This window comes from Nocardiopsis sinuspersici (genome assembly GCF_001998325.1).
GTDB classification, from domain to species: Bacteria; Actinomycetota; Actinomycetes; order Streptosporangiales; family Streptosporangiaceae; genus Nocardiopsis; species Nocardiopsis sinuspersici.
This window is the reverse complement of sequence record NZ_MCOK01000001.1, coordinates 5,147,070-5,204,740: the sequence shown is the minus strand read 5'-3', so window position 1 is coordinate 5,204,740 and position 57,671 is coordinate 5,147,070. Positions and strand designations below refer to the sequence as shown.

Below are 57,671 nucleotides of genomic sequence, written 5' to 3'. Positions count from 1 at the left end.
CAAGACGATACGTCTCGTCATTTCTCAGCCACTACCGTGGCAGGTATGGCAGAGAGCACCGCACGGGAAGAGCCCCGGACCCGCAGCAGCCCCGACCCCCGCCGCCGCAGCGAGCGTTCGCGGCGCGCCATCCTGGACGCCGCCGCCGAGCTGATGGGCGAGGTCGGCTACGCGAGGCTGACCATGGAGGCGATCGCGGCCAGGGCCAGGGTCGGCAAGCAGACCATCTACCGGTGGTGGCCCTCCAAGGCCGCCGTGGCCTTCGACGTGTTCACGGCGCTGACCGGCGGGAACGCCGGTGATCCGCTGCCCGACACCGGCGACCTGGCCACGGACCTGAGGACGGTGCTGCGGGCCACGGTGGACGAGTTCCACGTCCCGGAGATGGACCGGACCACCCGGGCGTTCACCGCGGAGATCCAGAGCGACCTGGCCCTCGCCGAGGCCGTCAACGAGCGCCTGGTCCGCCCGAACACGGAGGCGCTCAAGGACAGGCTGCGCTCGGCCGTCGACGCGGGAGAGGTGGATCCGGACGCCGACCTGGAGCTGGCCGCGGAGCTGCTCAACGGGCCGGTCCACCACCGTTGGCTGCTGCGCACCGCGCCGCTCACCCACGAGTACGTGGACGAGCTGGTGGACACGGTGCTGCGCGCCCTGCGGCCGAAGGGGCACGGGGAAAGCGCCGGGGAGAACGCCGGGGAGCGCGAGGACGCGCCCGGCGGATCCTAGAGGGACGCGTTCGGGCCCTCGTGCTCGATCTCCTCGATGACCCGGCCGCCGAGCTCGGACTCGATGAGCGCGGCACCGGCGCCCGGTGGCACGGGGGCGCTCTGCGAGGCCTTCCCGCCGGAGGCCGGGTTCTGCGCCCGGGGCTGCGGCTGCTGCGGTGCGGGCGCCGGTGAGGAGGACGTCGGCGAGGAGGGCGCCGCGGAGTCGGTGTACTCCGGCGGAGGCGAGGCGGCCGCGTCCTCGTAGGGGTCGGGCGGCGGCTCCTGGAGTCCGGTGACGATCCGGTCCGGCGGCGGGCCGGCGGGGCCGGGCGCCGATCCGGGGCCGGCGGTGCCGGACGCGGGCTCCGCAGCCGGCGCGCCTGGACGCGCGGGTTCGGGAGCGGGCGCGTCCCACCCCGCCGGCTCGGCCGGACGCGCGGGCTCCGCCCTGCGCGCGGAGGCGGGAGGAGCCGTGGCGCCGCCCGCCGCGGCCACACGCACCTCCGCCCCGAGGACCTGCCGGATCGCGGCGGCGACCACCTGGTCGCTGCCGCTGTTGCCGAAGCCCCTGGCGTCGTTGGGCCGGGCGAAGCTGAGCAGGACGGTGTTGCCCTCCACCCCGACCGGGCGGACGTCGCTACCGCTCAGCACCATCCAGGTGAACCGGCGAAGGTTCTTGACCGCCTCCAGGATCTGGCCCCAGGCGCCCTGTACCCGTCCCAGGTCCAGTGCGCCGCCGGACGGCGGAGGTGCCTCTCCCCGCCCGGGGGCGCTCTGCCGGGCCGGTGCGTCCCAGCCCGAGGGCTCGGAGCGCCGTTCCGCGGGGGCCGGAGCCGGGGCGGGGTCCGGCCGTGCCGTGGAGGCCGGTTCCCCGGCGGCCCGCGCGGGCTCGGGCGCCGCCGCCGGAGAGGGCTGGGGAGGCTGAGGCGACTGCGGAGGCTGAGGCGGCTGGGAGTGGGACGGCTGGGACGGCTGGGGCCCGGGTGCGGGCTGGACCTGGGCGGCGGGAGCGACGGCGCCGGAGGCGACCCGGCGCTCCAACTGCTCCAGGCGTGCCAGCAGGGCCACGCCCTGGTCGCCGTCGGTGCCCGGCAGCAGGATCCGCGAGCACATGAGTTCCAGCAGCAGCCGGGGCGCGGTGGCCCCGCGCATCTCGGTCAGCCCCTGGTTGAGGATGTCGGTGGCGCGGGTGAGCTCGGCCGGGCCCAGGCGGGAGGCCTGGCCCTTCATCTGCTCGACCGCCTCCGGGTCGACGTTGATCAGGCCCTTGTCCAGGGCGTCGGGAACGGCGGCCAGCACGACCAGGTCGCGGAAGCGCTCCAGCAGGTCCGTGGTGAAGCGGCGCGGGTCGTGGCCGCCCTCCACCACGCGGTCGATCAGGCCGAACACGGCCGCGCCGTCGCGGGCGCCGAGGGCGTCGACCATCTCGCCGAGCAGGCTGGAGTCGGTGTAGCCCAGCAGGGAGACGGCGCCCTCTCGGGTGATGCCGCCCTCGTCCGAGCCGGCGATGAGCTGGTCCAGCACCGAGAGCGTGTCACGCGCCGAGCCCGCGCCCGCGCGCACGACCAGCGGCAGCGCGGACGGGTCGTAGGAGATGCCCTCCTGCTTGAGGAGGTCCTCCATGAGCTCCTTGAGGGTGCTCGGCGGAATGAGGCGGAAGGGGTAGTGGTGGGTCCGCGAGCGGATCGTGCCGATGACCTTCTCGGGCTCGGTGGTCGCGAACACGAACTTCAGGTGCGGCGGGGGTTCCTCCACCAGCTTGAGGAGCGCGTTGAAACCCTCGCGGGTCACCATGTGCGCCTCGTCGATGATGTAGATCTTGTAGCGCGAGTTGACCGGCGAGAAGAAGGCGCGCTCGCGCAGTTCGCGGGCGTCGTCCACACCGCCGTGCGAGGCGGCGTCGATCTCCATGACGTCGATGCTGCCGCCGCCGTCGGGGGCCAGCGCCACGCAGGAGTCGCAGGTGCCGCACGGGTCCGGGGTGGGACCCTCGACACAGTTGAGGGAGCGGGCCAGGATGCGGGCGCTGGTGGTCTTGCCGCAGCCGCGCGGTCCGCTGAACAGGTAGGCGTGGTTGATCCGTCCGCTGCGCAGTGCCTGGCGCAGCGGGTCCGTCACGTGTTCCTGTCCGCGCACCTCGCCGAACGTCGCGGGCCGGTACTTGCGGTACAGCGCGATGCTCACGGTGTGATCACTCCCCTGGTCCCTGCCACGTGTCCATTCAACCTGCAAGCGGTGACACTCGCGCCGGTTGGCGCAGACCGGGAGGGGTTTCGACCGGGCCGGAGAAAGAGAAAGGACCCCCCGCGCACCCGCCAGAGCCTACTTATCCTTGCTGCCTTCCGGCCCTGGGGAGGTTCATAGGGTGACGCCGCACGAGGGGTCTGCATCGAGTCTATCCGACACCCGGACTGCTCTTGCAACCCTTCCGCTCCCGATTCGGACGGCCCCTCCGGCCCCCCGGCCGGACACGCTCCGTCGCAGGCCGCGCGCCCCGCGCGAACCACGCGCCTTGTTTGGATAAGTCACGCGTTCGCGGACATCATGGATGGCATGCTCGACCCCCTGAAACCCACCGACAGCTCCCAGGCCCGCCGCGACCTCATCGTGGACACCCTGGAGAACGCCTTCTCGGACCTGATGGCCGCCGACCCGGCCGCCTTCCGCGTCAAGTTCCGCAAGATGGCGGCCAACCCGTTCGCCTTCTACCGGGGCAGCGCCGCGCTCTTCTACACCGACGTCTCGGCCATGGACGACCCCTGGGCCAACGACCACACCTCGCGGGTGTGGATCCAGGGCGACCTGCACGCGGAGAACTTCGGCACCTACATGGACTCCACCGGGCGCCTGGTGTTCGACGTCAACGACTTCGACGAGGCCTACATCGGCCACTTCACCTGGGACGTGCTCAGGTTCGTGGCCAGCATCGCCCTGCTGGGGTGGCAGAAGGCCCTGTCCGACGACGACATCGGCAGGCTCGTGCCCCACTACGTCGACGCCTACGTCTCCCAGGTGCGCGATTTCGCGACGAAGGGCGGCGACTCGGAGTTCTCCCTCAAGCTGGGCAACACCGACGGCACGGTGCACGACGTCCTCCAGCAGGCGCGGCTCAAGAGCCGCGCCGCGATGCTGACGTCCATGACCACCCGTGAGGGGTACACCCGCCGGTTCGGCGAGGGCCCGCGGGCGCGCCGCCTGGGGGACGAGGAGCGGGAGACGGTCCTGGCCGCCTACGACGCCTACCTGGGGACCATCCCCGAGGACCAGCGGTTCGCGTCGATGAGCTACGGGGTCAAGGACGTGGTGGGCAGCGGCGGCTTCGGGATCGGCTCGGCGGGGCTGCCCGCCTACACGCTGCTCATCGAGGGCCAGTCCGAGGCGTGGGACAACGACGTCGTGCTGTCCATGAAGCAGGGCAACGTGGCCGCACCGTCACGGGTGGTGACCGACCGCGGCATCATGGAGGCCTTCAGGCACCACGGGCACCGCACCGCCGTGTCCCAGCGTGCCCTTCAGGCGCACACCGACCCGCTGCTCGGCCACACCGAGATCGGCGGCGTGGGCTTCGTGGTGAGCGAGGTCTCCCCCTACACCAACGACCTGGACTGGGACGACCTCACCGAGCCCGCGGACATCGCCCCGGTGCTGGACTACCTGGGCCGGGCCACCGCCAAGGCGCACTGCGTGTCCGACTCGCACGCGGACACCACCGTGGGGGGCGTCGAGACCGAGGTGGCGATCATGGAGGCGATCGACGGCCACGAGGCGGAGTTCACACAGCGGTGCGTGGAGTTCGCGCACCGGTACGCGGCCCAGGCGCGGGCCGACCACTCGCTGTTCGTGGACGCCTTCCGCAACAACGCCATCAGGGGCGTGCGGTCCAGCCGTGTCCCGTAACCGGGCGCGGCCCCGAGGCCGTCGGGGCGGTCGACGGAGGCGGTCGCCGGGGCGGCCGGAAACCGTTCGGAGCACTCCGTGACGGCATGTAGAGTTATCAGCGGAGGATTCGCCTAGTGGCCTAGGGCGCACGCTTGGAAAGCGTGTTGGTGGCAACGCCTCAGGGGTTCGAATCCCCTATCCTCCGCCGATCGAGGGCGGCCCTGCGAGCAGGGTCGCCCTCGCTGCTTGTCGGGGGGCGCCCCCCGAACCCCCGAAGAGCCCCGCAGGGCACACGCAAGGCCCCGACCGGACACCGGTCGGGGCCTTCGCCGTTCCCGGGGTGTCTCAGCCGGCGGGTGCGTGGACGCGCCGGGCCCCGGTCACCCCCAGCATCAGGGAGTACAGGCTGGTCGTGGCGGTGATGAACAGGACGTTGTTCTTGGGGCCGCCGAAGGCGATGTTGGAGACGGTCTCGGGGACCCGGATCCGTCCGATGAGGGTGCCGTCGGGGGCGTAGCAGTGCACTCCGCCGTCCATGGCGGCGGCCCACAGGCGCCCCTCGTCGTCGAAGCGGATGTTGTCGAACCGGGAGCCGTCGCCCGCGGCCTCGGTGAAGACCTCGCCGTCCGTCAGCGTTCCGTCCTCGCGCACCCCGAACACGCGGATGTGGTTGGCGACGGTGTCGGAGACGTAGAGCCTGCGCCCGTCGGCGGACAGGACCAGTCCGTTGGGCCCCCTGAAGCCGTCGGCGGCGATACGGACCTCGGCGGTCACGGGGTCCACCCGGTAGACGTTGCGGGCGCCGATCTCGCTCTCGGCGCGGTGGCCCTCGTAGTCGCTGGTGATGCCGAAGTCCGGGTCGGAGAACCAGACCGAGCCGTCGGAGCCCACGACCGCGTCGTTGGGGCTGTTGAGGCGCCTGCCCCCGAACCGGTCGGCGATGACGGTGACCGTCCCGTCGTGCTCGGTGCGGGTGACGCGCCGGTTGCCCTGCTCGCAGGTGACGAGCCGCCCCTCGCGGTCGAGGGTGTTGCCGTTGCTGTGCCCGGCCGGGGAACGGAAGAGGCCGACGGCGCCGGTCTGCTCGTCCCAGCGCAGCATGCGGTCGTTGGGGATGTCGCTGAAGACGACCTGCCGCCAGGCGGGGAGGTAGAGCGGGCCCTCCGTCCACCGGCAGCCCTGGTGGAGCCGTTCCAGCCGGGTGTCGCCGTTGGCGCAGCGGCCCGTGCGGAAGCGGTCGTCCAGGATCTCGTAGATACCGTCGTCAGAGGACATCGTTCTCCCATAAGCTGGATAGGCAGGATTTCATCCTGTATATAGCAAACAATGCAGGATGCTATATGGTTCCAGCGAGAAGCACTATGGGAAGAGCGCACATGGACGAGACCGACCGCGTGCTCGTGTCACTGCTCCAGGAGGACGCGACCCGCTCGTACGCGGCGCTGGGCGAGGCCGTCGGCCTCTCGGCCGGCGCGGCGCACGAGCGCGTGCGCAAGCTGCGGTCGCGCGGCGTCATCCGCCGCACGACCGTGGAGGTGGACCCCGCCGCCCTGGGCAGGGGGGTGCTCGCCTTCGTCCTGGTGGAGTCGTCGGCCTGGATGGGGGACACGTCCGAGTCCCTGGCGGCCATCCCCGAGATCCAGGAGGCGCACGTCATCGCGGGCAGCGCGTCCCTGTTGGTGAAGGTGCGCACCCCGACCACCGAGCGGCTCCAGGACGTCCTGCGGCGCCTGTACGCCGTCGAGGGGGTCTCGGGCACGGAGGCGACGGTGGTCCTGGAGACCTTCTTCGAGCGCCCCGTCGCTCCGGAGGGGCCGGACGGGAAGCAGGACGCGACGGACACGCGTGAGCGCCCCTGACCGCTCCGGGCGCGCCGGCGGCGGCCGGAGCCCCGCCCCTACTCCCCAAGTTGAATAGTCACTTCGCGGAGTATCATTCTGGTGTTCACGAGGGTGAGGAGAGGGCATGCGGTTCGACGGGGACCTGCGTTACGTGGCGCTGGGCGACAGCCACACCGAGGGCGTCGGTGACGGCGACGACAGCACCGGGGTCCGCGGTTGGGCCGACCGCCTGGCCGTCCACCTCGCCGCCACTGGCGCGCGGGTGGAGTACGCCAACCTCGCCGTCCGGGGCCGGCTCGCCCGACAGGTGCGGGAGGAGCAGCTGGCCCCCGCGCTGGAGATGCGCCCCGACGTGGCCACCGTGTTCGCCGGGGTCAACGACGTCATCCGCTCCGGGTACGACGCCGACGAGGTGGTCGGCCACATGGAGGCGATGTTCGCCGAGCTGACGGCCTCCGGCGCCCGCGTGGCGACCCTGACCTTCCCCAACATCGCGAAGGTCGCGCCGCTGACCAAGCCCCTGCTCCCGCGGGTGCTGGACTTCAACGAGCGCGTGCGCGCGGCGGCCGCCAGGCACGGCGTGGTGGTGGCCGACGTCGCCGCCCACGAGATCTCCACCGACCGGCGCCTGTGGGCACAGGACCGGCTGCACTGCACCCCCCTGGGGCACGAGAGGATCGCGGGCGCGCTGGCTTCGGCGCTCACCCTGCCCGGCGCCGACGAGTCGTGGAGCGACCCCCTGCCCCTGCTTCCCCGGTCCGGCGCGTTGCGCACGGTGGCCGAGGAGGTCCGCTGGCTGGGGGCCTTCCTCGGCCCGTGGATACTGCGGCGCCTGCGCGGGCGGTCCTCGGGTGACGGCCGCGTGCCCAAGCGCCCCGCGCTCCTGCCGGTGGAGGCGAAGGAGAGCTCCAGCGACGCCTGAGGGCCTCCGCCCGCCAGGAGGCGTTCCGGCCCGCCGCCCGCGCTCCCAGCTCTCCCCGGTCCCAGCGCCCCGCGTTCGGGACTCCGCACCACCGGGCCCCACGTCCCGTGCCCCGCCTTCCGCGCTCCCCCGTTCCAGCGCCCCGCGCCCCGCGCACAGATGTGACCCCCGCCATCCCCGTTTTTTTGCAACTTGTTGCATAATGGATCGCGGGTCGGCCGGACACCGGCCCGAGGCACCGCGCGAGGAGACGACATGGGCGAGTACCCCCACCTGCTGGAACCCCTGGACCTGGGCTTCACCACCCTTCCCAACCGCGTGCTCATGGGTTCCATGCACGTCGGCCTGGAGGAGGTGCCGGGCGGCTTCGAGCGGATGGCCGCCTTCTACGCCGAGCGCGCCAGGGGCGGCGTCGGCCTCATCGTCACCGGCGGCATCGCCCCCAACCCCGAGGGCGCCACCTACACGGGCGCGGCGAAGATGACCACCGAGGCGGAGGCCGAGGAGCACCGCGTGGTCACCGACGCCGTGCACCACGAGGGCGGCCGCATCGCCATGCAGATCCTGCACACCGGCCGGTACGCCTTCAGTGAGGACTCGGTCGCCCCCAGCGCGCTCAAGGCCCCCATCAGCGCCTTCACCCCCCGCGCGCTCACCGAGGACGAGATCGAGCGGACCATCGAGGACTTCGCCCGCGCCGCCGAACTGGCCGGGCACGCCGGGTACGACGGTGTGGAGGTCATGGGCTCCGAGGGCTACCTGATCAACCAGTTCATCGCCTCCGCCACCAACAAGCGCGAGGACCGCTGGGGCGGCTCCTTCGAGAACCGCATGCGCTTCCCCGTGGAGATCGTGCGGCGCGTACGCGAGCGCGTCGGCGACGACTTCATCCTGGTCTACCGCCTGTCCATGCTCGACCTGGTGCCCGGCGGCTCCACGTTCGACGAGGTGGTCCGGCTGGCCGAGGCCGTCGAGGAGGCCGGGGCGACCATCATCAACACCGGTATCGGCTGGCACGAGGCACGCGTCCCCACCATCGCCACGTCCGTGCCGCGCGGCGCCTACAGCTGGGTGACCCGCAGGCTCAGGGGCAGGGTGTCCGTCCCGCTCGTGGCGGTCAACCGCATCAACACCCCCGAGGTCGCCGAGTCGGTCCTGGCCGGGGGCGACGCGGACATGGTCTCCATGGCCCGCCCCTTCCTGGCCGACCCGGACTTCGTCGCCAAGGCCGCCGCGGGGACCCCCGAGGAGATCAACACCTGCATCGGCTGTAACCAGGCCTGCCTGGACCACACGTTCAGCCTCAAGGTCACCTCCTGCCTGGTGAACCCGCGCGCCTGCCACGAGACCGAACTCGTGCTCTCCCCCACCCGTGTCCGCAAGAGCGTGGCCGTCGTCGGCGCCGGCCCCGCCGGCCTCGCCTTCTCCGTGTCCGCCGCCGAGCGCGGGCACGCGGTCACCCTGTTCGACGCCGCCGAGGAGATCGGCGGACAGTTGAACCTGGCGCGCCGTGTGCCGGGCAAGCAGGAGTTCGACGAGACGCTGCGCTACTACCGGGTCCAGCTCGGCAAGCACGGCGTGGACGTCCGGCTCGGGGCCTGGGTGGGCGCCGCCGACCTGGAGGGCTACGACGAGGTCGTCCTCGCCACGGGCGTCACCCCGCGCGTGCCCGCGATCCCCGGTGTGGACCACCCCAAGGTGGTCGGCTACGTCGACGTCCTTCGGGGGGACGCGGAGGTCGGCGAGCGGGTGGCCGTCGTCGGCGCGGGCGGTATCGGCTTCGACGTCGCCGCCTTCCTCACCGACGGCGGCGGGGAGGAGGGCACCGAGGAGTTCCTCCGCAAGTGGGGTGTGGACGCCGACCCCTCGTCCGCGGGCGGGCTCGGCAGGCCCGAGCGCCCGGCCCCGCCGCGCACGCTGCACCTGCTCCAGCGCAAGAGCACCAAGGTCGGCGCGGGGCTGGGCAAGACCACCGGGTGGATCCACCGCCTGGAGCTGCGCCACCGCGACGTGGAGATGGTCGCGGGCGCCGACTACGACCGGATCGACGACGAGGGCCTGCACCTGACCGTCGACGGGGAGAAGCGCGTGCTCGACGTGGACACGGTCGTGCTGTGCACCGGACAGGACCCGCGCCGCGACCTGGCCGACGAACTGGCCGCCGCGGGCCGCGGCGCCCACCTGATCGGTGGCGCCGACGAGGCCGCCGAGCTGGACGCCAAGCGGGCGATCGACCAGGGCACCCGGCTGGCCGCGGCCCTGTGACCGCCTCCCCGGGCGGCCCGGGCCGCCCGGGGAAGGGCAAGCCGGGTTCAAGGATTCCCGGAAGCCGGTGACACACGAGTGACACCCGACCGCACGGGGTAGCCGCTCAGCATGAGATTCGGTGAAGACATCCGCGCGATCGAACGGGACGAGCGCCTCGACCCGGCGGTCTCCCGCCTGAAGCGCCTGGCCGGATTCATTCCGGCCGGCAAGGTCCGCGACGCGCTGCACGGTGTGCAGCTCGGCCATCCCACGCATCCGATCCTGGTGCAGTTGCCCATCGGCACGTGGATGGCGGCGGTCCTGCTGGACATGCTGCCCGGGGACCACCGGCGCAGCGCCCACGCACTGGTCAACGCCGGTCTGCTCACCACCCTGCCCGCGGTGGTGAGCGGCCTGGCGGACTGGTCGCAACAGCATGAGCGCCAGCAGCGTGTGGGCGTGGTGCACGCGGCGGCCAACGGTGTGGGCACCCTGCTGTTCGGTGCCTCCTCGCTGGCACGTGCGCGAGGGCGCGAGGGCTGGGGGAGGTTCCTGGCCCTGACCGGGGTGGGCGTCGTCGGCCTCAGCGGCTCCCTGGGCGGGCACATGGCCTACTACCGCGCGGCGGGCGCCAACAGCGCCGACTACCTCGCGGACCTGGTGCCCGACGGCTGGCACGACCTCGGTCCGCTGGACGGTTTCACCGACGGGGGGATCGACGGCCGCGACGTGGACGGCGTCCCGGTCGTCGTGGCGCGCACGGGGGACTCCGTGTCCGCGGTGCTGGGAACGTGCCCCCACATGGGCGCTCCCCTCGCGGAAGGCGAGCGGGTGGACGGGTGCGTGCGCTGCCCCTGGCACGGCAGCGAGTTCCGCCTGGACGACGGAACGGTCGTGCACGGGCCCGCGACCGCCTCGGTGGAGACCATGGACACGTCGACCGTGGAGGGACGGGTGATGGTCCGCCTGCACGCTCCCGAGTAGTGGCCGGGGTTCCTAGAATGCGCTCATGTCCCTGCCCCACGCCATCCTGACCGCCCTGCTGGAGAAGCCGTCCTCCGGCCTGGAGCTGGCCCGGCGCTTCGACCGCTCGATCGGGTACTTCTGGTCGGCCACCCACCAGCAGATCTACCGGGAGCTGGGAAAGCTGGAGCGGGAGGGGCTGATCCGGGCGCTGCCGGCGGCGGCTCCGACGCGCGGCCGCAAGAAGGAGTACGAGGTGCTGCCCGCGGGCCGGGAGGAGCTTGAGCGCTGGGTGGACGTGCGCGAGGACCCCAGGGTCGGCCGGGACCCGCTGCCCGTGCGGTTGCGCGCCGCCGGGGTGGTGGGCGTGCGCGGCCTGGTGCCGGAGCTGCGCCGGCACCGCGACCTGCACCTGCTCCGGCTGGAGGAGTACCGCGCCTTCGAACGGCGCGACTACCCGGACGGGCCCGCCAACGACCAGGAGCGCGTCCAGCGGCTGGTGCTGCTCGGCGGCGTCGACGTGGAGGCCGGGTGGGTGTCGTGGCTGACCCGCGCCATCGAGGAGCTTGAGGGCTCGCGATGACCGGGCCGGACCGGCCTGGTGGCCGCGCCCCTCAACCCCGGGCGGCCCCGGACTCCGACAGGTTCTCGGGCAGCCGCAGGCCGGGGCGCATCGGCACCAGCTGGGACTGGAGGACCATGGTGGCCGCGCCGATGGCGGGAGCGGTCGCCGCCGAGGTGGACAGCCGCACCTCGACCGGGTGGGTGGCGCGTGCGAAGAACGCCCGGTCCAGCTCCCGCCGGATGGCGGGCAGGTAGACGGACCCCGCCACGGCCAGGCTCGGCCCGGTCAGCACCAGCAGGTCCAGGTCCATCAGGTTGGCCAGGGTGCGGACCGCCGCGGCCAGGTGGCGGGCGGAGCGGTCCAGCAGGGCGCGCGCGGTGGGCTCGCCCCGGCGGGCCGCGCGGACCACGGCGGTGAACTCCGCGGCCACCGAGGGCCAGGTCCGGCCGCCCTCGCGGGTCAGGTCGGCGCTGCGGGCCAGGGCCGCGTCGGCACGGGCGTCCGCCACGACGGCCGCGGGCCCGGCGACCGCCTCGGCGCACCCCCTCCCGCCGCACCAGCACAGCGGGCCGTCCACGTCCAGGCACACGTGCCCGATCTCCCCGGCGTTCCCGCTGGCCCCCTGGTAGGGGATGCCGTTGACCAGCACCCCGGCGCCGACACCGGTGCCCATGTACACGGCCGCGAAGATCGACGACCCGCCGACCACCCCGGACCAGTACTCGCCGAGGGCGGCGGCGGTCGCGTCGTTGCCCGGTACCACCGGCAGGCCGATCGCGCCCTCCAGCTCCTCGGCCACGGAGTAGTCGGCCCAGTGGCGCAGCGACGGCTGCTGGTGGAGTCCGCCGGTCGGGGTCACCAGGCCCACACCGAGCACCCGGCCGCGCTCCACGCCGGCGCCCTCCACGAGCGCGTTCACCTGCTGCGACATGCGGGCGGTGATCTCCGCGGGAGCCTCGTCGCGCACCCCGGCGCGGGTCATCCGGGACACGACGGCGCCGGTGAGGTCGGTGAGGGCGTAGGTGATGCCGATGGGGTCGATGTGGACGCCCACGGCGTAGCGGGACTCCTGGTCGAGCCGGAGCAGCACGCGGGGCTTGCCGCCGGTCGACTCGGCGCGCCCGGTCTCCAGGACCAGGCCGTCGTCGATCAGCCCGCGGACGATGGTGGAGATCGTGCCCCCGGTGAACCCGGTCGCCTCGACCAGCCCGACCCGGCTGATCGTGCCCGCCGCCCGGATGACGTCGAGGACCGCCGCCCTGCTCGTCGTGTGCGGAATGGACCGTGCCGACCCGCCCATACAACCTCCACCGCTTCCGTGGCGTGGCGCGGGGAAGCCCCGCGGTGCACGCCGGGTGCCGCGCCACAGTGCCCCCGGAGGGCGCGTACCAGCGTACTCGCGGTTCGCGGCGGGCCGGGAACGCCGCGTCCGGGGCGCGGGGGCTCCCCCGGCGGTGATCTTGCTCCTGGTGGCACTGTCGGCGTCCCACGGTGACACCAGGAGCAAGATCATCCGGACGGGCACGGCCCCGAGGTGCCAGGTGTCGCGTCCCGCGTCGACGGCCATCCGGTCCACCGCCCTCCGCGCCGCGCGCACGCGGCCCCCGGTCCGGGTACGGGCCTCGCTCAGCGCGCGTCCCCGGCCAGGTCGCGGGGCAGGGCGCCGAGCAGCTCGGAGCCGGTGTGCGCCCTCAGGTCGGTGTAGGCGTCGGCGCTCAGCTCCGCCCCGGTCAACTGCTCCCCCTCCCGGTGGGCCGGATCGTCACCACGCCGTCGCGCAGGACCGCCGAGCGCAGGGCGCCGGGCAGCTCGGCGGGCATGTGGGGGTCGAACACCGGGCGCACGCCGACAGAGGTTCCGAGCTGCATCGGGGACCGGCTTCCTTCCGTGGCCGTCGGCGTGCTCGAGGGGCGCACGCCTCTCTTCGGCGCGGTCCGTGCTCCCGCGGTCGCCCCCTCCAACCCAACCGGGAGCCCCATACTGTTGACTTACTTTGTTCAGAAAAGTAAGAATCCTCAAGGTGGCCGGTTCGCACACGAGGGGATCGGCGCCGACGACGGACCGCACCGACCCCCGTGCGGTCCCCCGACCCCCACGAGCCGGAGAGACACAGATGATCCGTCACACCCTTCACGACGGCTGGCGGCTGTCCGCGACCACCGGGCCCGTCCCGGAGGACATCGCGGGCCGCGCCGTTCCTGCCCAGGTTCCCGGGAGCACCCACCTCGACCTGCTGGCCGCCGGGCTGACCCCCGAGCCCTACCTGGACACCAACGAGACCGAGCTGGCCTGGATGCACCGCGTCGGCTGGCGGTACTCCCTCACGTTCGAGGCAGAGGCCCCCGGGGCCGGCGAACGCGTCGACCTGGCCTTCGACGGGCTGGACACCGTGGCGACCGTGGAGCTCAACGGCGTCGTGCTCGGCACCACCGCCAACATGCACCGCGGATACCGCTTCGACGTGCGCGAGGTGCTGCGCGCCGGAGCCAACGAGCTCGCGGTCTCCTTCCGCCCCGCCCTGGAGTACGCCGAGGAGGTCCGCGAGGAGCTCGGCGCGCGTCCGCACGTCAACGCCCATCCGTTCAACATGGTCCGCAAGATGGCCTGCTCCTTCGGCTGGGACTGGGGGCCGGACCTTCAGACCGCCGGGATCTGGAAGCCCGTGCGCCTGGAGCGGTGGCGGACCGCGCGCCTGTCCCAGACGCGCCCGCTGGTCACCGTCGACGAGCGGGGCACCGGCCGGGTGGAGGTGCACGCCGACGTCGAGCACTCTGGGAGCGCTCCCACATCCAGCCTCGTCCTGACCGCCGAGGTCGCCGGGCAGCGGGCCGCCGCGACCGTGGCCCCCGGGTCCGGGAAGGGCGTGGTCGTCGTCGAGGTGCCCGACGCCCGCCTGTGGTGGCCGGTCGGCCACGGCGACCAGCCCCTCTACGACCTGGACCTCGCCCTGACCGAGGAGGGCGGCTCCGAGCCGCTGGACTCCGCGGCCCGCCGCGTCGGGTTCCGGACCATCACCGTGGACACCGAGCCCGACGAGCACGGCACCCCCTTCACCGTCGTGGTCAACGGCAAGCCGATCTTCGTCAAGGGCGCCAACTGGATCCCCGACGACCACTTCCTCACCCGGATCACGCGCGAGCGCCTGGCCAGGCGCGTGGACCAGGCCGTCGGCGCGCACATGAACATGCTCCGCGTGTGGGGCGGCGGCGTCTACGAGAGCGAGGACTTCTACGACGTCTGCGACGAGCGCGGCGTCCTCGTCTGGCAGGACTTCCTCCTGGCCTGCGCCTCCTACCCGGAGGAGGAGCCGCTGTGGAGCGAGTTCGAGGCCGAGGCCAGGGAGAACGTCGCCCGCCTCACCTCGCACGCCTCCCTCGCCCTGTGGAACGGCGGCAACGAGAACCTCTGGGGCTTCATGGACTGGGGATGGCAGGAGGAGCTGAGGGGCCGCACCTGGGGCCACGGCTACTACACCGACCTCTTCCCCCGGATCGTCGCCGAGCTCGACCCCACCCGGTTCTACGCCGACGGCAGCCCCTACACCCCCGGGTTCGCCCCGGACGAGGTCCACCCCAACGACGAGCGCCACGGCACCCGCCACGAGTGGACCGTGTGGAACCAGACCGACTACCGGGCCTACCAGGACCAGGTGCCCCGGTTCTGCTCCGAGTTCGGCTTCCAGGGACCGCCGACGTGGGCCACGCTCACCGACTGGGTGCACGACGAGCCGCTCACCCCCACCGGGGAGGCGTTCCTGCTGCACCAGAAGGCCGAGGACGGCAACGGCAAGCTCGACCGGGGCCTGTCCGCCCACCTGCCCACGCCCCGCACCTTCGAGGACTGGCACTGGGCCACCCAGCTCAACCAGGCCCGCGCGATCGCCTTCGGCGTCGAGCACCTCCGGTCCTGGTGGCCGCGCACGGCGGGCTCCCTGGTCTGGCAGATCAACGACTGCTGGCCGGTCACCTCCTGGGCGGCCGTGGACGGCGACGAGCGGCCCAAGCCGCTCTGGTACGGGCTCCGCCGCGCCTACGCGCCGCGCCTGCTGACCGTCCAGCCCAGGGACGGCCGCCTGGTCCTGGTCGCCGTCAACGACACCGACGAGGCCTGGTCGGCGCCGGTGCGGGCCGAGCGCCAGACCTTCGGGGGCGAGGTGCTCCACACCGAGGGGATCGAGCTGGACGTGCCGCCCCGCTCCGTGGCGGAGTCCGACCTGGCGCGGGAGCTGTTCGCGGCCCGCGACGCGGGGAGGGAGGTGCTCGTGGCCACGGCCGGGGACGTCCGCCTCGTGCACCCCTTCCGCGAGGACGTCCACCTGGACTACGACCCCGACGCCCTGACCGCCGTCGCCGAGCCCGTGGAGGGCGGCTACCGGGTGGAGGTGCGCGCCGCGTCCTTCGCCAGGGACGTCTCGCTGATGGCCGACCGCCTGGCCCCCGACGCCGAGGTGGACGACATGCTCGTCGACCTGCTGGCCGGGGAGGCGCACCGCTTCACGGTGCGGACCAAGGCGGAGGTGGACCCGGACGCGCTGGTCGAGGCGCCCGTCCTGCGCTCGGCCAACTCGCTGCACGCACGGCGGGTGTGATGGACGGACGCGAGGCCGCGGGCGCGGTCGGGCTGGTCCTGGCCAGGCAGCGCCGCCTGCTGGGCGCCGAACCCTTCTTCATGGAGTTCATCGCCGGGATCGAGGAGCGGCTGGCCGAGGACGACATGTCGGTCCTGCTGCACCTGGTGACCGGCCGGGAGGCCGAGACGGCCGCCTACCGCAGGTGGGCGGAGCGGCGTCTGGTGGACGTGGTCGTGGTCGTCAACCCGGCCGAGGGCGACGGGCGCCCCGCGGCGCTGCGCGCGCTCGGCCTGCCCGCCGTGGTCGCGGGTACCCCCGAGCCTGAACCCGGCACGCCCACCGTGCGCGCCGACCAGGCGTCCCCGGTCCGGGAGGCGCTGGCCCGCCTGCTGGACCTGGGGCACCGGCGCGTCGCCAGGGTGACCGGGCCCGGGGAGCTGGTGCACACCCGGGCCCGCACGGAGGCCCTCGTCGACGGGTGCCGGGCGGCCGGGCTGGCCGATCCGGTACTCGTCGAGGGCGACTACTCCGCCGAGGCGGGGACCCGGCTCACCCGCGGGCTGCTCGGGCTGGCGGATCCGCCGACGGCGGTCCTGTACGACAACGACGTGATGGCGGTGGCCGGGCTGGAGGCCGCCCGCGCCCTCGGGGTCCCGGTCCCGGGCCGGTTGAGCCTGGTGGCCTGGGACGACTCGACCCTGTGCCGTCTGGCCACGCCGGCGCTGACCACCATGAGCGTGGACGTGTACCAGTACGGGGTCTCGGTGGCCGAGTCGGTGCTGGAGTGCGCCGCCGGCCGCCCCGTCGCGGAGCGGTGGGCGCCCACGGCGTACCTGGTCCAGCGGGGCAGCACGGGACCGGCGCCCGCCGGGAGGTAGCCGTGTCGGTTCCGCGCCCTGTCGGCATGTGCCCATGTCGACAGGGCGCGGAGTCGACGGGCCGACATGTCGGCACACACGAAAAAGCCGCCCCCGGGGAGTACCCGGGGGCGGCTGGTGGCGGTGGAGGAGGGATTCGAACCCTCGAAGGGTTGCCCCTTACCCGCTTTCGAGGCGGGCGCCATCGGCCACTAGGCGACTCCACCGAGAGGAACACTACCGGATACGGCGCCGTGCGAAAAATCGGGTGAGGAGATCGGCGCACCGGTCGGCGAGTTCCTCGGCGACGAGGTCGGGCGGAAGGACCTCCGGGCGGTGGTTGAGCCGGGGGTCGCGGACCGCGTCCCACACCGACCCGGCCGCGCCCGCCTTGGCGTCCCGGGCGCCGTAGACCAGGCGGTCCACGCGGGAGAGCACCGTCGCGCCCGCGCACATCGTGCAGGGTTCGAGGGTCACCACCAGGGTGCAGCCGCTCAACCGCCACTCGCCGCGCGCGCGGGCCGCGGCCCGCAGCGCCAGCACCTCGGCGTGCGCGGTGGGGTCGCCGGTCGCCTCGCGCTCGTTGCGTCCCGTTCCCAGGACGGCGCCGTCGGCGTCCAGCACCACCGCTCCCACCGGCACGTCACCCGTCTCCAGGGCGCGTTCGCCCTCGGCGATCGCCGTGCGCAGGGCGGCGTCGACGACCTCCCGGTCGGTCACAGCCTCATGCCGTCGAGGATCTCCCCGAACCCCGCGCGCTCGGCCACCACCGCGAGGACGTCGCCGGGCAGGACTCCCCCGCCGACCGACAGCGAGCGCAGTTCGTCCTCGGTCACACCGAGGTCGGTGAGCAGGTCGCCGTCTCCGTCGGGAACGGGGTTGGGCCGGGCGCCCGCGCTCTCGGAGGGCGGCGGCGCGCCCAGTCCCCCGGCCTCGGACAGCACGGAGGCGAGCGGGTGGTCGTGCACCACCCGCGCGTCGGAGAGGTACACGCGCGGTTCCCTGCCGTCGTCGCCGGCGCGCACGACGGCGAACCACTCGTCGTCGGCCTCCACGAGCAGGAGCGCGAGGTCGCTCCCCCGCTCAGCCGCGAAGTCGAGCATCAGGTCGGTGACGTCGTCGATGACGTCCACGTCCCCGAGCTCGACCTCGGTTCCCCGCCACGCCTTCCCATTGGGAGCGAAGACAGCTGCGAAGGTCGACACCGCGTGCTCTCCTGTTCGACGGGATCCTCTTTACTCCAGCAGGTCCTTACCCCATACCGTCGAGGACACGCTGGAAGGACTGGGCGAATCCCAGCCGTTCGGACACGCTGGCCAACACCTCGTCCGGATACAGGTCCAGGTCCCCCGCCAGGGCGCCCAGCTCCATCTCGTCGAGGCCGAGGTCGGCCACGATGGACAGGTCGCCCGCGGGCAGCACCTGGTCGAGGTCGTCGTCGTCCGGCAGGTCGATGTCCAGGTAGTCCAGGACGTCCCGGGCCACCTGCCAGTCCACTGAGGCGGTCACGTCCGAGAGGAAGAGGCTGACGTCCTCGCCGTAGACCCGCACGATGATGAAGAAGTCGTCGCCGACCGAGACCAGTCCGAGGGAGCCGCTGATGCTCGGCTGCTGACGCAGTGCGTGGATCAGGCCCTTGAGGTCGTGCGTCAGCTTCACGGGGAGCAGGTCGACGTCCCAGTACTCCTCTTCCCTGTACGCGACGGCCGCGAAGTCGCCCGAGTCGTCGTCACCATGATCGAGCACTGTCATCGTCACCCCAACCCGGCCGGTGTATCGGTGCGGACGAAGGTATCCCGGATCGCCCGTGCGAGTGCCATGGTAACGATCACTCCGGCACCACCGTGGCCCTTGGTCCGCGTCAGTCCGGACCACGTTCTCACGAGAACCGGTTCCCCGCTTCCCCTCCGGCGATCCGGTGGGCCGGCGAAGGGCACGGGCCGGTCCGCGACGCGGCACCGGGACGGGGCGGATGTGGCCTGTGGGCACCCGGGTTCGGGTGGGACGCGCGGTTAGACTCGGGCAGGCCACCTCCCCAGCCACCGTCCCGTTATCCCAGCTCACCCGGAGAACGCTTTGGAAACCCTGGTCGTCGACCATCCCCTGGTCGCGCACAAACTGACCACCCTGCGCGACGTGGGGACCGACTCCCCGACCTTCCGGCGCCTGACCGACGAGTTGGTGACCCTGCTCGCCTACGAGGCGACCAGGGACGTCCGAGTGACCGACGTCACCATTCGGACCCCGCTCACGGAGACCACCGGAACGCAACTGACCCGTCCGACCCCCCTCGTCGTGCCGATCCTGCGTGCGGGACTGGGCATGCTCGACGGGATGACCCGCCTCCTGCCCACCGCCGAGGTCGGCTTCCTTGGCATGGCCCGCGACGAGGCCACGCTCCAGCCCGCCACCTACGCCGACCGGCTGCCGCAGGACCTGTCCGGCCGCCAGTGCTACGTGCTCGACCCGATGCTGGCCACCGGCGGCACCCTGGCCGCCGCGCTCAAGCTCCTGGTGGAGCGGGGCGCCGACCACATCACCGCGATCTGCCTGCTCGCCGCGCCCGAGGGCCTGGCCGCCGTGGAGCAGAAGCTGGCCCAGACCCTGGCCCCGGACCACGGGGCCACCCTGCGCGTGGTGACGGCCGCGGAGGACGAGCGGCTGAACGAGCACGGCTTCATCCTTCCCGGCCTGGGCGACGCGGGCGACCGCCTGTACGGCTGCGCCTGACCCTCGCGGCACCCCCGGCACCCGCGGCGCCCGACCGGATCACCGGTCGGGCGCTTTTTCGGTTCTTTTCGGCACGAAGCGAGTGAACGACCGAAAATCGGGCATGCCTCCTGCCGGTCCCCGCGTCGGCCCAGGTAGCGTTGGAGACCGATGTGAGACAGGACACGGCTTTGCGCCAGCCGAATTCATTTTGAGACGAGAACGTAACAGGTAGAAGTGATGATGGTTCCTGACCACCCGTAACCGGGAAGACCCACAGGACCGAAACCGCCCCCACTGGGGTTCAGCCCGCTGACAACGCACGTCCCTCCCTTTACGGCGTGACGCTCCCACACCCTCCAGCGGCTACTGAAAGACCCCGAGCGAGTACCCCGAGCGACCGCTGTAGCCCTCAAGGAGTGAGATGCCCGAGACCCCCTCCCCCTCGACCACCCGCGACTCTCGCTTCGAACCGGTTCTGTACCGGCTGGCCGAGGAGTTCTCCGGCGTACACCACACCTCGACCGTCACCCGGTGCGTCGACGCCGCGCGGCACGGCGCGGAGGACGTCACCGGCCGGGCCACACCCGAGCTCGTGGAGCGCATCGCCCGTCAGCACCTCCAGGTGCTCGCGCTGGCCTTCGCCGAGCAGAGGTAGCAATACGCGCATGCACCGATCAAGGTTTTCGGCCGTCCGACTCCAGCGGCAGAGTTCTGGGCAGAGAAATTCTCCGCTATATCTGCCTATGTCCCAAATGTCCTGACCTGCGGTGCGCCTGAATCACATTCCGGCCCACCAATCACTGGGTTACCAACCCCACCGGAACCGGACACAGCCCGCAAGCGCGGAAGGACCGACATACCGCCACGCCGAGGGTGCGCCCCAGGCTTTACGGGCATGATGGTCAGTGCGACAATCGCTGCTGGGTTGGTGGGTCAGGTGGATTCCAAGGGGAGTCAGTCGTGGCGAAGTTGAAAAAATGGGGCGGATACGCGCTCATCGGTTTCGTAGCGTTCTATCTGCTCACGCAACCGGAAAGCGCCGCAGGGGTGATCCAGAGCGCACTGGGCGGTCTGATGGGCGGCGCGGAGTCGATGTCCCGCTTCGTCAACGCACTGCTGCCGTAGTGGGAATGGTCGGGTGCCATGCGGCTCGTAGCGTCGAGTAACAGCGCTCCAGCGTCGGTCAACCGCTACCTCCTGCCACACGAGCAGGACGTGGTGACCATCCGTCGGCACCCAGCGGTGCTGATCGGACCGGTCGGAGCGGTCCTCGGCGCGCTGATCATCGCCGGGATCCTGAGCAACACCTCGGTCGCGGACACCGCCGCCGCACTGGCGATCATCTGGTGGCTGTGGCTTCTGGTGTTGGTGTGGTTCGTCTGGCAGGTCGCGGAGTGGTCGGTGGACTACTTCGTCATCACGTCGGCGCGGTTGTTGCTGACCCAGGGCCTGATCACGCGGCAGGTGAACATGATGCCGCTGGGCAAGGTCACCGACATGAGGTTCGAGCGGAGCCTGCTGGGCCGCTTCCTCGGTTACGGGACCTTCGTGATGGAGTCCGCCGGTCAGGACCAGGCGTTGAGCAGGATCATGTTCATTCCTTATCCGGAGCAGCTCTACCTGGAGGTCGTGGGGCTCATCTTCAAGGAGTGAGACCGCGTACAGCACCCGGCACAGGACATTCGGGCACCCGCCGAGACGGCGGGTGCCCTCTTCGTTGCTCCCGGCCCCGACGCCGGTTCGCATCTCGTTCACCTCCCGTTCACCTTGCCTCGAAGTGACACCTCCCTGTCCCACTCCTGGTGGGCACACCCTCACGCAGGGCTCCGGATCCGGACAGCGTGGAGACCCCTGGCCTGGGATGACGCGCCCCGGATACGCGACACGGTCCGGACACCCGACGCGTGAGCCCCTCAGAGTACCGAGTTGACTCCAAGGTGAACGTAAGGTTAACTTGGTCCATCTGATACGGAAACGAGGAGGGTCCCATGGCGCGCAGAACGGATCGTGCACCCAAGCCCGCTCGTTCCATCACGGCCCGTCGGCACATCCGCCCCTCGACCGGGACCCGCCCCTCAGGCCTCGTGCCCGAGCCCGCGAACGTCCCCCAGCCGCGCGAGGACGCCGACGCCACCATTTCAGGGCACCCGATCATGCACTGGGTGATGGTCACCGATGAGAACGGTCGCAACCGCCCCCAGGTCCGCTGGTTCTAGCCGGACGGCTTCCCGAACGCCCTTCGCCACCCGTGGCGGAGGGCGTTCGGCCGTGCGCGGCCCCCTCCCGCGGCTCCGGCCACCCGGTGGACCGGACGTCCCGACACCTCTCCTCATCGCTTTGTCGACAAATCGGCTTGAACATAAATAGCGATCCGGCTGTCCTTTACAGGGCATCCCAGGCCCGACGGAGAGTGACGTCCGTCTCACGCGGAAGCCACTTGCGCCTTCGCGAAACGAGACGTATCGTTCCGTCCATGAGGCTGTACTTCTGAGTCCCGCGCGGGACACCGCGTCCGAGCCGCCGGCGGCGCCCTCGCGCCGCACGGCACCGCTCCGCGTGCCCCCGCCGCGGTCGACACGGCCTCGTCGTCTCCTTCACCGGACCGGTGCCACCGTTGCGCGCCCCGTCCGAAATCCGTGACGCACGCACCCGTCGTCGGTTCGCGGCCCCGTTCCCACCGCACCGCACCGCAGACCAGGAGGCGCGCATGCCGACCGCCCGGGTACGAGCACATTCCCAGCTCACACTCAACGAGATCACCAAACGCTACGGAGACCACACCGTCCTCGACCGCGTCACCCTCACCATCAGCCCCGGCGACCGCGTCGGAGTCATCGGCGACAACGGCTCGGGCAAGAGCACGCTGCTGCGCCTGCTGGCCGGGGAGGAGGCGCCCTCCAACGGCGAGCTCACCGTCCGGGCCCCGGGCGGCGTCGGCTACCTGCCCCAGACCCTCGAAGAGGCCGGGGTCGGGACCGGCACCGTGGGCGACGCGATCGACTCCGCCCTCGCGGTGCTGCGCGACATGGAGGCGCGCCTGCGCGAGGCGGAGTCCGCGCTCGCGTCGGCCACGCGGGAGGAGCTGGACGCCTACGGCGACCTGCTCGTCGAGTTCGAGGCGCGCGGCGGCTACGGCGCGGACGCACGCGTCGACGCCGGGCTGCACGGCCTCGGCCTGCCTGGCCTGGACCGCGGCCGCCCGCTGCGCACCCTCTCCGGAGGGGAGCGCTCGCGACTGGCCCTGGCCGCGGTACTGGCGGCCTCACCCGAACTGCTCCTGCTGGACGAGCCCACCAACGACCTGGACGACCGCGCGACCGCCTGGCTGGAGGACCGTCTCCGCCGGCACCGGGGCACGGTCGTCGCCGTCACCCACGACCGGGCGTTCCTGGCCAACGTGACCGGCACCGTCCTGGAGGTCGACCACGACCTGCGCCGGATCAACCGGTACGGCAACGGATACGACGGGTTCCTGAAGGCGAGGGCCGCGGCACGGGCCCGGTGGGCCCGCGAGTACGCGGAGTGGGGGGCCGACCTGGCCAGGCAGCGGCGGCTGGCCGAGAACAACGTCCAGCGCATGGACGCCATCCCGCGCAGGATGGAGAAGGCCGCGTTCGGCCACGGGGCGTTCAAGATGCGGGGGGCCGCACACGGTGCCATGAGCCGGATCCGCCAGGCCAAGGAGAGGGTGGAGCGGCTGACGGCGAACCCGGTGCCCCCGCCGCCGGTACCGCTGCGGATGAACGCCGGATTCACCGGCTCCGCCGGGGAGGGAGGCGCCCTGTTGGAGGGGGTCCGGGTCGGCCACCGGCTCGACGTTCCCTCCCTGGAGCTGGCCCCGGGCGAGCGCGTACTGGTCACCGGGCCCAACGGGGCGGGCAAGACCACCCTGCTCCGGGTGCTGTCGGGGGAGACGGTCCCCGACTCGGGACGGGTGTCCGTGTCCGGCCGGGTCGGCTGTCTGCGCCAGGAGGAGGGTTCCGTCGCCTCCGGCCGGACCGTGCTCCAGGCCTACGCTGCGGGACGCCCCGGCCTCGCGGAGGACCACCGCGGCGAACTGGCCTCGCTCGGCCTGTTCCGCCTCCGGGAACTGGACCAGCCCGTGGAGTCCCTTTCGGTCGGCCAGCGCCGCAGGATCGAGGTCGCGCGGCTGACCTCGGGCGTGTACGACCTGTTGCTGCTCGACGAGCCGACCAACCACCTCTCCCCCGGCCTGGTGGAGGAGCTGGAGGAGGCGTTGGCCCGCTACGAGGGGGCCCTGGTGGTCGTCAGCCACGACCGCAGGACGCGCGAGCGCTTCACCGGACGCCGCCTGGAACTACGGAAGGGGATCGTCGTCAGCGACTCGGCGTGACGTGGCCACAGCGATTTGTCGACAAATCGGCTTGTCCATAAACAGCTAGGACGCCTGACCGATATTGGGACCCGTCGCGCTCGCCCCGGCGGGACCCGCCGCGCGGACCGCCTATCCGGGCGCCATGTCGACGAAGCGGCTGTAGTGGCCCTGGAAGGCCACGGTCACGTCGGCCGTGGGGCCGTTGCGGTGCTTGGCCACGATGATGTCGGCCTCACCGGCGCGCGGCGACTCCTTGTCGTGCACGTCCTCGCGGTAGAGCAGGATGACCATGTCGGCGTCCTGTTCGATGCTGCCCGATTCGCGAAGATCAGATACTTGTGGGCGTTTGTCGGTGCGCTGCTCGGGACCGCGGTTGAGCTGGGAGAGCGCCACCACGGGGACCTCCAGCTCCTTGGCCAGGAGCTTGAGGGAACGGGACATCTCCGAGACCTCCTGCTGGCGGCTCTCCACCCTGCCGGGCGAGCTCATCAACTGGAGGTAGTCGACGATGACCAGCTTGAGGTCGTGCTGTTGCTTGAGCCGTCGGCACTTGGCCCGGATCTCCATCATCGACATGTTCGGGGAGTCGTCGATGAACAGGGGCGCGTTGGCCACCTCGCCCATGCGCCTGGCCAGGCGGGTCCAGTCCTCGTCGGTCATGAGGCCCGAGCGCATGGTGTGCAGGGGCACCCGTGCCTCCGCCGAGAGCAGGCGCATGACGATCTCGTTGCGCCCCATCTCCAGGCTGAAGAAGACCGAGGTCATGTCGTTCTTGATGGACGCCGCACGCGCGAAGTCCAGGGCCAGCGTCGAGTTGTGCGTGGGGATCATGGACCGGGTGGCCAGGAAGAGGTGGTCCGGGTGGTCCACCTGCACACAGCGGACCGGGACGCTCTCCACCGGCCGAACGTCGGTGACGAACCGGGAGCCGATCCGTGCGTAGCCGCGGCTCCCGCCCCGTTCCCGGTGCGCCCGCTGCTTGCGTTCGATCCGAAAGACCTCGCGGGCGGAACCGAAGGTGACCGTGTAGCAGGTGGAGGAGGCCTCCGTCCGACCGCTGACCCGCCTGGTCGACATCCCAGTGCGGTATCCCAGGCTGTGCGCCAGTTCCCGGAAGTCGTTCGCCAGACGCTCGTCGGTGACCGCGAACTGGACGGACCCGCCGGCGTCCACGGTTCCGTCCGTGTCCACGAGCCCCGCCAGGAGGGAGCGGCGCTGCGCGATCGACGCACGCAGGTACTCCTGGGGAATGTGCTTGTTCCCCAGAACGCCCGCGGTGCGCAGCAGCGCCTGAACACTGCCGTGGCGGCCGACGCAGTCGCGAGCGGTCGGCGCGGTGTCCTCCTCGGCCAGGAAGACGCCGTAGGTCATCTCCGTCGAGCCGACCGGCTTGGTGACCAGGCCCTCGGCCTCGATATTGAGCAGGACCTCGGGATCCTTGCTGGTGATCCGGGCCGCGGCGGAGGCTCCGTCACCGAGCCACGCGCCGAGGAAGTAGGGCGGCAGGGGAAGGTCGCGCTCGGGAAGCTCGATCGCCGCGGCGTTACCCACCGAGTGGTTCGGTCTCCGGTCGGCGGTCTCCAGGCGCAGGGTCCGGGCGATCTCCCGGGTGGTCCTCACCTCGGGCAACACCTTGGGAGCGACACCGCGTGCCTCGGCTTCCCGGGCCGCACGTCGCGAGGCGCGCGTGTGGGTGAACCACTGGTGCTCGGCGTCGGCGACCACGGTGGTGCCGTCGTCGAACTCGATCTCGAAGCACGGACGGTCCGTCATCACGTCCGTTGCCGCGACCACCCTGGTGGGGGTGCCGTCTGCGGCGATCAGCTCCGTGCCGACCTCCACCTCCCCCATGGTGGTCCATCCGCCGGTGGTCGGAAGCGGGGTGTCCAGGGCCAGTGCCTTACCCACGGCGGGGCGGGCGGCGATGATCACCATCTGGCCGGGGTGGAGGCCGTTGGTGAGGGCGTCGAAGTCGGCGAAGCCGGTGGGCACGCCGGTCAGGCTGCCGTCGTGGGCGCCGATCGCCTCGATCTCGTCCAGGGCCCCCGGCATGATGTCGGCCAGGGCGAGGTAGTCCTCGCCGGTGCGGTTCTCCGCGACCTTGTAGATCTCGGCCTGGGCGTGGTCGACCAGGTCGTCCACCTCGCCGTCTCCGGCGTAGCCGATCTGCGCGATGCGGGTGCCCACCTCGACCAGGCGGCGCAGGACCGCGCGGTCGGAGACGATCTTGGCGTAGTAGCCCGCGTTGGCGGCGGTCGGGATGGCCTCGGTGAGGGTGTGCAGGTAGAGGGCGCCGCCCGCCCGGGCCGCCTCGCCGCGCTTGGTCAGTTCGGCGTTGACCGAGATGGCGTCCACGGGCTCGCCGCGGGAGAAGAGGTTGATGATGCTGTCGTAGATGATCTGGTGCGCGGGACGGTAGAAGTCCACCGAGCGGATGATCTCCACGACCTGGGTGATGGCGTCCTTGGACAGGAGCATGCCGCCGAGCACGCTCTGCTCGGCCTGGATGTCGTGGGGTGGGGTGCGATCGTATCCGCCGTATCCGCCTTCTTCAGGTGGCTGCTCAGCGACACTCACGAACGCTCTCCCCAGGACGGTGCTCGGACGGCTCCAGGACGGACCGCCCCCTCCAGGATGCCCCATCCCGGGTGCCGGAGGCGCCCTCCTCCGAGGTTGTGGACACGTCTCTTACCACCACGTCCGGTGCCTCACAGGGCATTGCGCACATAGGTTGTGCACATCACCTGTGGATAACTTTGCCACGACCCTCACATAAGCCCATTGACCTGCGAAAACACGGTAGGTAGGCGAGGTGTGCAAGATGCCTCACAGGACGTGTTTCCACAAGTTATCCACAGGCTTCGGCGGGGGTGTGGAAAACTCCACATCCGCGTAGAACGCCTGTCCGATACTGTGGCCGTGCCATGCCACAGATCCTTTCCGCCGTCCCCTTCCGGCACCGCCACGACCGCGAGATCTTCGCCCTGGCGATCCCCACGTTCTTCGCACTCATCAGCGAACCGCTCTTCCTGCTCACCGACTCCGCGATCGTCGGCACCCTGGGCACCCAGGCGCTGGGCGGCCTCGGCGTGGCCGGGCAGGTCCTCCTCACGCTGGTGGCCGTCTGCATCTTCCTCGCCTACGGCACCACCGCGGCGGTCGCCCGCAGGTTCGGGGCGGGCGACGTCCCCGGCGGGGTCCGCGACGGTGTGGACGGCATGTGGCTCGCGGTCCTGCTGGGCGCCGTCGCCGTCGCGGTCGGCTGGCCGCTGGGCCCCGTACTGGTGGACGCGCTGGGCGCCTCGGCGGACGTGGCCCCGTACGCCCTGACCTATCTGCGGATCAGCCTGCTCAGCACGCCGTTCCTCCTCGTCGTCATGGCGGGTACCGGAGTGCTGCGCGGACTCCAGGACGCGCGTACGCCGCTGCTGGTGGCCGTCGCCTCCTACGTCGGCAACGCGGCACTGTGCGCGGTGTTCGTACTGGTCCTGGACTGGGGCATCGCGGGTTCGGCCTGGTCTACGGTGATCGCCCAGGGTTCGGCCGCCTTCTGGTACGCGGCGATGGTCGTCCGCGCCGCCCGCCGCGAGGGCGTGTCCCTCGCGCCCACGGCGGCGGGGCTGCGCTCCTCGGCCTCGGCGGGGTTCGCGCTGTTCCTGCGCAGCGTGTCGATGCGCGTGGTGGCGCTGGTGACCACGGCGGTGGCGGCCCGCCTGGGCGACGCGTCGATCGCCGCGCACCAGGTGAGCTACAACATCTGGGCCCTGCTGGTGTTCGCCATGGACGCGATCGCCATCGCCGGGCAGTCGATCGTGGGCCGCTACCTGGGTGCGGGGGACGTCAGGGGCACCCGTGACGCCACGCGCCGCATGGTGGAGTGGGGCGTGATGCTGGGACTGGTGTTCACGGCATTGGTGTTCCTGGTGATGCCGTGGGCGTGGATCCCGTTCACCTCGGACCCCGAGGTGCGCACCCTCATCACGGCCTCGCTGGTGGTGGTCGCCCTCATGCAGCCGCTGAGCGGGGTGACCATGGTGCTGGACGGCGTCCTGATGGGAGCCGGGGACCAGCGCTACCTGGCGTGGGCGTCCCTGTGGACGATGCTGGCCTTCCTGCCCTTCGCCCTGGTCCTGCCGTGGTCGGCGAACGGTTCCGTGTGGGGCCTGGTGGGCCTGTGGACCGCCTTCGCGGTGTGGATCCTCGCCCGCACGCTCACCCTGGGCGCCCGGGCCCGGGGCACGGCGTGGCTGGTCACCGGCGCGAGCCGGCCCTGAGGCCGGGGCCCGCCACGGCACGGCCGTGACGGGCCCGCCGGCCGCGTACGTCCGCGGCCGGCCGCGGTTCCGGTCACGGGGACGTGTCCCGGTCTCCGACCGTGGGGCCGTGGTAGAAGAGCGCCGCCTCCTCGTCCCGTGGAACCTCGGGGCGGGTGGGCATCTGCTCCGGGTCCAGCGGGGTGTCCGCCGCCGCGCTCATGTGTCCGAGCCGCCTCCGCATCCTGCTCCTCACACTCTTGCGCAGTCGCGGGAGCATCGCGTAGAGCCTGTCGCCGGGGCAGCCCGTCGTGTTGAAGTCGCGGTGGCCGACGATCGCCTCGTCCGGGTCCAGCCGGTACGCCAGGCACAGCCAGGCACAGGTGTCCACCAGCGAGTCCACGAGGTTCCCCGGCGGGCTCGCCGAACTGTAGGTGCCCTCGTTCTCGATCCCGATCGTGTGCCCGTTGTGGTTGGCGGTGTGCGCGCCGACCACGTGGTGTCCGGCGCCGATGGCCCACAGGCTCCGGTGGCGGCCCTCCATGATGTGCCCGCCCCGGCTGATGGTGAGCTGCTGTCCGATGTCGCTCCACCCGTTGGTGTTCATGTGGTGGCGCTGGATGGCGCGTGAGAGCGCCGCCGCGTGCGAGGTCGAGACGTCGGACACGTTCGCCGTGGCGGTGTGGTGCACGACGATGTGCGTGGGCCCCCGGCCCAGGACCTCGATCTTGTTCTTCGGGTTGCGGGCGCCCCAGTCGGAGCGCGTGTACACCTTGGGCCCGGCCGCGGCGAGGGCCCCGTCCGGCGTGGAGATTCCCATCATCCCGCCGAGGACCACTCCTCCGGCGGTGAGGGCGGTCGCGCGCAGGACGGTCCTGCGGTCCACCTGTGCGTGTCGGCCCGACTCGTCTCTTCTTTCCTCGGTCATCGGTCTGCCGTCCTCTCCGTGCGGGGTGGCGCAACATACGACACCAACACAGAGAACACGATAGATTACAAAGAGTGACCAAAGGGTTGCCTGGGAGGCCAGGCGTGTCAGGAGGTATCCCCCCATTACGGAAGGAGGTCCGGAACGGCACGGCTCGAAGGCGACGGGGGCCGGGGACGGGAGCCGGTGGACGGCGGCCCCGGAAACAGCGAGGTCCCGCCTCCTCCGGAGAGGAGACGGGACCCGACGTGCCGGATGCCCTGGTCAGGCGCCGACGACGTCCAGCTTGATCGTCGCGGAGACCTCGGGGTGCAGGCGGACCTGGACCTTGTGGCTTCCGACCGACTTGATCGGGTTCTTGATCTCGATCCGACGCTTGTCCAGCTCGGGACCGCCGGTGGCCTTGACGGCCTCGGCGACGTCCGCGGGCGTGACCGAGCCGAACAGGCGGCCACCCTCGCCGGCGCGCTGCTTGAGGCGCACGGTGAGCGCGTTGACCCTGCCCGCGACCTGCTGGGCCTCGTCCAGGGTGCGGATGTCACGCGCGGAACGCGCGCGCTGGATCAGGTCGATCTGCTTCTGACCGCCGCGCGTCCACCGGATGGCGAACCCGCGGGGAAGCAGGTAGTTGCGGCCGTAGCCGTTCTTCACCTCGACGACATCGCCGGGGGCTCCGAGACCGTTGACCTCGTGGGTCAAAATCAGCTTCACGACAAAAACCTCCCTCGATATCGCCGTTAGCGAGCGCTGCTGGTGTAGGGCAGCAGGGCCACCTCGCGCGCGTTCTTGATCGCGGTCGCGACGTCGCGCTGGTGCTGGGTGCAGTTACCCGTGACGCGTCGGGCACGGATCTTGCCGCGCTCGGAGATGAACTTGCGGAGAAGCGTGGTGTCCTTGTAGTCGATGTAGGACTGCTTCTCCTGGCAGAAAAGGCAAACCTTCTTCTTGGGCTTGCGCGCCGGAGGCTTCGCCATCGTGGTGCTCCTTCGCAAGAGCCCCGGGGTTCTCCCGGGGATGGGCTGGGACATGTGGACAACGGCCTGGCGTATCGGGGCGCCGGGCCGGTACTGCTACTGGCCGACTAGAACGGAGGCTCGTCGGAGAAGCCTCCGCCGCCGCCACCGCCGAAACCGCCCCCACCGCTACCGTTGGTCGCCCACGGGTCGTCGGCCGGAGGACCGCTGCGGCTTCCGCCGCCCTGCGGACCGCCGAAGCCGCCGCCCTGGTTCCCGTAGCCGCCGCCCTGGGGCTGGCCGCCACCGAAACCGCCACCGCCGCCGCCCTGGCGCGGCGTCTTGGTCACCTTGGCGGTGGCGCTGCGCAGGGCCGGGCCGACCTCTTCGACGTCGATCTCGTAGACGGTCCGCTTCTCACCCTCGCGAGTCTCGTACGAGCGCTGCTTCAGGCGTCCCTGCACGATGACGCGCATACCGCGCTGGAGGCTCTCGGCCACGTTCTCCGCGTACTGCCGCCACACCGTGCAGGTGAGGAACATGGACTCGCCGTCCTTCCACTCCCCCGACGCGCGGTCGAAGGTGCGGGGCGTCGAGGCCACACGGAAGTTGGCGACCGCGGCTCCACTGGGCGTGAAGCGCAGTTCAGGGTCGTCGACCAGGTTGCCGACGAGCGTGATCTGGGTTTCGCCTGCCATGGCTGGACTCCGGTTCGAGGTAGTCGGATCAGACGGTTTCGCCTGCTCCCCCGATCATCCGTGCCACCAGTGACATAACGAACGGTCGGGGTCGGGGGGTGCGCGACGGTGCCGCCTAGTGGACCTCGGGGCGGAGCACCTTGGTGCGGAGCACGGCCTCGGCGATGCCGAACTGACGGTCCAGCTCCTTGACCGTGGCGGGCTCGGCGCTCAGGTCGACCACCGCGTAGATGCCCTCGGAGTTCTTGTCGATGTCGTAGGCCAGGCGGCGCTTGCCCCAGATGTCGACCTTCTCGACCGAGCCGCCGTCGTTGCGGACGACGGACAGGAAGTTCTCCAGCGACGGGGCGACGGTGCGCTCGTCGAGGTTGGGGTCGAGGATGACCATGATTTCGTAACGACGCATAGGCGTACGTTCCTCCTCTGGACTGTCGCGGCCATGGAATCTCCATGGCAGGAGGGCAGGAGCCCGCGGTGGATGCCGCGCCTTGGGCGGGCGCCGACGGGCTCAGAGCCATACGAGAGTCAAGATTACCAGCAGGCGCGTACCACCCGGTGCCGCCTGTGGACGGCCCCGACACGGGCGGGGGCCGGTGCGCTCCTCCGCGCACCGGCCCCCGCCGCCTCCGTCGTGGACCGCGTCAGTCCTCGCGGGTCAGAACGGCCCTCCTGCCGGTCTCACCACCACTGGCGCCGGTCCGGCCGAAGAGACCGCCCTGGTCTCCTCCGTTCTCCTCGCCCTCCACCGTGGGCTGGTCGGACGGCTGGGTGGTCTCACACTCGTCGGGCGGGTTCCGGCCGTCGCACCCCTGCGGGGGCTCGGGCTCCCCCTCGCCCTGGCACTCGAAGTCCAACGGGGGGCACTCCTCGTTGGTCGGCTCGTCCGACGGGCACGGCTGCCCCTGGCCCGGGTGGTCCGGGTCGCACTCGGTCTCGCTCTCCTGGTCGGAGGGCTCGTCCGAGGGCTCGTCCGAGGGCTCGTCCGAGGGCTCCTCGGGGCTCGGGCTCGGCGTGGGCAGGTAGTTCTCCTCCGCACCGACGTACTGCGGCGGCGGGAACTGCTTCGGCTCGACGCCCTCCATGGCGACCATCATGAACTCGCGCCACACCTTGGCCGAGGTGGTGCCACCGTAGATCTGGTCCGCGGTCTGGCCGTCGAACTGCAGTGTGTCGGTGGCCTTCTCCCGGCTCAGGCCGACCGCCGCGACCAACTGCGGCGTGTAGCCCACGAACCACGCGGAGACCGCGTCGCTGGAGGTACCGGTCTTGCCCGCGACAGGACGCCCGTCGGGCAGTGCGGCGTTGCTGCCACCGCCGCCGTCGACCACCTGGGTCATGGCGTAGGTGACGTCGGCTGCGACGCCCTCGTCGACCACCCTGGTGCCGCTCTCCAGCTTCTCGGCGTCGTCGGGCTGGATGACCGTGCCTTCGGACGTACGCAGCTCGGTGACCATGTGCGCCGGGCGGTGCGTTCCCCCGGCCGCGAAGGTCGAGTAGCCGGTGGCCTGGTCCAGCGTGCTCACCTGGTGGGTGCCCAGCGCGACCAGGGGCCCCTGGGTGGAGGTCGTGGTCTGCTCCTCGGCCACCCCGGCCTTGACCGCGAGGGCGTCCACGGTCTGCGCGCCCAGCACCGACGCCAGCTTCACGAACGGGGTGTTGATCGAGTCGGCGGTGGCCTTGACCAGGTTCACCGGCCCGTAGCTGGTGTTGCCCGCGTTGATGACCTCGCTCTGGAGGCCGGGGAACTCCTGGGGCGAGTCGCCGTCGAACTTGCTCTTGAGGCTGATGCCGTTGCTGAGCGCGGTGGCGAGCACGTAGGGCTTGTACGACGATCCCGCCTGTGTCCGGTGGATCAGCGAGTTGTTGACGTCCTCGACCGAGTTGTCGCCTCCGTGGAAGGCGACGATCTCACCCGTGGCGGGGTCGACCGCGGTCAGGCCCATCATCGTGTCCTCGGGGGTGGCCGGCAGGATGTCGAAGGCACCGCGCGCGGCGTCCATGAGCTCGGGGTCCAGCGAGGTCTGCACGACGAGGCCCTCGGTGGCGATGTCCTCGGCGGTGATGCCCGCCTGGGAGTAGCGCTCGATGATCTCGTCGGTGACAGCCTGGCGCACGTAGCCGAACTTGGGGTCGGTCTCCGCCTCCTCGCCCTCCTCGACTCCGTACGGGATCCGTTCGGGGATCTCCAGGGCCTCTGCCTTCTCCCTGGGCAGGCCGAGGCTCGGGTCCTCCTCGTGCATGAGCGCCAGCTGGTTCTGGACGTAGGGCCAGCGCTCCTCGTTCAGGTACTTCTCGGTCCAGGGGCCCAGTTCGTTGTCGTCGAAGTTGCTGGGCATCTGGATGATGATGCCGAGGAAGGCGCCCTCCGCGTCGGTCAGCTCGCTCAGGTCCTTGCCGAAGTAGGCCTGGGACGCCATCGCGATGCCCGAGGCGTTGCGGCCGAGGTAGATGGTGTTGAGGTAGGTCGTGAGGATCTCCTCCTTCTCCATCTGCTGGTTGAGCTTGATGGAGATGAAGATCTCCTTGACCTTGCGGACGTACCTGTTGCTCGAGTCCAGGTTGCTGTAGTAGCCCCGGGCCATCTGCTGGGTGATGGTGGAGCCACCGCCGGCCTCACCGCCGGAGAGGACGGCGCGCCCGATACCGGTGATGCTGATACCGGGGTCGGTGAAGAAGGTGCGCTGCTCGGCGGCGAGCACCCCGTTGATGACCGTCGGCGGGATGTCCTCGTACTGGACCTCGACGCGCCTGACCTCGCCCGTGGTGACCGCGACCTCGGGCTTCTCGTCGCCCTTGGAGGCCCACATGATCTGGGTGGCGGACATCTCGGTCTCCGCCTTGGTCTTCAGCTCACCGACGTCGGGGGCCGTGGCGTACAGGATCGCGAAGGCGGCCACACCGCCGATGATCATCAGGCCGAGGGTGACCAGGGCGGGCTTCCACGCCTTGGACATGAAGCGCTTGAACCAGGGGCGGTCGTCCGGCTCCTCGTCACCGCGTCCGCGGCGGCGGCTGCCGCCCCGGCCTCCGCCGCCGCCGGCGGCGCGTGTGCCGCGCCCCGGGGCGCGGCGGCCCTCGGAGCGTGCGGCGTTCTCACGGTCACGGCCGCGGTCACGGGGATCACGCGGTCCGCCCGCCGCCGCCCTGCGGCGGCCGCGGGGGTCCTCGTCCGGACGGCGCCGCTGTCCCTCCGGGCGGCGCGCACGCCCGCCCTCGGGACGGCGGCGGGGGCGCTCACCGTCCTGGGGAGGCCTGGGGCGCTCGCCCTCGGGGCGACGGCGGGGCGCCTCCCCGTCCTGGGGGCGCCTGGGGCGCTCGCCCTCGGAGCGGCGGCGCGGAAGCTCGCCGTCGGGGCGGCGCCGGGGGGCGCGGCCCTCGGAACGCGCCTCCTGCTCCGGGGGGCGGCCGCGTCGCGGGCGCTCGGGTCCTGCGCCGTCTCCCCAGAACCCGCCTTCGGCGTCCGCGCGTCGGCGTCCTCCGGCACGTTCGTCCCGCGCAGGACCGCCGGCCCTGCGCCGTCCGCCGCTGCCGCGTGAACCGTCGACCGGGCCCTCGGCCCGGCGACGGTCGCCCTCGGCATTCCGTCGTCGTTCGGTACTCACGTGGTCCTCGATTGCCTCTCACGGCCGGTCGGCCTGACGATTCCTTGGTGGAAACGGGGGGACGGTCCCCCTGGGGGATCGGTGGTCCGCGACCTGTTCTTTCTCGCGGTGACCGGCGTGGAGCGGCCCGGGTGGCCGCGTCCACTTGTTCTGCCTGTCGTTCAAGGCTTGATAAAAGGACGCCCAGGGGCGGGCGGGGGTTTTCAACAGGTCGCGCAGACGTTAGCCGCTTGTTCCTCCTGTCAGTGGCCTGCGGGAGCACGGCTCCGTCGGTGCCCCGCGCCGACGGAACACCGCCGAGGCAGGGACTGGGTCCGGGGGCTCTACCGGCTACGCACGCAAATCACAGGTCACGTTAGAGCGATCGAACGGTATAGCACAACCCACGCGCGAGGTTATCGCGCGACATGGGACATCTGACCATGACCGGCCGGGAATCGCCCGTAGCGCCAGTTCAGCACGGAGGGGTCGGACGATGGTAGGCAGACCCGGACACACATGCACGAGGTCGTCTCCCCCGTCGGCGCAGGTGGAGGCGGCCACGTGAGATTTTCCCCGCAGTACCCCGGGGGTTCACCGCCGGTGACGGGCGGGCAGGGCCCCGTTCGCGTTCGCGTGTCGGTGGTCTGACATGCGGAGCCGTGAGTGGGCAGGGATAGAGTCAGAGCTGAACAAAACAGCCAGACATGCACGTTCCCCCCTTGCGTTCCCCGGGCAGGTGGAGGGAACCGCCGTCGAAGGCGTCCGTTGAGGGCGGTGGAGGGCGACGGTAGAAGAGAACCGCGCCGAAGGCGTCCGTTGAGGGCGGTGGAGGGCGACGGGTGGGAACAGAAACGCCGTGTGCGCTGCTGACCACATACGGGAAGCGAGCGCGGGACGACGAGACCCCCGTACCGCCGTCGGGCGCGGGAACCCGTCGTCACGCGCCGCGGGATCCATGTTCGCGAAGAAGAAGGAGCAAGGACCAATGGGTTCGGTACGTGTAGCCGTCGTGGGCGTCGGCAACTGTGCGGCGTCGCTCGTCCAAGGCGTGCACTACTACAAGGACGCCAACCCCGAGTCCCGGGTACCCGGCCTCATGCATGTGCAGTTCGGCCCGTACCACGTGAGCGACATCGAGTTCGTCACCGCCTTCGACGTGGACGCCAAGAAGGTCGGCCACGACCTGGCCGACGCCATCACGGCCAGCGAGAACAACACCATCAAGATCTGCGACGTGCCGCCGACCGGCGTCACCGTCATGCGGGGCCCGACCTACGACGGTCTGGGCAAGTACTACCGCGAGATCATCCAGGAGTCCCCCGAGGACGCGGTGGACGTGGTCGCCGCCCTCAAGGCCAGCAAGGCCGACGTCCTCGTCTCCTACCTCCCGGTGGGTTCGGAGGAGGCCGGCAAGTTCTACGCCCAGTGCGCGATCGACGCGGGTGTGGCCTTCGTCAACGCCCTGCCGGTGTTCATCGCCTCCGACCCCGAGTGGGCCGACAAGTTCGCCCGTGCCGGCGTGCCGATCGTCGGCGACGACATCAAGTCGCAGATCGGCGCGACCATCACCCACCGTGTGCTGTCCAAGCTGTTCGAGGACCGCGGCGTGATCGTGGACCGCACGTACCAGCTCAACTTCGGCGGCAACATGGACTTCAAGAACATGTTGGAGCGCGAGCGCCTGGAGTCCAAGAAGATCTCCAAGACGCAGTCGGTCACCTCCCAGATCCCGCACGAGCTGAAGGCGGGATCGGTGCACATCGGCCCCTCCGACCACGTGCCGTGGCTGGACGACCGCAAGTGGGCCTACATCCGCCTGGAGGGCCGCGCGTTCGGCGACGTGCCGCTGAACCTGGAGTACAAGCTGGAGGTCTGGGACTCCCCCAACTCCGCGGGCATCATCATCGACGCGGTCCGCGCGGCGAAGATCGCCAAGGACCGCGGGATCGGCGGCCCGCTCCTGGAGCCGTCCTCCTACTTCATGAAGTCCCCGCCCGTCCAGTACAGCGACTCCGAGGCGCACGCCAAGGTCGAGAGCTTCATCGCGGGCGAGTAGCGCGTCCGAGGGGCGCGGCGGTCCCCGTCGGGAGGGCCGTGGACCGCCGCCGCCGGGGCCCGCACGGCCCGGGCGCGTCCTACCCTGGTGGTGTGTCCTTCTTCGGCGATCTGCGCACGGTCCTCCAGGGGTCCCGGTTCCGCCGGCTGTTCGGTACCCGGCTGGCCTCGCAGTTCTCCGACGGGGTCTACCAGGCCGGGCTGGCCGGCTTCGTCTTCTTCAACCCCGAGCAGCACACCAGCGCCGGGGCCGTCGCGGCGGCCTTCGCGGTGCTGCTCCTGCCGTTCTCGGTGGTGGCGCCGTTCGCCGGGGTGCTGATCGACCGGTGGCCCCGCCGCCAGGTCCTGCTGCTCTCCTCCCTGTCCAAGGCGGCGCTCGCGGTGGTGAGCGCGCTCCTGGTGTCGGGCGGTGACGGACCGGCCTTCCTCGTCGCCGCGCTCCTGGTCCTGAGCGTCAACCGCTTCTTCCTGTCCGGGCTGTCCGCCGGGCTGCCGTACGTGGTGCCCCGGGAGAAGCTGATGATGGCCAACGCGGTGACGCCGACCAGCGGCACCGCGGCGAGCTTCCTCGGCGCCGGGACCGGTGCCGCGCTCGGGCTCCTGGGCGGCGACGGCGCCCTGGGGGCCGGATTCGTCCTGTTCGTGGCCGCGCTCGGCTTCGCCGGTGCCGCGCTGGTCTCCCTGACCCTCGGGTACCGGGAGCTGGGCCCGCACCTGGAACGGGAACCCGAGGAGGTCCGCACGGCCGTCGACGACGTGGTGCGGGGCATGGTGTCGGGGGTGCGGCACGTCTGGGCGCGCCCGGCGCCCCGGGACGCGCTGGCCACGATCGGCGGCCACCGGGTGCTGTTCGGGATCTCCACCCTGGTGACGCTGCTGCTGTACAACAACACGTTCACCGACGGCGGCGTGGCCGGGCTGGCCGGCTTCTCGGTGGCGATGGGCCTGTCCGGGGCGGGGTTCCTCCTCGGTGCGGTGGCCACGCCGTGGGCGACCGCCCGGATGGCGCCGGGGACGTGGATCGCCCTACAGCTCGCGGCGGCGTCGGCGGTCCTGCTGGTGTTCGCGCTGCCCTTCGAGGCCGCGCTGTTCCCGGTGGCCGCGTTCGCGCTGGGCTTCGTCTCGCAGGGGGTGAAGGTCACGGTCGACACGTTGGTTCAGCGACATGTCGACGACGCGTTCCGGGGCCGGGTGTTCTCGGTGTACGACGTGCTGTTCAACGCCACGTTCGTGCTGGGCGCGGCGCTGTCGACCGTGCTGGTGCCGCCGTCGGGGGTCGGTCCCGCCGTGGTCGCCCTGATGGCCGCCGCCTACCTGGCGATGGGTGCCGCCTGGGCCGTCCGGGGGCACCGGGCCCCCGAGCCCGAGGCGGAACGGGAGTCGGCCTAGGCGGTGCTTCCCTGAGGCTCCGCCGCGCTTCGCCTCGTGCTCGGACGCCGCGGGTACGGGAACCTTCGGCCCCTACGGTGCACCCGCTCGTACCTCACAGGCGCACCCGCGGAACCTCCGGCAGCCCCGTCGGCGCCCTCGCTGTGTCGTCCTTGAGGCTCCGCCGCGCTCCTCCTCGTACTCGGGCGCCGCAGGCACGGGAACCTTCGGCCCCTACGGTGCACCCGCTCGTACCTCACGGACGCACCTGCGGGACCTCCAGAACCCCGTCGGCGCCCTCGCTGTGCGGTGGCACAGGACCGGGTCCACCGAGCAGGGCCTGGGGATCCGGCGGTATGACCGTATGTCGACCTGGCGACCTGGCGACCTGGCGGTATGTCGACAGGTCGATCCGTCCTCTCGCGGTGGAGCCGGAGGCCGTACGCGCCGCCGGGGCGTGTCCGCCGGACGCGCCCCGGCTCCCCGGGCCGGCCGCCGGGCCTCACATGTGCTCGGCGGCCCAGGCGCGCAGCTCCTCGGTCGCGGCCTCCTTGCCCATCGGCCCGTTCTCCAGGCGCAGCTCCAGCAGGAAGCGGTACGCGCGGCCGACCACGGGCCCCGGCTCGACCCCGAGGACCTGCTGGATCTCGTTGCCGTCCAGGTCCGGGCGGATGCGGTCCAGCTCCTCCTGTTCGGCGAGCTTCTCGATGCGCCGCTCGATGTCGTCGTAGGAGCGCGCCAGCGCCGCCGCCTTGCGCCGGTTGCGGGTGGTGCAGTCGGCCCGGGTGAGGATGTGCAGCCGCTCCAGCTGGGATCCGGCGTCGCGGGCGTAGCGGCGCACGGCGGAGTCGGTCCACTCCCCCTTGCCGTACCCGTGGAACCTCAGGTGCAGGCCGACCAGGGTGCTGACGTCGGACACCACGTCCTTGGAGAAGCGCAGCGCGGTGAGCCTCTTGCGGCTCATCGAGGCGCCCACCACCTCGTGGTGGTGGAAGGTCACCCGGCCGCCGGACTCGAAGGCCCGCGTCTTGGGCTTGCCGACGTCGTGCAGCAGCGCCGCCAGGCGCAGCACCAGGTCGGGCTCGTGGCCCCGCTTCCCCTCCAGCTCGACGGCCTGGTCCAGGACGGTGAGCGAGTGCTCGTACACGTCCTTGTGCCGGTGGTGCTCGTCGATCTCCAGCCGCAGTCTGGGGATCTCCGGAAGCACGTACTCGGCGATGCCCAGCTCCACCATCAGCTCGACACCGCGGCGCGCGTTCGGGCTGAGCATCAGCTTGGTCAGCTCGTCGCGCACGCGCTCGGCGGAGACGATGGAGAGCCGGTCGGCCATATCCCGTGCGGCCTCGACCACCTCGGGTGCCAGGGCGAAGCCGAGCTGGGCGGCGAAGCGGACCGCGCGCATGATGCGCAGCGGGTCGTCGCTGAAGGAGTCCTCCGGCCGGCCGGGGGTGCGCAGCACCTTCGCCCGCAGGTCGGCCAGGCCGCCGAACGGGTCGACGAACTCCAGGCTCGGCAGGCGCACCGCCATGGCGTTGACGGTGAAGTCGCGCCGCAGCAGGTCGTCGTGGATGTCGGTGCCGTAGGACACCTCGGGCTTGCGCGACTTGGGCGAGTAGGACTCGCTGCGGTAGGTGGTGATCTCCAGTTGGAGGCCCTTCTTGCGCAGCCCCACCGTGCCGAAGTCGATGCCGACGGTCCACACGGCGTCGGCCCAGCCGTCCACGAGTTCCAGGATGCGCTGGGGCACCGCGTCGGTGGTCAGGTCGACGTCGTTGGAGGGCCTGCCGAGAAGCGCGTCGCGCACCGGACCGCCGACGAGGGCGAGCTGCTGGTCCTGCGCGGCGAAGCGGTCGCCGAGTTCCTCCGAGACGATCGGGAAGGAGTCGGCCAACGCCGTGATCGCCGCCCGCTGCGCACCGGTCAGCTCTCCCGCCTCCCGGGATGCCTCGGCGCTCTGCTGCTGGGCGGTGTCGCTCTCATGCGAAAACTCTGTGTTCGGCACACCACGAGGGTAGGCGGCGCCCGAAGCAAACCGCGAATCGTTTCCCCCGGGTGGAACCGCGCCGCACACGTGAGGACACGGCCCTGGTGGATCCCACCGTCCGGTGAGAGGGTGGGCTTCCGCCACGCGCCACGCGCCGACCCGACCCGCGGTACGGGGAAGACGGTATCTTCGGGTGGAGTGGTAGGACGCCGCGGTTGTCCCGCGTCCACCCGACCCGCGTACGCAGTGTGTGCCGTGCGGGCACTTTTCGTCCGTCCCCTCCACCGCAGCCCGGTGGGACGGCTCCCTGGACCCGAATCAGGAAACCGGTCAAGCGTTGCGTCGATTTGCCTTCGCGACGGTGGTCACGGCCATGACCACCGCGCTGTTCCCGATACCGGCCACGCCCGCGCACGCGGAGCCCGAGAACGACGGGGCCGCGGAGCCGCTCGTCGTCGAGCGTGTCACGCCGGACGCCGCCGACGAGGACAGCACCCTGCGGGTCACGGGCGAGGTGACCAACACCACCTCCGAGAGCCTCCACGACGTCACCGTGCGGATCCGCTACTCGCGGCACCCCTTCAGCGACCGCGAGGAGCTGGACGGGTTCGCCTCGGGCCAGGGCTGGCAGCCCGACGCCCGGGGGCCGGACGAGGACGTCACCGGGGAGCTGTCGCCCGGGGCCGGCGAGGGGTACTCCCTGAGCGTGCCGGTCGAGGAGCTCGAACTGGCCTCCTACGGCGTGTACCCCCTCGTCGTCGAGGCGGTGGACGGCGACGGGAGCGTCGTCGGCGCCCAGCACACCTTCCTCCCCTACACGGGCGGGAAGGACGAGGACGTGCCCTCCGTCGACATCGCCTGGGTGTGGCCGCTGATGGCACCGCCCCAGCGCGCGGACGAGGACACCTTCCTCAGCGACGACCTGCACCGGGCCGTCACCGCCGACGGCCGCCTGGGCCGCCTGCTGGCCGCGGGCGCGCAGACGCCGCTGTCCTTCGAGGCCGGTGACGGGGACCTGGCCGAGGAGCTCGGCCTGAACGAGACCCCCGGGGATCCGCCCACGGACGGCGGCGCCACCGCGGAGGAGACCGCCGAGGCCCTGCCCACCGAGGAGGCCACCGAGGGCGGGGAGGCGGACACCGAGGACGGCGGCGGCGCCCAGGAGGAGCCGGAGGACGCCGACGGCGCCGAGGGCGTCCCCGTCACCTGGGCGGTCGACCCCGGCACGCTCGACGACATCCTCCGTATGGCCAGCGCCGACCACGAGGTCCTGGAGGACGCCCTCACCGTGCCCGCCGAGGGCGAGCCGGTCCGGCACGGCACCCCGGTGAGCGAGGCCGCCCAGGTGTGGCTGCGCGAGGCGCGCGGCGTGCTGGCCCAGGAGACCGTGGTGGCCACCCCCTACGCCAACAGCGACCTGGCCTCCCTGCTGCGCAACGACATGGACGCCGACGCCGAGGCCTCCCTCCGGGTCGCCCAGGAGGCGGTCCTGCGGACGCTGGGGCTGGAGGCGGACGAGACCTTCGCCCTGCCCCCGAACGGCCTGATGGACCAGAGCGTCTACGAACTGCTCGCCACGCACGGCGCCACCCGCTTCCTGCTGGACGAGAGGGCCGTGCCCACGGCCTCCTGGGCGTCCACGACTCCCGGCGCGCAGGCCCCGCTGCCCGAGGCGGAGACCGAATCCGACGAGGAGCCCTTCGCGCTGGTCTCCGACTCCGGGATCGCCGACGTGCTGTCCATGCCGACGCGGGGACCCGGCCAGTCCGAGCTCGCCCTCCAGCGCTTCGCCGCCGAGACCGCGATGATCGCGGGCGAGGACTCCGCGGGCGACCGGGTGGTCGTCGCCTCACCGGACTCCGGGTGGAACCCCGGCCAGGAGTTCGCACAGGGTGTACTGGCCGCCTCCGACGACCTGCCGTGGCTGTCCCCGAAGCCGCTGGACTCGATCGAAATGCCCGTCCCCGAGGAGCGCGAGGATGTCCGTGGGCCCCTCGACTACCCCGACAGCGCGGCCGAGGGGGAGCTCAGCTCCACCTACCTGGACCAGGTCCAGGACGTGAGCCGGGACGTGCGGCTGTTCAACAGCATCCTGGTCGACGACAGCGACCCGTTCCGTCCGGCGCTGCTGCGCCTGGAGTCGGTGTACTGGCGGGAGAAGGAGGCCCTGGCGGGCCTCACCCGCTCCCTGGTCGCGGAGACGGTGCGGGACCGCACGAACGACGTGCGGGTCATCCCCGGTGAGCCGGTCACCCTGGCCAGCCGGACCGGTACCACCGGCATCCTGGTCGCCAACGACCTGGAGGACGAGGCCGTGTTCGTGCACCTGTCGGTCTTCTCGGAGAACTCCGAGCGGCTGAGCGTCGGCGAGTACAACCACTCCTTCGAGATCGCGCCCGGCGCCAAGACCACGGTGTACGTGCCGCTGTCGGCGCGGATCAACGGCCGCACGGTCCTGAACGTGAGCCTGCAGAACGCCGAGGGCGAGCCGATCAGCCAGGCCACCGAGATCCCGGTGAACGCCACCGGTCTGGGCACCCAGGCGCTGATCATCAGCGGTATCGGCATGCTGATCCTGATCGCCGCGCTGGCCCCGCGCGCGCTGCGCAAGTGGGTGCGCGGGAGGTCGCGGCCCGGTGCCCCCGCCGAGGAGGCCTCCGCCGGGGAGGACCAGGACGGCGGGGCTCCCGGCGACGGGACTCCCGGCGGCGGTACCCCCGGCGGCGGTACCCCCGGCGACGGAGCCCCCGGCGACGGAGCCCCCGACAGCGGTACCCCCGGCGACGGGGCTCCGGGCGAGGAGGACCGGGGCGAACGCGCCTCGGACGATGACGTCCCCGGCGGCTCCCCGGAGGAGACCCGGGAGGCCGGCCGGGACGGCGGCGGGCAGGACCCCGAGGACCGGGACCCGGACTCGCCGCACCCGGAGGGCCAGGACTCCGCCGCGGTGCCCGAGAGGGACCACGCGGAGCGGAACACGGGCGGCAGGGGAAAGTGACCCCGCGCCCCGGCTGACCGGTGGGTGACACGGCCCCTTACCGACAGGACGCCATGTCGACACACCCATACGTCTCCATGCCGGTACACGCCGCACGTGTACCCGAGCCGCGGAAGCCGAACGACGGCGCCGCGGCCGGACATTCCCCAGTCGGACGAAAGGAACCCTGATCCACGGTGGTCACCGACTCTTCGAGCGACGGCGGGCAGCACCGCCGTTCCCCCCAGTCCGAGGACCCGCTCCCGGGCGAGACCGCGACCCGCCCCGGCGGCGGCCCCGTGCCGTCCTTCGAGGACGGCAAGCTGCCGAGAACAGCCACGGCGCCCGAGTCCGACCCCTCCTCCGACACCGCGGCCGGTGACGACGACGGCTCCGGCCGGGGGCCGGGCACCGGCTTCGACGCGGACTCCGACAGCGGCCCGGACTCCGGCGGCGGCATGATGCGCTCCAGCGTCATCATGGCCGTGGGCACCCTGGCCTCCCGGATCACCGGGTTCGCCCGCACCATCGTGCTCGCCGCGGCCATCGGCACCCACCTGCTCGGTGACGCCTACCACACCGCGCACACGATCCCGTTCATCCTCAACGACCTGCTCATCGGCGGGCTGATGGCCAGCGTCATCATCCCGTTCCTGGTCAAGCGGCGCAAGAACGACGCGGACGGCGGCAGGGCCACCGAGAACCGCCTGTTCACCACCACGGTGCTGGCGCTGTTCGTCCTCACCACGGCCGCGATCCTGGCCGCCGAGCTCCTCATCTGGCTGTACGGATCCCAGTTCACCGAGGCCCAGTTCGACACGTCGGTCTACCTGGCGAGGTTCCTGCTCGCGCAGATCTTCTTCGTGGGCCTGAGCGGCCTGTTGAGCGCCATGCTCAACACCCGGGGGAGGTTCGGCGCGGCCGTGTGGGCCCCGGTGCTCAACAACATCGTCATCATGTCCGTGGCCGGGATGTTCCTGCTGGTCGCCGGCCCCGGACGCACCCCGGAGACCGTCACCGAGGGCCAGCTCGTCCTGCTGGGCGCGGGTACCGCGGGCGGCATGGTGCTCCAGGCGCTCGTGCTGTTCGTCGCCCTCACCCGAACCGGCTACCGCTGGCGCCCCCGCCTGGACCTGCGCGGCTCCGGGCTCGGCGAGGCCGTGCGCACCGCCGGGTGGATGATGCTCTACACCCTCCTCACCCAGGCGGGGCTGTGGATCACCACCAACATCGCCAACGCCGCGAACGTGGCGAGCATCAGGCAGGGCCTCGACGTCGGTGCGGGCATCAGCGCCTACAACCTGGCGTACCAGCTCTTCCAACTGCCGTACGCGATCATCGCGGTCTCCCTCATCACCGTGCTCCTGCCCAGGATGAGCGCCCACGCCGACGACCACGACTGGGACTCGGTGCGCTCGGACTTCTCCCGCACACTGCGCACCTCCGCGTTCGTCCTGGTGCCGACCGCGTTCGCGGTGGCGATGTTCGCCGAGCCGCTGGCCGTCCTGGCGTTCGCCCGCGGCTCCACCTCGGTGGCCGACGCGGTCAACATCGGGCAGATCCTCGCGGTCATGTCGCTGGGCCTGGTGCCGTTCACCGTGTTCCAACTGATGCTGCGCGTGTTCTTCGCCATGGGCGACACCCGTACCCCCGCGATGATCGCCATCGCCAACCTGGCCGTCCACAGCGGTCTGGCCCTGGCCTCCTACCTGCTGCTTCCCCCGGCCAACGTGGTCGTGGGCGTGGCCGCGGGCTTCATGGTCTCGTTCCTGTCCGGCCTGACCATCGCCGGCATGGTGCTGAGCCGGCGCATCGGGGGTCTTGACGGAAGGCACATCCTTGGCACAATGTTGCGCCTGCACCTGGCCGTCCTTCCGAGCATCGCGGCCGGACTGGGTGTGCTCTGGGCCTTCGACTCCTATGTCGGCCCCGGCCTGGCCACCTACGTCGGTGCCCCGGTCGCCGGGTGCGCCCTCGGCGCACTGCTCTTCCTCGGCTCCGCGCGGCTGCTGCGCGTTCCGGAGCTGAGCGCGGCGGTGGAACTGGTCCGCGGCCGCCTGCGTCGTTGATGCCGTAACCGTCCTCCCCGGCCCTGACCCGCCGAGGCCCCAAGCCGCCAGCCCGAGAGTAAGGACAGCCCGACGGTGTCCAGCGACCAGTCACAACACGTGCCTCCGGCGGAGGCCGACCCGCCGGGGGGCCGCGACCTCCGTCGGCGGCACATGGTCATGCCGGAGGACGTGCTCGACACCTACGAGCACGACGAGCCGGACACCGAGCCCGAGACGGGGCTGAGGACGCTTCGGGACCCGAGCGACATCGGTGACGTGGGCACCGCGGACAGGGCCGGCCTGGAGGACGGCGACGAGATCGGCGGCAGCGCCCACACCGCGCCGGGCAACATCGCCAAGTCCAGCGCGGTCATGGCGCTGGGCACCGTCGTCTCCCGGGTGACGGGGTTCGTCCGCACCATCATCCTGGCGGCGGCGATCGGCACCCAACTGCTGGGCGACGCCTACCAGACGGCGGGCATGGTCCCGTACATGGTCTACGACCTGCTCATCGGCGGGTTGCTGGCGAGCGTGTTCGTGCCGTTCCTGGTCAAGCGGCGCAAGCTGGACGCCGACGGCGGGAACGGGATCGAGCAGCGCCTGGTCACGCTGATGCTGCTGGCGCTGTTCGCGCTCACCCTGGTGTCGGTGCTGATCGCGGAGTGGTTCATCCGGATCTACGCGGGCGGGTTCTCCGGGGACCAGTACGAGGTCTCGGTCGTCCTGGCCCGCTACCTGGTCACGCAGATCTTCTTCATCGGCGCGAGCGGCCTGGCCAGCGCGATGCTCAACGCGCGCAACAGGTTCGGCGCACCCATGTGGGCGCCGGTGCTGAACAACCTGGTCATCATCGGCGTCGGCCTGTGGTTCCTGGAGCTGGCGGGGCCGGGCCGGGACCCGTCGAGCGTGACCTCCGGCGAGCTGATGCTGCTGGGACTGGGCACGGCCGCCGGCCAGGTCGTCCAGGCCGCCGTCCTGGTGTGGGCGCTGGCCGCTGCGGGCTTCCGCTGGCGGCCCCGCCTGGACCTGCGGGGCTCGGGACTGGGCGAGGCGGCCGGCGCCGCCTCGTGGATGATGCTCTACATCGTCGTGGCGCAACTGGGCGCGCTCGTGTCCACCAACGTGGCGACGCGGGCCGGTGCCCGCGCCGCCGAGGCGGGCTTCGACTCCGGCGCGGGTATCGCGGCGTACAAGTTCGCGTCGATGCTGTTCCAGCTTCCGTACGCGGTCATCGCGGTCTCGGTGATCACCGCTCTGCTGCCGCGTATGAGCGAGCACGTCGCGGCGGGCCGCAAGGACCAGGTGCGCAGCGACTTCTCGCGCGGCTTCCGGCTGTCGTCGGTACTGATCGTGCCGATCTCGGTCGCGATGATCGTCTTCGCGATCCCGTTCTGCGTGCTGATCTACGCGCAGGGCAGCACGAGCGCGCAGGACGCTGCGGCGATCGGGCGGATCCTCATGGTCTTCTGCCTGATGCTGATCCCGTTCACGCTGTTCCAGCTCCAGATGCGCGTGTTCTACGCGCTGGGCGACACCCGGACCCCGGCCCTGGTGTCGATCCCCGCCGAGACCGCCCACGCCGTCACCGCGGTCGGCCTGCTGTTCCTCGTGGAGCCGCAGTACGTCGTGGTGTGGCTGCCGGTGCCCTACGGCCTGTACTACGTCGTGGGCTCCGTCACCATGTGGTTCCTGCTGCACCGGCGGCTGAACGGCCTGGACGGCCGCCGGACCGCGGCCACACTGTTCAGGCTGTACCTGGCGACCGTCCCGGCAGCGGTCTTCGGGGCGGTGATGATCCACCTCTTCCGGGACCTGCCGGGCGACGTCTGGCCCGCTCTGACGTCGATGGCGGCGGGCGGTGCCGTCGGTGCAGTACTGTTCGTGCTCACCGCCAGATTTCTCAATGTGACCGAAGTCACGTCATTCCTCGATTTGCTCAAAACACGACTGCTACGCCGCTGATCACCAGGAACAGACGATGTTGGGTGGTCATGTGCCGTTACGCCCCAGAAGGTGGATGAGTACCCGATGCCCTCCGAAGATGCTGTTCAGGCGTCCTAGCATGGACAGGCATCGCTTTACCGCTACAGCAATGTTCATCCGAGCTGCCCGAAGGGAGGCTGGGGACAGCAGTCAGGGCCGACCCCCACGCACGTACCCCGTACCGCTCCGGTCCACAGGTGACCGCGGAGCCCGGGAACGCGCGCAACAACGGCACTGGCACCCGTCACTCCCATCATGAGCACCTTCCTCATCGAACCCGGGGCGAAGCTGGCCAACCGCTACCGCCTCGACCAGGTGGTGAGCGAGACCGGCGGAGCCACCCGCTGGAAGGCCACCGACGAGACCCTCGCGCGACCCGTCGCGGTGTGGACCTTCACCGAGGGCTTCCCGCGCACGTCCGAGGTCGTGCGCGCCGCCCGGGCCACGAGCCGCATCCCCGACGCCCGCGTCACACAGGTCTTCGACGCGGACGACTCCGCCCCCGTCCCCTACGTCGTCGAGGAGTGGGTCATCGGCTCCTCCCTCGCCGACCTCCTCGCGCAGGGCCCCATGGAGTCCGAGCGCGCCGCCGGCCTGGTCGCCGAGGCGGCCGAGGCCATCGCCGCCGCGCACGCGGGGGGCCTGCACCACCTGTGCCTGACCCCGAGCAAGCTCATGTGGAGCAGCGGGGGCGCGGTCAAGGTGACCGGCATCGGCGTGGACGCCGCACTGCTGGGCAACGGTGTCGCCGACCCCGCGGCGGCCGACGCCCAGGGCCTGGGCAACCTGCTCTACGCGGCGCTCACCGGGCACTGGCCCGGCGGCCCGCAGAGCGGCCTGCCCGCCGCGCCGCAGGGTTCGGCGGGCCCCTACCCGCCGCACCAGATCCGGCGGGGCATCACCGAGCCCCTGGGAACCATCACCACGCGCGCGGCCCTGCCGCACCTCGCGGGGCAGGTGGTGCCCGGACCGCCGATCACCTCCCCCGCCGAGTTCTGCGCGGCCATGGCCGAGGTGCCCCGGCTCATCCCCCTCCCCGTCTCCCCCGCCGAGTCGACCCCGCCGCCCGAGCCGGGGACCTCCCGCCGCACCGGCGAGTTCGACAGCACAGGCTCCGGTCCCCGCCGCAGCGCCCGCAACGGCGCGGCGGCGCAGCGGGGCGGAGGCGCCCAGCGGGGCGGGAGCACGCACAGGAGCGAGGACGTACAGCGCGCGGAGCGCCCGGCCCCCTCCCGGATGGACCGGCGGGACGCCCGCGCACAGCCCTCCGCCAGGAAGCTCCTGATCGGCGCGCTCGCGGTGGTGCTGTTCGCCGCCGTGGTCGCGGGCGCCTGGACGGTCGGGGTGATGATGCGCTCCAGCGGAGACGACACCTCTTCCGGTGGCGGCGCCGCGGAGGAGACACAGGACGACGGTCCCGAGTTGAGCGGCCTGGAGATCGCCGGCGCCGAGGGCTTCGACCCGCTGCCGGGCGGCGACGGCGAGGAGCACTCGGAGAACGCCCCGAAGGCCTACGACGGCGACCCCTCCACCGGTTGGAGCACCCAGGGCTACTGGGACCCCTTGGAGATGCAGAAGGGGGGCGTCGGCCTGCTGCTGGACCTGGGCTCCAGCCAGGAGGTCCACGAGGTCGTCCTGGAGATGCCCGAACTGGAGTACCCGGTGGAGATCCGGGTCGGCGACGACAAGTCGGTCGGCGACCAGAGCAGTCTGGACGCCAACCTCCCCGCCGTCACGCAGGAGACGGTGGGCGGCTCCACGACCGTCTCCCTCGACGAGGGCGCGTCCGGGCAGTACGTGCTGATCTGGTTCACGAAGCTGCCCAACGACGACGGCAAATGGCGTGGGACCATCAATGAGGTCGAGGTACGCGGCCTCTGACGGACGCCGATGTGTGGGGATATGTGATCAGCGCTGATGGACGCCGTCCAGGAGCTTCCTGACCGGGAGCTGTTGACGAGGCACGCTCAGGGTGACGACCAGGCCTTCGCGGTCCTGGTGCGTCGTCACCGTGAGCGCCTCTGGGCTGTCGCCGTGCGGATGATGGGCGACCCCGAGGAGGCCTCCGACGCGCTCCAGGACGCGTTCCTGTCCGCGTTCCGCGCCGCCGACCGATTCCGTGGCGAGTCGCAGGTGAGCACGTGGATGCACCGGATCGTGGTGAACGCCTGCCACGACCGGCTGCGCCGCCGCAAGGTGCGCCCGGCCACCCCCACCGAGGACTCGACCCTGGACGTGATGTCCAACGAGCGGCTCGGCCGCATGGGCGGCGCCCCGGACCACGCCTCGCAGACGGAGGCGCGCATGGACGTGCACGCCGCCCTGGAGCTGCTCCCGCTGGACCAGCGCATGGCACTGACCCTCGTGGACATGCTCGGCTACCGCGTGGAGGAGGCCGCCGAGATCCTGGACGTCGCGTCGGGGACGGTCAAGAGCAGGTGTGCGCGAGGTCGCGCCAAACTTCTGCCCTCACTGGCCCATCTGAGGAACCCTCAGCACCCCGGAGACGTCACAACTGGGAGAGGAGGTGCCAACCCATCGTGACGTCCCACCCAGATGTGGAGGCACTCGCATTCTTCGCCGAGGAGCTTCTGGAGCCCGACGAGGAACGCACCGTCGCATCCCACATAGACACCTGCGCGACCTGCGCGTCGACCCTGGACGAACTGACCGGGGTCGGCGAGGCGCTGGCCGCCGCACCGGCTCCCGCCATGCCCCGGGACGTCGCCGACCTCCTCGACCGGCGCATCGCCGAGGCGGTGCGCGAACGCGCCGCCGAGAGCCCCGCGAGAGACGACGCGGCTCCCGCCGCCGGGGCCCCGGCCTCCGGCGCCACGGTGGTCCCCCTCTCCCGCAGGCGCAGGCGCGGGCACGGTCCGGGCTTCATGCCGAAGCTGATGATGGTGGCCGCCGCCGCGGTCGTCATCGGTGGCGGCGGCGCGGCCGTGTTCAACGGCATGCTCTCCCCGGCCGCGGACCAGTCCAGTGGCGTCGCCGCCCCGCTCCAGGAGGAGGGGGGCGGGGAGGCCGCTCCGGAGGCCGCTCAGTCCTACACGCCGCAGGTGGTGCGGAGCGAGACCGTCTACACCGACGCGTCCCTGCCCGAGCAGGCCGCCCTGACGCTCGACCGGTCCCCCGTGGGGGGCGCGCCCTCCTCCGAGGGCGTCGAGCCCATGGCTCCGGTGGAGCCCGTGCCCGCCGGGGTGGAGGAGTGCGCCCTGCTTCTCGGCGAGGAGTTCGGGACGCGCTTCACCCTGGTGGACGACGCCTCCTACGGCGACGGGGGCTCCCGGGCATGGGTGCTGTTCGCTCCCCGGGGCGAGCGGTACGAGGTGTACGTGGTCGACCCGCGCTGCGCCCAGGGCGGCGACACGGCGAAGAGCGTCCTCGACCAGGGGACCGTCCAGGCCCCCTGAGACCCCGGAGAGCCGCCGGGGTGACGTGTCGACGTACGGACGTGTCGACGTGTCGACGTGTCGACGTGTCGACGTGTGGGCGTGTCCCCACGGCGACCTGTCGACGCGTTCCGACCCTCCCCTCACCCGCCGGGGCGGACCAGACCCGTCTCGTAGGCGATCACCACCAGGCCCACCCGGTCGCGGGCCCCGAGCTTGGCCAGCACACGGCCCACGTGGGTGCGGGCGGTCGCCGGGCTCAGGTGTAGCTCGGCGCCGATCTCCTGGTTCGACATGCCCCGGCCCACCAGTGCGAGCACGTCCCGCTCCCGGCCGGTCAACACGTTCAGGCGGGCCGCCGCCTCCGGATCGACCGAGGTGTCGGCGAGCCGCTCGATCACCCGGCGGGTGACCCCCGGGGAGAGCAGTGCCTCCCCCGCCGCGACCGTGCGCACCGCCTCCCTGAGCTCCCCGGGGCCGGCGTCCTTGAGCAGGAAGCCGGAGGCGCCCAGCCGGAGCGCGGCGAACACGTTGTCGTCCTCGCCGAACGTGGTGAGGACCACCACACGGGTGCGCCGGTCCGTCGACGTGTCGACATGTCCCCCTGGCGACCTGTCGGCCCGGCGCCCCAGTTCACGGAGCACGGCGAGCCCGTCCATCGCGGGCATCTGGAGGTCGAGCAGGACCACGTCCGGCCGGTACCGGTCGATGTCCACGAGCGCCTCGCGGCCGTTCCCGGACTCGGCGACCACCCCGATCCCCCCGTCCCGTTCCAGCAGGGCGCGCACACCGGTGCGCACCAGGGGCTGGTCGTCCACGAGCAGGACCCGGATCACCGGTCACCCCCGAGGGGCAGCCGTGCGTGCACACCGAACCCGCCCCCGGGCCTGGGACCCGCCTCCACCGATCCGCCGACCAGGCGCACCCGCTCGCGCATCCCCGCCAGTCCGCTGCCGGCCGGGGAGCCGGCCGGTGCGGCCGGCCCGTCGTCGGTCACCGTCACGTCGAGCACTCCGTCCTCCCTCGTGAAGCCCACCCGCGCCCGGCGGGCGCGGGCGTGGCGCAGCGTGTTGGTGAGCGCCTCCTGGACGATCCGGTAGGCGGTCGCGTCCACCATGCCCGGCACCTCCCCCGGCTCCGGGGCGCCGGACACCGCCACGTCCACCCCGGCCGCGCGGACCGTCTCCACCAGTTCGCCCAGGTGCGCCAGGGACGAGACCCGGTCCTCGCCCGGGTCGGCGTCGCGCAGCGCGCGCACGGTGGCGCGCAGTTCGCGCAGTCCGGCCCGGGCCGCCTGCGCGACGTGCTCCAGCTCGGACCGGGCGCCGGGCACGTCCGCGGGGTCGTCGCCGAGGGCCTCGGCGGCCACCGCCGTGTGCAGGGACACCACGGACAGGTGGTGTCCCACGGCGTCGTGCAGGTCCCGGGCGATGCGGGTGCGTTCGAGCGCCAGGCGCTCGGCCGACTCCGACTCGCGCGCCTGCCGGTCCAGAGCGGTGATCCGCGCACGCTGGAGGTCGGACCGGCGGCGCTGCCACTGCACGTGGCCCAGGGCGACGGCGGCGCCCATGACGGCCACGGTGGAGGCCAGTTCGTACCCCAGGAGGTAGGCGGGGTCCTGCCCCTCCCCCAGGCGCGCCGCGGTGGAGATCCCCACCAGGGCGGCCGCGGCGGAGGCGGCCCAGGAGGCCCGGCCCGCCTCCGCCGCCGAGTACAGCGCGGCGGCCACCGGGACCGCCAGGCCGATGGTCGGCAGGTCGAGCACGTAGTTGGCGATGACCAGGACCGAGGTGGCCGCCAGGACCGCGACCGGCCGGTGGCGGCGGACCAGCATGAGCGCGCCGAGCACGGCGGCCATCGCGTAGCCCAGGGGCAGGTTCCCCCTGTCGCTGACGTCGGACCCAACGGCGATCGCCACCACGGCGAAGACGGCGAACCCGAGGAGCGCGTCGACGACGAGGCCTTGGCGGTCACTGGACATGCGCCGATTCTACGGAGCGGGTCCCCGCCCGGCCCGGGACCACGGGCCCGCGCCGCTACGCGTCCGGACGTAGGGCGTGGGGGCCGGGGCGCGTAGGGGCCGGGGTCCCCCGGCGAACGCGCGGGCGGGGCCGCGTCCCTAGCGTCGGAGGCGTCCCCGTTCCGTGCGCCGGCCAAGGACCGCACCAGTCGCACACCACGTCGGCCACGAACCGCACCAGTCACAGACACGAGTCCGCGAGGTAGCCGTGAGCCAGCAGCCGACACCGTCCGAACCGCGCTCCGCCGGTCCGTTCTCCGACGTCCCGTGGGCGCTGGTACTGGGACTGGGGGCCCTCGCCCTGCTGCGCCCCCTGCTCAGCATCACCGGCGTCACCGAGAGGCTGGGCTGGAGCCCCTTCCTCCAGTGGGGGACGACCGCCCTCGTCACCCTCGTCTGGGTGGCCGCGGTGGTGGTCGCCCGCGTCCCGCGCCCGCTGATCACCCTGGTGTACACGGGGCTGGCCTACGCGGTGTTCGCGACCGTGCTGAGCGCGGTCCTGTCCCCGATCATGCTCGGAGAACTCCGGGGGCCGGCCACCAACCCGTTCGCCCTCGTCGCCGTGCTGGCCGTGAACGCCCTGTGGGGGCTCGTCGCGGGCGCGGTCGCCCTGGCGGCACGGTCGGCCCTGGGGAGCCGCCGGAGCGGCACCTGAGGGGCTTCTGGGCGGGCCCGGCCGGGCGCGGGGCCGACGCCCGGCCCGAGAGCGGCCCGAGTACGGCCGCCCATACCCCTCCCCCGTAATCCGGCGGGGTCCTTTCGGGAATGCCCTGCGCCTACCATCGGTTGTGCTAACCATCTTCCCCTGGGGTCACACCGCGTGGCCAGGGCTGTGACTGTGTGAAGGGCCTAAGCGTGAGTGACGTCCGCAATGTCATCATCATCGGTTCCGGACCGGCGGGTTACACCGCCGCCGTGTACGCCGCCCGTGCCGAGCTGCGCCCCCTCGTGTTCGAGGGCTCCATCACCGCCGGCGGGGCGCTCATGAACACCACCGACGTCGAGAACTTCCCCGGCTTCCCCGACGGCATCATGGGCCCCGACCTGATGGACCACATGCGCAAGCAGGCCGAGCGGTTCGGCGCCGAACTGGTCCCGGAGGACGTCACCTCCGTGGACCTGACCAAGCCGGTCAAGGAGGTCGTCGCGGGCGGTGAGACCTTCCTCGCCCACACGGTCATCCTCTCCACTGGCTCCGGCTACCGCGAGCTGGGCGTGCCCGGTGAGAAGGAGCTCTCCGGACGCGGCACGTCCTGGTGCGCCACCTGCGACGGCTTCTTCTTCCGCGACCAGGACATCGCGGTGGTCGGCGGCGGCGACACGGCCATGGAGGAGGCGCTCTTCCTCACCCGCTTCGCCAGGTCCGTGACCGTGGTCCACCGCCGCGAGGAGCTGCGCGCGAGCCGCATCATGGCCGAGCGCGCGCACGCCAACGACAAGATCAGCTTCCTGTGGAACTCGGAGGTCACCGAGGTCCTGGGCAAGGAGCGCGTCACCGGCCTGAGCATCCTCGACAACAAGACCGGCGAGTCCAGCACGCTGGACGTGACCGGCCTGTTCGTCGCGATCGGCCACGACCCGCGCGTCGAGCTGTTCGACAAGCAGGTCGAGCTCGACGACGAGGGCTACGTGAAGGTGGACTTCCCGTCCACCCGCACCAACCTCGAAGGCGTCTTCGCCGCGGGCGACGTGGTCGACCACCAGTACCGGCAGGCGGTCACCGCCGCGGGAACCGGCTGCGCCGCCTCCCTCGACGCCGAGCGCTACCTCGCCGAGCACGGCAGCTGACCACGGCGGGCCCTCCCGGAGGACCCGCCCCCAGGCCCCCGTCACCACGGTTTCGTCGAACCAAGGAGAACCATGTCCACTGTCAAGCACGTCACCGACTCCACCTTCAAGGAGGAGGTCCTCGCCAGCGACAAGCCGGTCCTGGTGGACTTCTGGGCCGACTGGTGCGGCCCGTGCAAGCAGATGGCCCCGGTCCTGGACAAGCTGGCCGACGAGTACGGCGACAAGATCGCGATCGTCAAGCTGAACACCGACCAGAACCCCGAGACGCCGCGTGCGTACAACGTCATGTCCCTGCCGACGATGAACGTCTACAAGGACGGCGAGGTCGTCAAGCAGCTCATCGGCGCCAAGCCCAAGCGCGTCCTGGAGAAGGAGCTGGCCGACTTCCTGTAACCGTCGGCCGACGTACGAGAGGCCCCCGGAGCGTTCCGGGGGCCTCTCGTGTGTCGGCGGGAGTCACCGGCGTGCCCCGCGACCGGAGGGCTCGGTGTTTCACGTGAAACACCGAGCCCTCCGGTCCCTCCACCGCTCCACCGCTCCACCGCTCCACCGCTCCACCGCTCCACCGCTCCACCGGACGGTAGGACCGCCGGACAGCGGAACGGCCGTGTTTCACGTGAAACACGGCCGCCGGAGGTCAGGAGGAGTCAGGAGTCCAACTGCTTGATGATGCGCTCCAGGTCATCCAACGTCGCGAACTCCACGACGATCTTGCCCTTCCGCTTACCGACGTCCACCTTCACCGAGGTGTCCAACCGGTCTCCCAGACGCGTCGCCCACTCCTCCACCTGGGGCGGAGGGGCCGACTTCGCGGCAAGGCGGCGCGTACGCTCCTCCTTCTCGACCGCGTGCCCCTTGTCGTGCAGGTCGACGATCTCCTCCAGGGAGCGGACCGAGATCCCCTCCCCGACCACGCGTGTGGCCATGCGCTCCTGGAGGTCGGGGTCCTCCAGGCGCAGCAGCGCCCTCGCGTGCCCGGCGCTGAGCACACCGGCGGACACGCGTGTCTGCACCTTCGGCGTCAGGTTCAGCAGGCGCAGGGTGTTGGTGATGTGCGAACGGGAGCGGCCGATCCGCTGGGCCAGTTCCCCGTGGGTGGAGCCGAAGTCGTCCAGAAGCTGCTGGTACGCCGCCGCCTCCTCCAGGGGGTTGAGCTCCTGCCTGTGCAGGTTCTCCAGGAGGGCGTCCCGGAGCAGGTCGTCGTCATCGGTGCTCCGGACGATCGCGGGGATCCGATCGAGGTCGGCCTCCTTGCTCGCCCGCCACCGGCGCTCACCCATGACGAGTTCGTAGCCGACCTCCTCACCCGGCGGCAGCTTCCGCACGACCACCGGCTGGAGCAGGCCGACCTCGGCGATCGAGTCCCGCAGCTCCTCCAGCGCCTCCTCCGAGAAGTGGACCCGGGGCTGACGCGGATTGGGCCGGATATCGGCGAGTTCGACCTCCTCCAGGTACGTCCCGTCCGGCAGGGTCTCGGGGCCCTCCGGCTCGGGCGCGGGAGTCTCCGTCGCCTCCCGCTCGCTTTCCGACGGCGCCGGGGCCGTCGGTCCCTGCGGGATGAGCGCACCCAGTCCCTTGCCCAGTCCGCGCCGTTGCTGGCTCACCGGCAACTCCACACTCCTCACACATGCTCCACCCGGCGCCGACCGCCGGGGCGTACCGACCTCAGCGGCTGATGCTCTGCGCCCGGTGGGCGATCTCCCGGGCGGCTTCCAGGTAGGCCACCGCACCGGTGGACCCGGGGTCGTAGGTCATCACCGACTGGCCGTAGCTGGGCGCCTCCGACACACGGACGCTACGGGGGATCAGCGTCTCCAGGACGGTGTCCCCGAAGTGCGAGCGCACCTCGTCGGCCACCTGCTGCGCGAGCCGGGTGCGGCCGTCGTACATCGTCAGAAGGATGGTGCTGATCGCCAGCCCCGGGTTCAGGTGGGACTGGACGAGCTCCACGTTGCGGAGAAGCTGCCCCAGGCCCTCCAGGGCGTAGTACTCGCACTGGATCGGAATCATGACCTCGTCGCACGCCACCATCGCGTTGACCGTGAGCAGGCCGAGCGACGGAGGGCAGTCGATGAGGATGTAGTCCAGGTCCGAGGTGTCGTAGGCGTCGAAGGCCCGCTTGAGCCGGGCCTCACGCGCGACGAGCGAGACCAGTTCGATCTCCGCGCCCGCCAGGTCGATGGTGGCCGGGGCACACCACAGGTTGGGGATGTCCGGCACCGGCTGGGCGAGCTTGCGGATCTCCTCGTCCTCCACCAGGCAGTGGTAGATGGACCGGGTCTGGTTGTCCCGTTCCATGCTGAGCGCCGTGGACGCGTTGCCCTGCGGATCGAGGTCGACCACGAGGACACGCTGTCCGTGCATCGCCAGGGCGGCCGCGATGTTGACCGTCGTGGTGGTCTTGCCGACGCCGCCCTTCTGGTTGGCGACGCTGATCACCCGGCAGGACTTGGGCCTGGGCCAGACGTCGTCGTGCCCGCGAACCGCCATGGCCGCCTGGGCGGCACGAGCGAGCGGGGTGTCGGGGACGCCGTAGGAGCCTTGGGGTGACGTTTCACGTGAAACATCGAGCAGGTCTCCAGAGGCCCCCGGGGATGTTTCACGTGAAACATCGGGGTTGTCGGCTGGGTTCTGGGACACGAATGAGTTCACCTCTTCCGTCCGCGCTTCTTCTTGCCGCTCCGCGCCTTCTTCTGTGACCCGGGCACGGGCGGACCACCGTCGGATGTCACCGTGACGCGAACGACCGTGGTAGCTGGATCGACTTTACCCCGCCCCACCCGAATCACATCGCTGACGCTCGGCCGCAGTTTCGAAACGTCTTGCTCGGCGGCCGCCAACTCGGCCTCCGCCTGTTCCCCCTTGAGCGCCAGCAGACTCCCGCCCTTGCGCAGGAGCGGCAGGGCCCATCCCGCGAGCCGCGGCAGGGGGGCGACGGCCCGGGCGGTCACGAAGTCGGTGTACAGCTCGCCGTGGGCCTCCTCGGCCCGGCCGCGCCGCACCTCCACGTTGGGCAGGTCCAGGAGACCGACCGCCTCGTCGAGGAAGACCGTCCTGCGCAGGAGCGGCTCCAGCAGGATCATCCGGATGTCGGGGCGCAGCAGGCCCAGCACCAGGCCGGGCAGTCCGGCGCCAGATCCGATGTCCACCACCTCGGCCCCCTCGGGGAGCAGCTCCTCCACGGCGGCGCAGTTGATGAGGTGGCGCTCCCACAGGCGGGGGACCTCGCGTGGGCCGATCAGCCCCCGCCGCACCCCGTCGTCGGCGAGCAGTTCGGCGTAGCGCCGCGCCTTCGGCAGGGAGTCGCCGAAGACAGCCTCCGCCTGCGCGGGCGGAGCGGGGGGCACGGCGCCGGGCTCCTCAACGCCCGAGGTCATCGGTCACCACCTGTGCACTCGTCCATCATCACTTCCCTACTTGGTTCGCTGCGGCTTCCTCTACACGACGGCGTGCCGATCGGCGAGGGGGAGAGGGTGCGCGGCGGACAGCGTTTCCGCGCGCGAAGGGAAAAGACCCTCCATGATCCTACGCTCGGGGAACACCAGGGTTTCACGTGAAACATCGCCGGCCTGGCGGCGGGGCGACCTTCCCGCACCCGTTCTCTGCGTTCCCCGCCTCAGAACACCCGACACCGGCGGGGAATCCCCGTGGAGGCCGGTGTCGGTGTTTCACGTGAAACACCGGCGCGCCGCCCTCTCCGGCGCCCTCCCACGGACACCCCCCCGGAGCGGCGGCGTGCGTCGTGCGGTGAACTCCATGGCGAGAAGTCGACACAGCCACATGTCGGCGCGACCCGCCGGACCGCCCCATCCGCGGGAGGCCGCCCCGCTCCCGGGGAGGGACACGCGAGGGGAGGGGAACCATCCGCCCACCGCCACGGCGGGACCCTCCGCGCACAGAAGGAGGGGGTGGCGGTGTTTCACGTGAAACACCGCCACCCCCTCCGGGATGGTCGGCCCTACGAGGCGGGATGCACCACCACGTAGCGGTTGGGCTCCTCGCCCTCCGACTCGCTACGCAGGCCGGCGG

The 57,671-nt window shown here is 71.6% G+C and carries 48 protein-coding genes, 2 tRNA genes and 1 other RNA gene (1 of these 51 only partly in view); 28 read left to right on the top strand and 23 right to left on the bottom strand.

All coding sequences use genetic code 11. From position 1 onward, the window contains the following. Positions 1 to 45 precede the first annotated feature (45 nt). Entirely contained in the window at positions 46 to 729 is a 684-nt protein-coding gene (locus tag NOSIN_RS22475) for a TetR/AcrR family transcriptional regulator (RefSeq protein WP_077692640.1), read from the top strand. Here NOSIN_RS22475 and NOSIN_RS22470 read toward each other — a convergent pair. Next, positions 726 to 2,894 carry a DNA polymerase III subunit gamma and tau gene (locus NOSIN_RS22470; RefSeq protein ID WP_077692639.1) on the bottom strand — a complete coding sequence of 723 codons (2,169 nt, stop codon included), beginning with the start codon at positions 2,892 to 2,894 and terminating at the stop codon, positions 726 to 728. The two genes, NOSIN_RS22475 and NOSIN_RS22470, sit on opposite strands and share 4 nt — an antisense overlap. 108 nt (positions 2,895 to 3,002) lie before the next feature. Beyond that, positions 3,003 to 3,098: signal recognition particle sRNA small type (ffs, locus tag NOSIN_RS22465), an RNA gene on the bottom strand. Positions 3,099 to 3,263: 165 nt separating this feature from the next. Between ffs and NOSIN_RS22460 the strand changes: the two genes are divergently transcribed. Together NOSIN_RS22460 and NOSIN_RS22455 are read left to right on the top strand one after the other, a co-directional pair. Next, positions 3,264 to 4,607, top strand: coding sequence for a DUF2252 domain-containing protein (locus NOSIN_RS22460; protein WP_375539670.1), 1,344 nt, complete (start codon positions 3,264 to 3,266; stop codon positions 4,605 to 4,607). Positions 4,608 to 4,709: 102 nt separating this feature from the next. After that, positions 4,710 to 4,794: transfer RNA gene (locus NOSIN_RS22455), tRNA-Ser, on the top strand. Positions 4,795 to 4,934: 140 nt separating this feature from the next. On the opposite strand, the gene NOSIN_RS22450 is transcribed toward NOSIN_RS22455, so the two are convergent. Further along, complete coding sequence (locus NOSIN_RS22450) at positions 4,935 to 5,864, bottom strand: SMP-30/gluconolactonase/LRE family protein (protein WP_077692637.1); 930 nt, start codon at positions 5,862 to 5,864, stop codon at positions 4,935 to 4,937. 101 nt (positions 5,865 to 5,965) lie between these two features. Between NOSIN_RS22450 and NOSIN_RS22445 the strand changes: the two genes are divergently transcribed. The 5 genes from NOSIN_RS22445 (at position 5,966) to NOSIN_RS22425 (ending at position 11,145) form a co-directional block, all read left to right on the top strand. Beyond that, positions 5,966 to 6,448 (top strand): Lrp/AsnC family transcriptional regulator, encoded by a 483-nt coding sequence (locus NOSIN_RS22445; protein WP_077692636.1) that lies wholly within the window; start codon positions 5,966 to 5,968, stop codon positions 6,446 to 6,448. A gap of 106 nt (positions 6,449 to 6,554) precedes the next feature. After that, positions 6,555 to 7,352 (top strand): SGNH/GDSL hydrolase family protein, encoded by a 798-nt coding sequence (locus tag NOSIN_RS22440; RefSeq protein ID WP_077692635.1) that lies wholly within the window; start codon positions 6,555 to 6,557, stop codon positions 7,350 to 7,352. Between the two features lie 255 nt (positions 7,353 to 7,607). Continuing rightward, positions 7,608 to 9,617 carry an oxidoreductase gene (locus NOSIN_RS22435; RefSeq protein ID WP_077692634.1) on the top strand — a complete coding sequence of 670 codons (2,010 nt, stop codon included), beginning with the start codon at positions 7,608 to 7,610 and terminating at the stop codon, positions 9,615 to 9,617. 111 nt (positions 9,618 to 9,728) lie between these two features. Then, the gene (locus tag NOSIN_RS22430) at positions 9,729 to 10,583 is read left to right on the top strand and encodes a Rieske 2Fe-2S domain-containing protein (protein WP_077692633.1); all 855 of its coding nucleotides are present in this window, start codon (positions 9,729 to 9,731) and stop codon (positions 10,581 to 10,583) included. 25 nt (positions 10,584 to 10,608) lie between these two features. Continuing rightward, on the top strand, positions 10,609 to 11,145 hold the full coding sequence (locus NOSIN_RS22425) for a PadR family transcriptional regulator (RefSeq protein ID WP_077692632.1): 537 nt from the start codon (positions 10,609 to 10,611) through the stop codon (positions 11,143 to 11,145). 31 nt (positions 11,146 to 11,176) lie between these two features. Here the strand turns inward: NOSIN_RS22425 and NOSIN_RS22420 are convergent, their stop codons facing one another. Then, on the bottom strand, positions 11,177 to 12,427 hold the full coding sequence (locus NOSIN_RS22420; protein ID WP_077693721.1) for an ROK family transcriptional regulator: 1,251 nt from the start codon (positions 12,425 to 12,427) through the stop codon (positions 11,177 to 11,179). Positions 12,428 to 12,857: 430 nt separating this feature from the next. Beyond that, a complete protein-coding gene (locus NOSIN_RS27355) occupies positions 12,858 to 12,995 on the bottom strand; it encodes a hypothetical protein (RefSeq protein WP_170293705.1) in 138 nt (45 codons plus the stop codon). A gap of 245 nt (positions 12,996 to 13,240) precedes the next feature. On the opposite strand from NOSIN_RS27355, the gene NOSIN_RS22415 reads away from it, so the two are divergent. Together NOSIN_RS22415 and NOSIN_RS22410 are read left to right on the top strand one after the other, a co-directional pair. Further along, a complete protein-coding gene (locus tag NOSIN_RS22415; protein ID WP_077692631.1) occupies positions 13,241 to 15,715 on the top strand; it encodes a glycoside hydrolase family 2 protein in 2,475 nt (824 codons plus the stop codon). Beyond that, positions 15,715 to 16,575 carry a LacI family DNA-binding transcriptional regulator gene (locus tag NOSIN_RS22410; protein WP_077692630.1) on the top strand — a complete coding sequence of 287 codons (861 nt, stop codon included), beginning with the start codon at positions 15,715 to 15,717 and terminating at the stop codon, positions 16,573 to 16,575. The genes NOSIN_RS22415 and NOSIN_RS22410 overlap by 1 nt, the downstream gene beginning before the upstream one ends. Positions 16,576 to 16,693: 118 nt before the next feature. Here the strand turns inward: NOSIN_RS22410 and NOSIN_RS22405 are convergent. The 4 genes from NOSIN_RS22405 to NOSIN_RS22390 all read right to left on the bottom strand — a co-directional run bounded on the left by NOSIN_RS22405 (position 16,694) and on the right by NOSIN_RS22390 (position 18,306). After that, positions 16,694 to 16,781 (bottom strand) — tRNA-Ser (locus NOSIN_RS22405). Positions 16,782 to 16,791: 10 nt separating this feature from the next. Continuing rightward, positions 16,792 to 17,274: a nucleoside deaminase gene (locus NOSIN_RS22400; RefSeq protein ID WP_077692629.1), complete on the bottom strand. Its 483-nt coding sequence runs from the start codon at positions 17,272 to 17,274 to the stop codon at positions 16,792 to 16,794. Further along, positions 17,271 to 17,759, bottom strand: coding sequence for a tRNA adenosine deaminase-associated protein (locus tag NOSIN_RS22395; RefSeq protein WP_077692628.1), 489 nt, complete (start codon positions 17,757 to 17,759; stop codon positions 17,271 to 17,273). Before NOSIN_RS22395 ends, NOSIN_RS22400 begins: the two co-directional genes overlap by 4 nt. 46 nt (positions 17,760 to 17,805) lie before the next feature. After that, on the bottom strand, positions 17,806 to 18,306 hold the full coding sequence (locus NOSIN_RS22390; protein WP_077692627.1) for a tRNA adenosine deaminase-associated protein: 501 nt from the start codon (positions 18,304 to 18,306) through the stop codon (positions 17,806 to 17,808). A gap of 324 nt (positions 18,307 to 18,630) precedes the next feature. Here NOSIN_RS22390 and upp point away from each other — a divergent pair, with 324 nt between their 5' ends. The 6 genes from upp (at position 18,631) to abc-f (ending at position 23,620) form a co-directional block, all read left to right on the top strand. Further along, on the top strand, positions 18,631 to 19,284 hold the full coding sequence (gene upp / locus NOSIN_RS22385; RefSeq protein WP_077692626.1) for a uracil phosphoribosyltransferase: 654 nt from the start codon (positions 18,631 to 18,633) through the stop codon (positions 19,282 to 19,284). A gap of 403 nt (positions 19,285 to 19,687) precedes the next feature. Beyond that, entirely contained in the window at positions 19,688 to 19,921 is a 234-nt protein-coding gene (locus NOSIN_RS22380; RefSeq protein ID WP_077692625.1) for a hypothetical protein, read from the top strand. Between the two features lie 305 nt (positions 19,922 to 20,226). Then, positions 20,227 to 20,391, top strand: a complete 165-nt coding sequence (locus NOSIN_RS27350) for a hypothetical protein (protein ID WP_170293704.1) — start codon at positions 20,227 to 20,229, stop codon at positions 20,389 to 20,391. 18 nt (positions 20,392 to 20,409) lie between these two features. After that, complete coding sequence (locus tag NOSIN_RS22375) at positions 20,410 to 20,919, top strand: PH domain-containing protein (protein ID WP_077692624.1); 510 nt, start codon at positions 20,410 to 20,412, stop codon at positions 20,917 to 20,919. Between the two features lie 335 nt (positions 20,920 to 21,254). After that, entirely contained in the window at positions 21,255 to 21,482 is a 228-nt protein-coding gene (locus tag NOSIN_RS22370) for a hypothetical protein (RefSeq protein ID WP_077692623.1), read from the top strand. Positions 21,483 to 21,973: 491 nt separating this feature from the next. After that, on the top strand, positions 21,974 to 23,620 hold the full coding sequence (abc-f, locus tag NOSIN_RS22365; RefSeq protein WP_077692622.1) for a ribosomal protection-like ABC-F family protein: 1,647 nt from the start codon (positions 21,974 to 21,976) through the stop codon (positions 23,618 to 23,620). Positions 23,621 to 23,731: 111 nt separating this feature from the next. Here the strand turns inward: abc-f and dnaB are convergent, their stop codons facing one another. Then, positions 23,732 to 26,179, bottom strand: a complete 2,448-nt coding sequence (gene dnaB, locus NOSIN_RS22360; RefSeq protein WP_077692621.1) for a replicative DNA helicase — start codon at positions 26,177 to 26,179, stop codon at positions 23,732 to 23,734. Positions 26,180 to 26,526: 347 nt separating this feature from the next. On the opposite strand from dnaB, the gene NOSIN_RS22355 reads away from it, so the two are divergent. Further along, positions 26,527 to 27,876, top strand: a complete 1,350-nt coding sequence (locus NOSIN_RS22355; RefSeq protein ID WP_077692620.1) for an MATE family efflux transporter — start codon at positions 26,527 to 26,529, stop codon at positions 27,874 to 27,876. 73 nt (positions 27,877 to 27,949) lie between these two features. Here the strand turns inward: NOSIN_RS22355 and NOSIN_RS22350 are convergent, their stop codons facing one another. From NOSIN_RS22350 to NOSIN_RS22325, 6 genes are all read right to left on the bottom strand, one after another. Then, positions 27,950 to 28,783, bottom strand: coding sequence for a peptidoglycan recognition protein family protein (locus NOSIN_RS22350; RefSeq protein WP_077692619.1), 834 nt, complete (start codon positions 28,781 to 28,783; stop codon positions 27,950 to 27,952). Positions 28,784 to 29,047: 264 nt separating this feature from the next. Next, positions 29,048 to 29,494, bottom strand: a complete 447-nt coding sequence (rplI, locus tag NOSIN_RS22345) for a 50S ribosomal protein L9 (protein ID WP_077692618.1) — start codon at positions 29,492 to 29,494, stop codon at positions 29,048 to 29,050. Positions 29,495 to 29,520: 26 nt separating this feature from the next. After that, a complete protein-coding gene (rpsR, locus tag NOSIN_RS22340; protein ID WP_077692617.1) occupies positions 29,521 to 29,757 on the bottom strand; it encodes a 30S ribosomal protein S18 in 237 nt (78 codons plus the stop codon). Positions 29,758 to 29,864: 107 nt separating this feature from the next. Next, positions 29,865 to 30,434: a single-stranded DNA-binding protein gene (locus NOSIN_RS22335; protein ID WP_077692616.1), complete on the bottom strand. Its 570-nt coding sequence runs from the start codon at positions 30,432 to 30,434 to the stop codon at positions 29,865 to 29,867. A gap of 115 nt (positions 30,435 to 30,549) precedes the next feature. Then, positions 30,550 to 30,840, bottom strand: a complete 291-nt coding sequence (gene rpsF, locus NOSIN_RS22330) for a 30S ribosomal protein S6 (RefSeq protein ID WP_077692615.1) — start codon at positions 30,838 to 30,840, stop codon at positions 30,550 to 30,552. Between the two features lie 235 nt (positions 30,841 to 31,075). Beyond that, positions 31,076 to 34,036: a transglycosylase domain-containing protein gene (locus NOSIN_RS22325; RefSeq protein ID WP_077692614.1), complete on the bottom strand. Its 2,961-nt coding sequence runs from the start codon at positions 34,034 to 34,036 to the stop codon at positions 31,076 to 31,078. Positions 34,037 to 35,003: 967 nt separating this feature from the next. Here NOSIN_RS22325 and NOSIN_RS22320 point away from each other — a divergent pair. Continuing rightward, entirely contained in the window at positions 35,004 to 36,074 is a 1,071-nt protein-coding gene (locus NOSIN_RS22320) for an inositol-3-phosphate synthase (protein ID WP_077692613.1), read from the top strand. Between the two features lie 92 nt (positions 36,075 to 36,166). Then, positions 36,167 to 37,462, top strand: a complete 1,296-nt coding sequence (locus NOSIN_RS22315) for an MFS transporter (RefSeq protein ID WP_077692612.1) — start codon at positions 36,167 to 36,169, stop codon at positions 37,460 to 37,462. Positions 37,463 to 37,943: 481 nt separating this feature from the next. Here NOSIN_RS22315 and NOSIN_RS22310 read toward each other — a convergent pair whose 3' ends face one another. Further along, the gene (locus NOSIN_RS22310) at positions 37,944 to 39,443 is read right to left on the bottom strand and encodes a CCA tRNA nucleotidyltransferase (protein WP_077692611.1); all 1,500 of its coding nucleotides are present in this window, start codon (positions 39,441 to 39,443) and stop codon (positions 37,944 to 37,946) included. A 319-nt stretch (positions 39,444 to 39,762) separates the two neighbouring features. Here NOSIN_RS22310 and NOSIN_RS22305 point away from each other — a divergent pair, with 319 nt between their 5' ends. From NOSIN_RS22305 to NOSIN_RS22280, 6 genes are all read left to right on the top strand, one after another. Further along, on the top strand, positions 39,763 to 42,423 hold the full coding sequence (locus NOSIN_RS22305) for a DUF6049 family protein (RefSeq protein WP_227015133.1): 2,661 nt from the start codon (positions 39,763 to 39,765) through the stop codon (positions 42,421 to 42,423). A gap of 176 nt (positions 42,424 to 42,599) precedes the next feature. Then, on the top strand, positions 42,600 to 44,471 hold the full coding sequence (murJ, locus tag NOSIN_RS22300) for a murein biosynthesis integral membrane protein MurJ (RefSeq protein ID WP_077692609.1): 1,872 nt from the start codon (positions 42,600 to 42,602) through the stop codon (positions 44,469 to 44,471). 153 nt (positions 44,472 to 44,624) lie between these two features. Then, positions 44,625 to 46,415, top strand: coding sequence for a murein biosynthesis integral membrane protein MurJ (gene murJ, locus NOSIN_RS22295; RefSeq protein WP_077693720.1), 1,791 nt, complete (start codon positions 44,625 to 44,627; stop codon positions 46,413 to 46,415). Positions 46,416 to 46,691: 276 nt separating this feature from the next. Beyond that, positions 46,692 to 48,317: a protein kinase family protein gene (locus tag NOSIN_RS22290; RefSeq protein ID WP_077692608.1), complete on the top strand. Its 1,626-nt coding sequence runs from the start codon at positions 46,692 to 46,694 to the stop codon at positions 48,315 to 48,317. 36 nt (positions 48,318 to 48,353) lie between these two features. Continuing rightward, a complete protein-coding gene (sigM, locus tag NOSIN_RS22285; RefSeq protein ID WP_077692607.1) occupies positions 48,354 to 48,980 on the top strand; it encodes an RNA polymerase sigma factor SigM in 627 nt (208 codons plus the stop codon). Further along, positions 48,977 to 49,852 (top strand): hypothetical protein, encoded by an 876-nt coding sequence (locus tag NOSIN_RS22280; RefSeq protein WP_236743414.1) that lies wholly within the window; start codon positions 48,977 to 48,979, stop codon positions 49,850 to 49,852. The genes sigM and NOSIN_RS22280 overlap by 4 nt, the downstream gene beginning before the upstream one ends. A gap of 122 nt (positions 49,853 to 49,974) precedes the next feature. Here NOSIN_RS22280 and NOSIN_RS22275 read toward each other — a convergent pair whose 3' ends face one another. Then, entirely contained in the window at positions 49,975 to 50,667 is a 693-nt protein-coding gene (locus tag NOSIN_RS22275) for a response regulator (protein ID WP_077692605.1), read from the bottom strand. Continuing rightward, a complete protein-coding gene (locus NOSIN_RS22270) occupies positions 50,664 to 51,812 on the bottom strand; it encodes a sensor histidine kinase (protein WP_077692604.1) in 1,149 nt (382 codons plus the stop codon). Before NOSIN_RS22270 ends, NOSIN_RS22275 begins: the two co-directional genes overlap by 4 nt. A 247-nt stretch (positions 51,813 to 52,059) precedes the next feature. On the opposite strand from NOSIN_RS22270, the gene NOSIN_RS22265 reads away from it, so the two are divergent. The 3 genes from NOSIN_RS22265 (at position 52,060) to trxA (ending at position 54,035) form a co-directional block, all read left to right on the top strand. Then, complete coding sequence (locus NOSIN_RS22265) at positions 52,060 to 52,506, top strand: hypothetical protein (RefSeq protein WP_077692603.1); 447 nt, start codon at positions 52,060 to 52,062, stop codon at positions 52,504 to 52,506. Positions 52,507 to 52,706: 200 nt separating this feature from the next. Continuing rightward, a complete protein-coding gene (gene trxB / locus NOSIN_RS22260) occupies positions 52,707 to 53,639 on the top strand; it encodes a thioredoxin-disulfide reductase (RefSeq protein WP_077692602.1) in 933 nt (310 codons plus the stop codon). 72 nt (positions 53,640 to 53,711) lie between these two features. After that, positions 53,712 to 54,035 carry a thioredoxin gene (gene trxA, locus NOSIN_RS22255; RefSeq protein WP_077692601.1) on the top strand — a complete coding sequence of 108 codons (324 nt, stop codon included), beginning with the start codon at positions 53,712 to 53,714 and terminating at the stop codon, positions 54,033 to 54,035. Between the two features lie 254 nt (positions 54,036 to 54,289). Here the strand turns inward: trxA and NOSIN_RS22250 are convergent, their stop codons facing one another. The 4 genes from NOSIN_RS22250 to NOSIN_RS22235 form a co-directional block, all read right to left on the bottom strand. Then, positions 54,290 to 55,246, bottom strand: a complete 957-nt coding sequence (locus NOSIN_RS22250) for a ParB/RepB/Spo0J family partition protein (protein WP_077693719.1) — start codon at positions 55,244 to 55,246, stop codon at positions 54,290 to 54,292. 61 nt (positions 55,247 to 55,307) lie between these two features. After that, on the bottom strand, positions 55,308 to 56,132 hold the full coding sequence (locus tag NOSIN_RS22245; protein WP_171986625.1) for a ParA family protein: 825 nt from the start codon (positions 56,130 to 56,132) through the stop codon (positions 55,308 to 55,310). Between the two features lie 158 nt (positions 56,133 to 56,290). Continuing rightward, a complete protein-coding gene (rsmG, locus tag NOSIN_RS22240; RefSeq protein ID WP_077692600.1) occupies positions 56,291 to 57,019 on the bottom strand; it encodes a 16S rRNA (guanine(527)-N(7))-methyltransferase RsmG in 729 nt (242 codons plus the stop codon). Between the two features lie 581 nt (positions 57,020 to 57,600). After that, positions 57,601 to 57,671, bottom strand: partial view of a Jag family protein gene (locus tag NOSIN_RS22235; protein ID WP_077692599.1) — the end only. Its footprint extends 418 nt past the window's final position; only the last 71 of its 489 coding nucleotides appear in the window; its start codon lies beyond the right edge, outside the window — the gene reads right to left on this strand; the stop codon is at positions 57,601 to 57,603.

Coding starts and splice junctions, on each gene's coding strand:
- NOSIN_RS22475 (WP_077692640.1), top strand. CDS start 46: ATGGCAGAGAGCACCGCACGGGAAGAGCCCCGGACCCGCAGCAGCCCC.
- NOSIN_RS22460 (WP_375539670.1), top strand. CDS start 3,264: ATGCTCGACCCCCTGAAACCCACCGACAGCTCCCAGGCCCGCCGCGAC.
- NOSIN_RS22450 (WP_077692637.1), bottom strand. CDS start 5,864: ATGTCCTCTGACGACGGTATCTACGAGATCCTGGACGACCGCTTCCGC.
- NOSIN_RS22445 (WP_077692636.1), top strand. CDS start 5,966: ATGGACGAGACCGACCGCGTGCTCGTGTCACTGCTCCAGGAGGACGCG.
- NOSIN_RS22440 (WP_077692635.1), top strand. CDS start 6,555: ATGCGGTTCGACGGGGACCTGCGTTACGTGGCGCTGGGCGACAGCCAC.
- NOSIN_RS22435 (WP_077692634.1), top strand. CDS start 7,608: ATGGGCGAGTACCCCCACCTGCTGGAACCCCTGGACCTGGGCTTCACC.
- NOSIN_RS22430 (WP_077692633.1), top strand. CDS start 9,729: ATGAGATTCGGTGAAGACATCCGCGCGATCGAACGGGACGAGCGCCTC.
- NOSIN_RS22425 (WP_077692632.1), top strand. CDS start 10,609: ATGTCCCTGCCCCACGCCATCCTGACCGCCCTGCTGGAGAAGCCGTCC.
- NOSIN_RS22420 (WP_077693721.1), bottom strand. CDS start 12,427: ATGGGCGGGTCGGCACGGTCCATTCCGCACACGACGAGCAGGGCGGCG.
- NOSIN_RS27355 (WP_170293705.1), bottom strand. CDS start 12,995: ATGCAGCTCGGAACCTCTGTCGGCGTGCGCCCGGTGTTCGACCCCCAC.
- NOSIN_RS22415 (WP_077692631.1), top strand. CDS start 13,241: ATGATCCGTCACACCCTTCACGACGGCTGGCGGCTGTCCGCGACCACC.
- NOSIN_RS22410 (WP_077692630.1), top strand. CDS start 15,715: ATGGACGGACGCGAGGCCGCGGGCGCGGTCGGGCTGGTCCTGGCCAGG.
- NOSIN_RS22390 (WP_077692627.1), bottom strand. CDS start 18,306: ATGACAGTGCTCGATCATGGTGACGACGACTCGGGCGACTTCGCGGCC.
- NOSIN_RS22380 (WP_077692625.1), top strand. CDS start 19,688: ATGCCCGAGACCCCCTCCCCCTCGACCACCCGCGACTCTCGCTTCGAA.
- NOSIN_RS22375 (WP_077692624.1), top strand. CDS start 20,410: ATGCGGCTCGTAGCGTCGAGTAACAGCGCTCCAGCGTCGGTCAACCGC.
- NOSIN_RS22370 (WP_077692623.1), top strand. CDS start 21,255: ATGGCGCGCAGAACGGATCGTGCACCCAAGCCCGCTCGTTCCATCACG.
- abc-f (WP_077692622.1), top strand. CDS start 21,974: ATGCCGACCGCCCGGGTACGAGCACATTCCCAGCTCACACTCAACGAG.
- NOSIN_RS22355 (WP_077692620.1), top strand. CDS start 26,527: ATGCCACAGATCCTTTCCGCCGTCCCCTTCCGGCACCGCCACGACCGC.
- NOSIN_RS22350 (WP_077692619.1), bottom strand. CDS start 28,783: ATGACCGAGGAAAGAAGAGACGAGTCGGGCCGACACGCACAGGTGGAC.
- rpsR (WP_077692617.1), bottom strand. CDS start 29,757: ATGGCGAAGCCTCCGGCGCGCAAGCCCAAGAAGAAGGTTTGCCTTTTC.
- NOSIN_RS22335 (WP_077692616.1), bottom strand. CDS start 30,434: ATGGCAGGCGAAACCCAGATCACGCTCGTCGGCAACCTGGTCGACGAC.
- rpsF (WP_077692615.1), bottom strand. CDS start 30,840: ATGCGTCGTTACGAAATCATGGTCATCCTCGACCCCAACCTCGACGAG.
- NOSIN_RS22320 (WP_077692613.1), top strand. CDS start 35,004: ATGGGTTCGGTACGTGTAGCCGTCGTGGGCGTCGGCAACTGTGCGGCG.
- murJ (WP_077693720.1), top strand. CDS start 44,625: ATGGTCATGCCGGAGGACGTGCTCGACACCTACGAGCACGACGAGCCG.
- NOSIN_RS22290 (WP_077692608.1), top strand. CDS start 46,692: ATGAGCACCTTCCTCATCGAACCCGGGGCGAAGCTGGCCAACCGCTAC.
- sigM (WP_077692607.1), top strand. CDS start 48,354: ATGGACGCCGTCCAGGAGCTTCCTGACCGGGAGCTGTTGACGAGGCAC.
- NOSIN_RS22270 (WP_077692604.1), bottom strand. CDS start 51,812: ATGTCCAGTGACCGCCAAGGCCTCGTCGTCGACGCGCTCCTCGGGTTC.
- trxA (WP_077692601.1), top strand. CDS start 53,712: ATGTCCACTGTCAAGCACGTCACCGACTCCACCTTCAAGGAGGAGGTC.
- NOSIN_RS22245 (WP_171986625.1), bottom strand. CDS start 56,132: ATGGCGGTTCGCGGGCACGACGACGTCTGGCCCAGGCCCAAGTCCTGC.
- rsmG (WP_077692600.1), bottom strand. CDS start 57,019: ATGACCTCGGGCGTTGAGGAGCCCGGCGCCGTGCCCCCCGCTCCGCCC.